Source organism: Granulicella sp. L60, from assembly GCF_009765825.1.
Lineage (GTDB): Bacteria > Acidobacteriota > Terriglobia > Terriglobales > Acidobacteriaceae > Edaphobacter.
Genome location: NZ_LMUR01000018.1, coordinates 1,483,571 through 1,534,266, shown reverse-complemented (window position 1 = coordinate 1,534,266; position 50,696 = coordinate 1,483,571). Strand labels below are relative to the sequence as shown.

The following is a 50,696-nucleotide window of genomic DNA, read 5'->3' as shown; positions in this document are numbered from 1 at the left end:
TGGCGTTTGCGGGGATTGTGGCGGCGGGGGGGCCGGTGGTGTATCTGCTGGCGAGGATGGGGAGAAGAACTGCTTAGCGGTGGTAAAAAAACGGGCAACAGCGGGGACGGGCCTGGGGAAAGGGTTACATTCCCACTCATCGCAAAAGACGCAATGAATGGGCACCCGATTGTTTGGGCGGCCTGGGGGTAGGAGTGCGAAGGGCCACCTGGTCGGTGGCCCTTGCTGTTGTGTGGTGCTTCCCTGCTGGTTATTTGTGGGGGACGGGCTTGGGTTCGGGGTTGGTCTTGTTGTCGATGAAGCGCTGCTGGGCTTCGAGGACCTTGTTGCGGGCGAAGGAGGCGTCGCGCCAGCCTTTGACTTCGACGCGCTTGCCTTCGAGGTCCTTGTAGATGGCGAAGAAGTGGGTGATCTCCTTGAGCATGTGGGGATAGATCTCGGAGAAGTTCCAGACGTCTTTGTAGCGCGGGTTTCCCTTGCCGACGCAGAGCACCTTTTCGTCGCCGAGGCCCTGGTCGAGCATCTCGAGCATGCCGATGGGGCGGACCTCCATGACGCAGCCGGAGAAGCTGGGGGTGTCGACGAGGACGAGGCAGTCGAGGGGGTCGCCGTCATCGCCGAGGGTGCTGGGGATGAAGCCGTAGTCGCCGGGATAGTGGACGGGGGAGTAGAGGTTGCGGTCGAGACGGAAGACGTGAAGCTCTTTGTCGTACTCGTACTTGTTGGTGCCCTCATAGGGAATCTCGATGACGGCGTTGATGACCTCGGGGCTATCGGGGCCTACGGGGAGCTCCATGTAGTTCGGCATAAAGTCTGGCATCTCTTCTCGTTTGCTAGCAGATTTATTGCTTGTTGGTGTGATGCTGGTTCTAAGCCTGAAGACTTGCACTGCGGGCGTCCGTGTACTCGGGGCAAGACGAAAACCGCATCATGTCTATAATCAGACAGGATGAAGGCTCATGTCTATGTCACGCTGAAACGAACGGTGCTGGATGCCCAAGGGCAGACAGTCGCGGATGCACTGCGGCGGATGGAATATCGCGGCGTTGCGGATGTGCGGCAGGGGAAGTACTTCCTGCTGACCTTGGAAGATGGATTGGAACAGAACACCGCGCAGGCCGAGGTGGAACGGATTGCGCGTGAGGTGCTCACGAACCCCGTGATTGAGGAGTTTACGTTCCGGCTGGAGGCCTGAGCGGAGACCTTGACTGACTTTTTTGGGGTTGCGGCGGCCGAGTGAACGGGCTGCGGGGCGGATCTGTGCGCATTTTTTCCGGGATGGTGTTTTTGGGTGGGATTTTGTGAAAACCGAGGATTTTTCGTGGTTTCTTGCTGGACGGGTGCGGTAATTAGCATGGTGAGACGTGGTGGTTTGCTGGTCGTTATTTCGGGGTTGAAGGGTACGCCAGGTTTTTGATCTTTTTCTCCTCTTTTTTCTCAACTTTTTTTCTTCACTTTTTGAGGGCGGCTCTGTTGGGGAAAGGCGTGTCCTGCCGGACGGGCCCACTGCACGTGGGGTGGTCACTTCGTGACTTGTGTATCCCTGCGGGTGGTCCTCCCGTTGGTCGGGGTTGGCTTTCTTGCTCGGTGCGCGGGACGGGCTTCGGGTGCTAGGCTCGAACTAGGTAGATTGGGAGCATTTTTTGAGTGATGCGATGGTAGATCGTTCGGCGACGGAGCTTGCCGTGGAGGCTGGGGCGGGCTCCAGCCGGTTTGTGCGGGCGTGTCTGCGGCAGCCTGTGGATCGGACGCCGGTGTGGTTTTTGCGGCAGGCCGGACGGTATATGCCGGAGTATATGGCGGTGCGGAAGCATCACACACTGCTGGATATCTGCAGGACGCCGGAGATTGCAGCCGAGGTGACGATTACGGCGGCGGAGCGGCTAGGCGTGGATGCGGCGATCATCTTTGCCGATCTGTTGTTGCCGCTGACGCCGATGGGGCTGGACTTCGAGTTTGTGGCGGGCGAGGGTCCGGTGGTGCATACGCCGATCCGTTCGCTGGAGCATGTGCAGGCGCTGCGGGTCGATCGCGTGGAGGAGCTGGGGTATGTGGCGAAGGCGATTGAGAAGGTTGCGACGCACTTTGCCGGGCCTAGGGCGGATGGGGATACGCTGGGGATCATTGGGTTCTGTGGGGCTCCGTGGACGCTGGCGGCTTACATGATCGAGGGCGGAAAGCAGAGCGGCGGCGACCGGAACTATATCGAGACGAAGAAGATGATGTACTCGAATGGGGCGGCGTGGTCTTTGTTGATGGAGAAGATTGTTACTGTACTGGTTGCTTATGCGCAGCAGCAGGTGGAGGCGGGCGCGGATGTGATCCAGGTGTTCGATAGCTGGGTGGGCAAGCTGAGTGTGCATGACTATAGGCAGTACTGCCTGGGGTGGAGCACGGAGCTGGTGCAGCGGATCAAGGCGCTGGGTGTGCCGGTGATCTACTTTGGTGTGGAGACGGCGTCGCTGCTGCCGGCGATGAGTGAGACGGGCGCGGATGTGATGGGTCTGGACTGGCGGGTGCCGCTGGAGGTGGGTTGGAAGGCCGTTGGGCCGGGATGCGCGGTGCAGGGGAATCTTGATCCGATTGCGCTGTTTGCGCCGGAGGATGTGTTGAAGGAGCAGGTGCGCGAGGTGCTGCGGGCGGCGGATGGACGGCCGGGACATATCTTCAACCTGGGGCATGGGATTGTGCCGACGACGCCGGTGGAGAGCGTGATTCGGGTGGTGGAGTGGGTGAAGGAGCTGGGTGCGCGATGAGCTTTGATGGGACGAGCGCGGTCTTGCTGCTGGCGCATGGGACGCCGGATGTGCTGGGCGAGATGGCGGAGTATCTGAGCAAGGTGACGGGTGGGCGGGCGCTGCCGGATGAGGTGGTAAAGGAGTTGCAGCATCGCTATGCGGAGATTGGGTTGAGGGAGACGCCGGGGCTGGAGCCGCCGCCGCTGACGAAGTGGACGATACTGCAGGGGCGTCTGCTGGAGACGGCGCTGGATGGGCAGCGGGTGTATGTTGGGATGCGGAACTGGCATCCGTATATTGCTGACGTGGTGACGCAGATGCGGCTGGATGGGGTGACGCACATCAAGGCGGTGTGTTTGGCTCCGCAGAACTCGCGGACGAGCGTGGGGCTCTATCGGAGTGCGGTGCTGGCGGCTGCGGCGGGGATGGAGGTGGAGTTTGTGGCGGGGTGGGCGGAGAGTCCTGCGCTGGCGCTGGCGTTTGCGGAGAGGCTGTGGCCGGTGTGGGCGCAGGCTTGTGCGGAGTCGGGGCGGCGGGTTCCGGTGCTGTTTACGGCGCACAGCGTGCCTTGCAGAACGATTATGACGGGTGAGGCTTCGGTGGCGGGTGCGCGGCCGGGGACGCCGGTGCAGATGACGCCGGACCCTTATCCGGTGGAGGCGAAGCGGACGGCGCAGATGGTGGCGGAGCGAATGGCCGGGGTTGGGTTTGGCGACCGGGACTGGTACTTTGCGTTTCAGAGCCAGGGGATCTCGGGTGGGCCGTGGATTGGGCCGACGGTGGAAGATACGCTGAAGGCGATTCGTGCGGAGGGCCATGCGGGGGTGGTGATGCAGCCGGTGGGATTTCTCTGCGACCATGTGGAGATTCTGTATGACATTGATATTGCGTTCCGGAAGAGTGCGGACGAGCTGGGGTTGAAGTTGTGGCGGGCGGAGAGTTTGAACGACTCGGATGTGCTGGTGAGGGCGCTGGCTGAGGTGGTGACGGGCGGGTACAGGGCGACGGTGGATGAGATGACTGTGCCTGCGGGGGTATAGGCTGTCGGGAGGGTCGACGGCGTGAGGGTCGAATGCGCGAAGGCCCTGGCCTTCGCTTTTTTATTGGGAGAGTAGATGAAACGGGTTGCGATTGTGGGCGGTGGGGTGGCAGGGCTGGCGGCGGCGTATGAGCTGGCGCGGGCGGCGGGCGGTGGTGCGGATGTGCAGGCGGTGTTGTTTGAGGCTTCGACGCGGCTGGGCGGGATTGTGGAGACGGTGCGCGAGGGCGGGTTCGTAATTGAGTGTGGGCCGGATGCGTGGGTGACGGAGAAGCCGTGGGCGAGGGAGCTGGCCAAGGAGCTGGGGCTGGGCGATGAGGTGGTCGCTTCGAAGGATGCGGGGCGGAAGACGTATGTGCTGGTGGATAAGAAGCTGCGGGCGATGCCGGATGGGATGCGGATGATGGTGCCGACGGATCTGGATGCGCTGGATGCGGTGGAAGAGGGTGCGGGCGGGCTGTTTAGTGCGGAGGCGAAGCGGAGTTATCGCGAGGAGCTGGAGCGGGCGGGGGAGCTGCGGGCGGGTGCTCCGGTGGAAGACGAGAGTGTGGCGGTGTTTGTGCGGAGGCACTTTGGGGAGGAGGTGCTGGCGAAGATTGGGGCTCCGCTGCTGAGCGGTATGCTGGGCGGCGATGTGGAGAGGTTGAGCGTGCGTGCGGTGTTGGCTCCGTTTGTGGCGATAGAGAGGGAGCATGGGAGTTTGATCGCGGGGTTGCAGGCGCGGGCGGCGGCGACGGAGGGTAAGGAGAAGGCGGCGATCTTTACGACGCTGCGGAGCGGGTTGGGAACGCTGGTGGACCGGATGATTGCGGCGATTCCGGAGGATTGGATACGGATGGCGGATGCTGTGCGGTTTGTGTCGTACGGCGAAGAGGGCTGGCTGGTGGGGACGGCGCGGGGGGTGGAGAGGTTTGATGGGGTGATGATGGCGGCTCCGGCGGATGAGGCACGGGCGCTGCTGGGGCCGGTGGATGCGCGGGTCGCGGAGCTGATGGAGATGGATGCGAGTTCGGCGGTGGTGGTGGGGTTTGGGTTTCCGGATGCGACGCGGTTTGCGGTGCCGCAGGGGTTTGGATTTTTGGTGCCGCCGGGGTCGGATAGTTTGTTGCTGGCGTGTACGTTTATGGATCAGAAGTTCGACGATCGGGTTCCGCAGGGTGGGCGGTTGGTGAGGGCTTTCTTTGGCGGTGCGGCGGCGGAGCGGCTGATGCGCTGCGGGAACGATGAGATTGCGGTGGTGGCGAGGATGGAGCTGGCGAGGGTGCTGGGGCCGCTGCCTGATCCTCAGATGACGGTGGTGCGACGGTGGCCGCGGAGTCTGCCGCAGTATGGGGTGGGGCATCTGGAGCGGATGGCGGAGTTGATGGAGAGGGTGAAGGGGCTGGAGGGGCTGTGGTTGTTGGGGAATGGGTATCGCGGGGTGGGGCTGCCGGATCTGGTGAGGGATTCGCGGGCGGCGGCGCGAGAGTTTGTTGGGCGGGCGTAGCGATGGGCGGGTGTCTGGATCTGTTTGGGGTTTGTCTGGGTTTTGTCTGGCGATGGCTGCGGTGTTGACCCGTGGGTGGGCGCGGGATAGTCTTTTGTCATCTGGTTCAGGGAAGACGGTGCGATTCCGTCGCTACCCCGTAACTGTAAGCGCTGAGAGCTTGACACTTTTTCTTACGCCACTGGGACTCGTTCTGGGAAGGCTAGTCAAGACTTGATGAAGCGTGAGTCAGGAGACCTGCCGGAGACCATTCAGGCTTGATTCAGCTTCGCAGGGAGAGCTGGAGAGCATTCTCGTAGATCTCTATCGATTGAGGTTTGCAACGAGCGCTGCCTAAACATTATTCCCACTCGGCTTCAGAGTTTGCAGGTCGGTCTGGGGCGTGGAGCTGACGATGCAGGAGATGCGCCAGGGTTCGGTGACACTCGTGCTGGGTGGTGTGCGAAGCGGCAAGAGCCGTTACGCGCAGCAGCTGGCGGAACAGGTGCGCGATGTGGTGTTTGTTGCGACCGCGAAGGCGACCGATGACGAGATGCGGAGGAAGATCGAACGGCATCGCGAGGAGCGGCCGAAGGATTGGGTGACCGTGGAGGAGCCGCTGGAGCTGCCGCGGGTGATGGCCGAGCATGGGGATGGATGCGAGGTGATGGTGGTGGATTGCCTGACGATCTTCGCGGCGAATGTGATGGAGGCGGAGGGTGAGGATCGGGCGGCGATTGAGAGTCGCGTGGAGGCGTTGTGCGCGGCGCTGGGGACGGTGAGCTGCCGGGTGGTGCTGGTGTCGAATGAGGTGGGGAGCGGGGTGGTGCCGGCGTATGCGGTGGGGCGGCGGTATCGGGATCTGCTGGGGGAGATGAACCAGAGAGTGGCAAGAGTGGCGGATGATGTGGTGCTGATGGTGGCGGGGTTGCCGCTGGCGCTGAAGGGTCATCTGGAGGTGATGCCGTGAAGGGAATGTTGATTGCAGGCGCGGCGAGTGGCGTGGGGAAGACGACGGTTGCGATGGCGATTATGGCGGGGCTGCGTCGGCGTGGGCTGGAGGTGCAGCCATTTAAATGCGGGCCGGATTTTCTGGATACGGGGCATCATGGGCGGGTGTGTGGGCGGCCGGCACGGAATCTCGATACGTGGATGATGGATGCGGAGACGAACAAGAGTGTGCTACGGGGTGCGGCGCGTGGGGCGGACGTGGTGGTGGCCGAGGGGATGATGGGGCTCTTCGATGGGAAGAGCGGAAGTGCGGATACGGGGAGCAGCGCGGAGATTGCGAAGCTGCTGAAGCTGCCGGTGGTTTTAGTGGTGGATGCGGCGAAGAGTGCGCGGAGTGTGGCTGCGGTGGTGCTGGGGTTTGAGATGTTCGATCCGGAGCTGCGGCTGGCAGGGGTGATCCTGAATCGCGTGGCGGGGGAGCGGCACTTTGGGATGCTGCGGGAGGCGATTGAGGCTCGGTGCAGAACGAAGATTGTGGGATGGCTTCCGCGTGAGCAGGCGATTGGGATTCCGGAGCGGCATCTAGGACTGCAGGGAGCGGGAGAGGTTGAAGATGGTGGCGGGGTAGCGTTCGAGACGCTGGCGCGGCTGGCGGAGGAGCGGCTAGATCTGGATGCGTTGATGGAGCTGGAGTGTGGGCTGGAGATGCATGCACTCGGTTCGCGGAGTGAGATTCAGGCTGAACCTCGGATTGGGCTTCGGGTTGGAGTGGCGTGGGATCATGCGTTCTCGTTTTATTACGAAGACAATCTTGAGTTGCTGCGAGAGCAGGGTGTGGAGATCGTCCGGTTCAGTCCGTTGAAGGATGGGTCGCTGCCGGATGGATTGGATGGGATTTATTTCGGTGGAGGATATCCGGAGTTGCATGCGGAGGAGTTGAGCGGCAACGGGCGGATGCTTGAGGAGGTGCGCGCGTTTGCGTCGTCGGGCAGGCCGGTGTACGCGGAGTGCGGGGGGATGCTCTATCTGTCGGAGAGTCTTGGCGGGACGGATGGTGTGGCGTATGCGATGGCTGGGGTGTTGCCGTTGAAGATGCAGATGACGGACAGGCTGGTGAAGTTTGGGTATGTGACGGTGGAGTTTTCTGAGGACTGCCTGCTGGGGTGCAAAGGGACGGTGGTTCGAGGACATAGCTTTCATTACTCCTGCATCACCGAGCGGGGGGACGTTGCGACGAGTTATCGAGTGAAGTATTCGCTCTCTGGCAAGGAAGAGGTGGAGGGGTTTCAGCGGGGCAATGTGCTGGCAAGTTATGTGCATCTTCCCTTCCGCGCGAATCCTTTGATCGCAGAGAACTTTGTTGCGGCGGTGCGGAGGGAGCGAGCTTTGCGGGAGCTAAAGGAAGAACGTAGTGATGTGGGCGTCGGTGCGGAGTGTTCGACGGTTACGGCTTGCTGATGGAATTGATGAGACGTACGGAAGGGGCTATATGAGTGCAGTGACGAGCGGAGAGATGGTACTGGAGACAGCAGTTGCGATTGAGTTGCCGAGCGGGGAGTGGAGTGCGCGGGCGCGGAAGCACCTTGATTCTCTGACCAAGCCGCTGGGAAGTCTTGGGAGGCTTGAGGATCTGGCGGCGCAGATGGTATCGGTTCGGCGAGAGAGGTTTGCTGAGCCGTTGAAGAAGGCGGTGTATGTGTTTGCCGCGGACCACGGGGTGACGGCGGAGGGAGTGAGCGCTTATCCGAGCGAGGTGACGCGGCAGATGGTGTTGAACTTTCTTGCGCGGGGCGCTGCGATCAACGTGCTGGCAAGACTGCATGGAGTGGAGATGAACGTCGTGGACGTGGGTGTGGATGCAGACTTCGACGGGGTCGATGGGCTGTTGCATCGCAAGGTGCGCCGCGGAACACGGAACATGTTGCGGGAGCGGGCGATGAGTGAAGAGGAGCTGACGCAGGCGCTGACGGTGGGGATGGAGTTGGCGGCGGACGCGAAGGCTAAGGGTTACGACCTGCTGGCTGTTGGTGAGATGGGTATTGGGAATACGACGGCTGCGAGTGCGATGACTTGCGCTCTGACGGGCAAGCCGGTTGCGATGGTGACGGGTCGAGGAACGGGGCTGAATGCTGACGAACATGCGCGAAAGTGCCAGGTGATCGAGGCGGTCGTCAAAGAACATTTTGGTGGTGCTGAGGGACGGGCGTCGCTTGCGCCGCTGGATGTGTTGCGTTGTGTAGGTGGGCTGGAGATTGCGGCGATGACGGGGTTTGTGCTGGGCGCGGCTCGGCATGGAATCGCAGTTGTGGCGGATGGATTTATCTCTACGGCTGCGGCGGCGATTGCGTTTGCGATAGAGCCGAAGGTGAAGGGGTATCTTTTTGCGGGGCATCAGTCGGAGGAGCCGGGGCACAGGGCGCTCCTTGAGTACGTCGGGCTGACGCCGATTTTGACGCTGGGGATGCGGCTGGGAGAGGGAAGCGGCGCGGTGCTTGCGATGCCGGTGATCGAGTCGGCGATGGCGATCTATAACGAGATGGCGACGTTCGCCTCTGCCGGGGTGAGCGAGGCGAAGGGGTGAGCGTTGCGAGACAGGTTCGCGCACTTGGCGAAGAGGTGACGGCCGCGTTTCAGTTTTTGACGCGGATTCCGATGCCCTCGTCTGTGTATGAGGCTGACTCGCTGTCGCGTGCTGTTAAGTTTTTTCCTCTGGTTGGACTGGCGGTTGGAGCGGGAGCGGCGGGTGTGCATTGGTTGCTGGTGCCGCATCTGAACAGATCTTTGACTGCTTTGGCGGTGCTGATCTACTTCGTGCTGATTACGGGTGGTCTGCATGAGGATGGTCTTGCCGATACGGCGGATGGATTTGGTGGCGGTTGGAACAGGGATCAGATTTTAAACATCTTGAAGGATAGCCGGATTGGAAGCTACGGCGCGGTGGCGCTGGTGCTGTCGCTGCTGGGACGGTATGCGATGCTGGCGGCGATGCCGCTGGAGCACTTTGCGGCGTATGTAATCTCGGCGCAGGTGTTGAGTCGATGGAGTTCGCTTCCGCTGAGCTATGTGCTTTCGCCGGCGCGTGCACAGGAGGGGCAGGGCGCTCGGATTGCGAAGCTTACGTCTCTGCGGTCGCTTGTGTTTGGATCGTTGTTCACGCTGGTTGTTGTCGGTGTTCTGCTGCGGTGGTCGGGGGTGGGGCCGCTGGTGGCGGCAATGCTGGTTACCGGTTTGAGTGGGTGGTTCTACTACAGACGATTGGGCGGTGTGACTGGCGATTGTTTTGGTGCGACGAATCAACTGACGGAGATTGCTGTTTATGTCTGCGGAGTGTGGATGGCATGAGTGAGATTCTGTTTGCTCGCCACGCACAGACGGATATGGCGGGGAGGTTTTGCGGTCACTCCGATCCGGAGTTGAATGCGGCGGGTCGGCTTCAGCTTTCGCGGTTGATCGAAGAACTTCGGGCTGAGAAAGTCGATGAGGTTTATAGCAGTGATCTGCGTCGCGCGCGGGAGACTGCTTCGGAAGTTGCTCGTGAGTTTGGCGTTTCTCTTTCTGTGCGTTCTTCGCTGCGCGAGATTGATTTTGGCGAGTGGGAGGGGCTTTACTGGGAGGAGATTGAGGCGCGAGACGGGGAGTATGCGCGGCGCTGGATGGAGGAGTATCCGCAGCTGCCGGCACCGGGTGGGGAGAGGTTTTCTGACTTTGAACGGCGGGTGCTGGATGAGGTGGATTTTCTTTGCGAGAGGGCTGAAGGGCGAAAGATTGCGGTGGTGACGCATGCGGGAGTGATGCGGGTTGTGCTTCGTGCGCTGCACGGATGCTCCGAGGAAGATGCCTGGGAGAAGACGAGGCCGTACTGCTGCATGGTGCGTCATGTTGTGAGCGAGGCGTCTGGCGCGCGGCAGGTTGAGGTGGGATTGTGAGCGAGGCGAAGGTTGACGTTTGTGAGTTGATCGCGTGGGAGTTGGACGAGTATGGATATCGCGGTTCTGCGAGCGTGGGCCAGAGAGAGATTGAAGCGAAGGTGAGGGATGCGAAAGAGCGGCTTGCTTTGCGTGATGGCTATGTGGATTGTTCCGCTTTGCTTTCGATGGAGACGCGGGAGATTCGGCATCTGCTGGATGCGGCGGCACAGAGAGCGGATCTGCATGCGGAGTATGCGGGGCTCGAGTGGGCGCTGGGGGTGGTGGATCTGCGTTCGGTGCTGGCGTTTCAGCGGAGGCTGGTGTTTGGGCGAGGACGTGCCGAGGCAATGGGAGTTAGGCAGGACGATTGGGAACAGTTGGTTGCGGTTGCTTTGGGTGGGGACAGGAGTACGGAGTGCCGCGTGGTTCGTGGTGAGGATGACGTCGATGGTGTGAACTTTGCGTTGTACTCCAATAATCCTGACCTGCAGTTACGGTTGAAGCCGGAGATGCGGGAGTCTGATCGCTTCCCTTTTGAGATGTATGGCGGCAGTCCTTTCTTTGAGGTTGCCGAGTTTCGCGGGCGGTGGTTTCTTCGCGATGGATATCATCGGGCCTATCGTTTGTTGAAGGCGGGAGTGTGCTGTGTTCCGGCTGTGGTGATTCGGGCGCGAACGATTGAGGAGTTGGGTGCGACGGAGCCGTGGTTCTTTGGGGAGGAGCAGTTGTTCTCGGAACGTCCGCCGCGCGTGACTGATTTTCTGGATGAGGGTATGGTTTTGCGGTATGAGAGAGCGGCTCTGCGCAAGGTGATTCGCGTTCGCGTGGAAGAGTCGCTGGAGCCTTTTGATGAAGAAGATGAAGTACAAGGAGAAGAGATATGAGCATTGCAACGACACGTGGAGATGGCGGACAGACGGGTTTGGCTGGAGGGATTCGCATCTCGAAGGGCGACCTGCGAGTGGAGGCCTATGGCTCGGTCGATGAGTTAAATTCGGTGCTGGGCTTTGCGCGCAGCGTGTGCACGAACGAGGAGATTCGTACGTGGACGGAGGGGATTCAACGGACGTTGTTTCGGCTGGGATCGGCGCTGGCGACTCCGCCGGAGAGTAAGAAGACACCACCGGTAATCTCGCCGGAGGATGTGGATGGGCTGACGAAGCTGGTGCATCAGATTGAGGCGACGGAGGGGATTCTGTCGGACTGGTCGTTGCCGGGGGCGCATACGGAGTCGGCGGCGTATGAGGTGGCGAGGACGGTGTGCCGCCGTGCGGAGCGCAATGCGGTGAGGCTGGCGTCGAGCGGCGTGGAGTTCAAGCCGGAGATTCTCTCTTATCTGAATCGCCTGTCGGATGTGATCTGGCTGTTTGGGAGATTGATTGAAAAGAATGCAGGCGTGGATGCGCGGCTGCGAAGTGGCGAGACGGCTGGACCGAAGTGGTCGAGGGCGTGGAAATGACAAAGGCTGCGGGCTTCGGCGAGGAAGAGCGGGCGGCGGTCTATCGCGCGATTCGAGAGCGCAGGGATGTGCGCCGCGGCTTTCTGCCGGAGCCGATGCCGGATGAGTTGTTGCAGCGTCTGCTGGAGGCTGCGCACTACGCGCCGTCGGTAGGGTTGATGCAGCCGTGGCGATTTATTGTGGTGCGCGATCGTGCGGTGCGGGAGGCGGTGCACGATCTGTTTCTTGATGCGAACCGAAGCGCGGCGGCGAGTTATGAGGGCGAGCGGCAGGAGTTATATACGGGGATGAAGCTGGAGGGAATACTCGAAGCTCCTCAGAATCTTTGCGTCGTGTGTGATTCGCAGAGCAGCCAGGGGCATCAGCTGGGACGGCGAACGATGCCGGAGATGGCGCTCTACTCGGCTGTTTGCGCGGTGCAGAATCTTTGGCTTGCGGCGAGGGCGGAGGGGATTGGGGTGGGGTGGGTAAGTATTCTGGATGCGAATCTGCTGCGTGGGACATTGGGGATTCCGGAGCACATTACTCCGGTGGCTTATCTCTGCCTAGGATATGTGGATGAGTTTGCTACGGAGCCTGATCTGCAAAAGGCAGGATGGGAGAGACGCACGCCGCTGAAGAGTGTTCTCTCGTATGACAGGTACGATAGCGGCTGGGATACGGAAGGGCCAAAGCGATGAGTGCGCGTGCTGTGATGGTTTTGGGTACGGGGTCGCATGTTGGGAAGTCGCTGCTGACGGCGGCGCTGTGCCGGATCTTTGCGAGGCAGGGGTATCGGGTTGCGCCGTTCAAGTCGCAGAATATGTCGTTGAACTCGGCCGCGACGATTGAGGGTCTTGAGATTGGGCGAGCGCAGGCGCTGCAGGCGGAGGCGGCGGGAGTTGCGCCTTCGGTGCATATGAATCCGATTTTGATCAAGCCGTCGGGTGGGAGCTCTTCGCAGGTGGTGGTGCGGGGAAAGATCTGGGGACAGGTGACGGCGGCGGACTATCATCAGCGGCGGGTGGAGGAGCTGATGCCGCTGGTGCGGGAGAGCTATGAGGTGCTGGCGGCGAGCTGCGATGTGGTGGTGATGGAGGGTGCGGGTTCGCCTGCGGAGATCAACCTGAAGCAGCACGACATTGCGAATATGCGGATGGCGGAGATGGCCGATGCGCGATGTTTGCTGGTGGGCGATATCGATCGAGGGGGCGTGTTCGCTTCGCTGCTGGGAACGCTGGAACTGCTGGAGACGGAGGAACGCGCGCGCATTGGTGGATTTGCGATCAACAAATTTCGCGGCGACCGTAGCCTGCTGGAGCCGGGGATACGGATGATGGAGGAGCGCGTGGGGAAGGCTTGCCTGGGCGTGGTGCCTTATCTGCCTTCGTTGGTGCTGGACGAGGAGGATAGCCTGGGGCTGCCGGCGGCGAAGCATGCGGAGTGGACGGCAGATGAACTTGCGGACGGGTCGGCGGATCGGAGGCTGCGGATTGCGGTTGTGGCGTTGCCGTCTTTCTCGAACTTTACGGACTTCGATTCGCTGCGTGCTGAGCCTGCGGTGTCGCTGCTGTTCTGCCGTACGGTTGAGGCGATTGCGCAGGCGGATGTAGTGATTTTGCCGGGAAGCAAACAGACGATGGACGACCTGATGTGGATGCGGGGACGCGGGATAGATGCGGCGGTGCAGCTGCGTGCGCGGAGGGGGCTTGTGGTGGGGATCTGCGGCGGCATGCAAATGCTGGGAGAGACGATTACGGATCCGCTTGGCGTGGAGCGGGAGGGATCGATGGAGGGGTTGGGGTTGTTGCCGATCAGGACTGACATGCAGGCGGATAAGGTGACGCGCAATGTTGTTGGCAAGATGGCGGGTGCGAGTCTGTTTGGTCATGCGGTCGCGGAGAGGCGAGTTGCAGGGTACGAGATTCATATTGGCGAGACGATGTATCTGAGTGAGGGGTCACACTTCGCTCGGCTATCGACTCGCGATGGAGCTTCGATTGAGGATGGATGCGTGAGCGCCGATGAGCGGGTGTTTGGTACGTATCTTCATGGGATCTTCGATGAGGATGGGTTTCGTCATGATTTTATTCGGGCCGGGCGAGCGTTCCATGGTCTCAATGGACCGGGGGAGCTTTATGACTGGAAGCAGCTGCGGGAAGAGTCGCTGAACCGGCTTGCCGATGAGGTGGAGTGTGCGTTGGATATGGAGACGATCTTCGGTTGGGCTGGGGTCGCTTATCGGCGGGGCTTTGTGGCTGGAGATGCGGCACGATGAGTCGTCGCGGCGTGATGGTGGCAGCTTATCTTCTGGACTGGATGGTGGGTGATCCGGAGTGGTTTCCGCATCCGGTGCGGTTGATCGGGAAGAGTATTTATGCGGGAGAGCGAGTGCTCAGGCGACCGGGGCAGTCGGCTGCGGTGGAGTTTGCGGCTGGGGGCGCGCTGACGGTCGGGTTGGTGGTGGCGACTTATGTGGGGACAGCGAAGATCGTCGCGTGGGCGGGGAGGCGTGCGGGTTGGTTTGGTGTGGCGACAGAGACGGCGCTGGCTTGGACTTGCCTGGCTTCGCGCAGTTTGCATGATGAGGCGTCGGCTGTGGTGGATGCTCTGGAGGGACACGATGTGGAGCTGGCGCGGCGACGGCTGGCGAGGATCGTTGGCAGGGATACGGGAGAGTTGGAGGAGCGGGAGATCAGCCGGGCGGTGATTGAGACTGTGGCGGAGAGTGCTTCGGATGGCGTGATGGCTCCACTGTTCTATATGGCGATTGGGGGTGTCCCGCTTGCGATGACGTATAAGACGGTCAATACACTTGACTCGATGATTGGACATGCGGACGAGAGGTATTTTTACTTCGGCAAGGTTGCGGCGCGGCTGGATGATGTTGCCAACTTTCTGCCTTCGCGATTGACGGCGCTGGGGATTACGGCGGCTTCTTTGGCTTCAGGGGATGGGCGTTCGAGGGCTGCTATGAGTACGTGGATGCGCGATGGGAGGAAGCATAAGAGCCCGAACGCGGGGCAGCCGGAGAGCGCGATGGCAGGTGCGCTTGGGGTGCGGCTTGGCGGGGAGAACTTCTATGCTGGTGAGCGTATGATGACGCCTTTGATGGGAGAGGAGTTCCCTGCTGCTGGCAGGAAGAGTGCGAGGCAGGCGATTCGGATTGCGGCTGCGGTCTCCGGCATTGGATTGGTTGCGGCGCTGCTGTTGCGGAGGAAGGCATGACGGCTACTTCTACTTCTGAGAGTATGGCTCCGGTGCATGGTGGACAGATGAGGCAGATTGCTGCGCGGTACGGGATCGCAGCGGAGAGGCTTTTGGACTTCAGCGCGAATATCAATCCTGATGGTCCTCCGGCGGTGGTGCTGGCCGCGATTCGGCGGGCATTGGAGGTGCCGGAGACGTTGACCGCGTATCCGGATCTTGAGCTGTCTGGTTTGAGGCTTGCGATCTCGAAGCACGAAGGTGTGCTGCCGCAAAGTGTCGCTGTTGCGAATGGATTTGTACCGTTGCTGGAGGCGGCGTTGCGGTCGCTTAAGACTGTGCGATGTCTTCTGCCGGTGCCGGCGTTTGGCGAGTACAGGAAGACGCTGGAGAGTTGCGGCGTTGCTGTTGTGACTTATCGGTTGTTGAGTGATGAGAGCTTTCGTTACAGGCCGGAGGATCTGTTGCGGGCGTTGCGGAGTGAGCGGTGCGACTCGCTGCTTCTGGCCAATCCGCAGAATCCTTCTGGGGCGCTGTGTTCGAAAGAGGCGATGCAGCGGTTGATTGAGGCTGCGACGGGTAGCGGCGTGACGGTGCTGCTGGATGAGGCGTTCATGGATTACTCGCCGGTGGAGTCGCTTGCGCAGTTCGCGGCTGAGCGCGCGAATGTGATTGTGTTTCGGTCGGTGACGAAGTTCTTTGCGATTCCCGGGCTGCGTGTGGCGTATGCGATCGGGGGCTCCTCTGTTGTTGAAGGGATGAATCGGGTGATCGCGCCCTGGCCGGTGACGACGCTTGCGTCTGAGGCTGTGTGCGCGGCGCTGGGAGATGAGGTGTACGCAGAAGAGGCACGGGGAGCGAATGAGCGGAGACGTCTGTGGCTGGAAGAACAGCTGGCGCGGCTTGGTATCGCGAGCTATCCGGCGAGTGCGAACTTTTTGCTTCTGCGATTTCCGGCGGAGTTCGATGTGGACCTGGCCTGGACGAGGATGATTGTAGGGGAGCAGATTGTGCTGCGCTTGTGTACGAACTTTGAGGGTCTGCCCGCGGGACATCTGCGGATTGCAGTGCGCTCGGAGATGGAGAATGAGCGGTTGATTCGGGGTCTGGAGCGGGTGCTTCGTACTGCTGATTGAGTAAACGGTGCGATGGCTTTGGCCTGTCGGCCGGACCCACTGCGCGTGGAGCGGTCACTTCGTGACGGGTATACCCCTTTGGGTGCTGCTCCCGTTGGTCGCCTGGAACATATCTTGCTGGAGGATCGGCTGCCAGCCGGTATGTCAGCACACCCTAGTAGTCTGGATGGCATGAAGATCGCGGTGGTTACGGGTGCTGCACAGGGGATTGGACGACGGACGGCTGAGGTGTTGGCGGCTGCGGGGTATGGGCTGATGTTGATGGATATGCAGCCTTGTGTGGCTACGCTGGCGTCGGTGCGTGCGGCTGGAGTTGAAGCCGACGAGGTAACTGGGGATGTCTCGGACGAGGCGTTGGTGACGCGCGCGGTGGAGAGGGTGCGTGCGCAGTGGGGATGCGTGGATGTGTTGGTAAACAATGCAGGGATTAGCTTTATCGCTCCGGCAGAGACGGTGGAGGGGAAGGCTTTTCTGCGGGTGCTGGAGGTGAATCTGCTTGCTCCGTTTTTACTGGCAAAGGGGTTTGGCGCGATGATGCTGGAGCAGCGGTTGGGAAGCATTGTGAACGTTGCTTCGATTGCGGGACTGGTTGGGATTGGGGACCGGTCGGCTTATAACGCGTCGAAGCATGGGTTGATTGGGCTGACGCGGACGCTGGCGGCGGGGCGGGCGCGGGGTGAGGTGCAATGCGGTGTGTCCGGGGTGGGTGAAGACGGAGATGGATGTGGCGGACCAGGCCGGGGGTGGGTATAGCGATGCGGATATTGAAGGGGTCAATCCGATGGGGCGGTTTGCTTCGCCGGAGGATATTGCGCGGGCGATTCTGTTTCTGGCGGATCCGGAGCAGAGTGGATTTATCAATGGCCAGGCGCTGCCGGTGGATGGGGGCTGGACGACGGATGGGAGCTGGCAGAGTTTGAGGATGCGGAAGCGGTAGGTTGGATCGATCTGTTCGGTGCTTTTTGGTAGGAAAGGATATGGCCGGACGGCCGATCGCCCTGCGCGGGCGGCGATCACTTCGTGATTTGTATACCCCTTGGGTGCGGCTCCCGTTGGTCGCTTGTTATCTTTGTGCCGGCAGGCGGGAGGAACGGCGAATCGCTACACTCTCCCCGAAGTGGGCGCTTGCTGCGCTTGATAGGAAATACAGCCAATTTCTTCGATCTGTTTTCATCGATCTGTGGCAAACTGTTGCTGCCGAGGTCGAGATCGATGAAAAGGCAAATATCTCCTGTTTTGACTGCGTGTGGAACTTTGATTGCGAGTGGTTTGCTGCTGGCGCAGAGTGCCGCGAACCATGCTCCGGATGGCGGAACGATGCAGCGCCTGCAGAGTATCGATATTCCGGCGACTCCGAATGCGCCGTTCAGCGCGGTGGTGACGACGGAGTGGACACGGATTATGCCGGATGGAAGCACGGCGACGATGAAAAACCATCGGACGATAGCGCGGGATAGCTCAGGGAAGGTGTTTCAGGAGCGGCGGTACTTCAGCCCTAACGGGGATACGCAGGAGACGCGGCTGTCGGAGTTGGACTATCAGGATCCTAGCCTGCACCAGATGACGATTTGCCGGCCGGATGTGCAGGTTTGCACGGTGTATCGGTTTGATGCGCCAGCGCCTGGGGCGTCATCCGCGACGAAGGTGCCGCAGAGCGTTCAGCAGAATGGGATGAGCTCGGTGTCGCAGGAGCAACTTGGGAACAAGATGGTGGGCGGGCTGGAGCTTGTGGGTTCGCGTGAGATTACAACGCTGAACAGCGGGGCGATTGGGAATGAGAAGCCGCAGCCGATTGTGAAGGAGTTCTGGTACTCACCTGTGCTGGGAATTAATGTGAGTACGAAGCGGATGGACCCGCGCGCGTCTGCGATACAGGACTTCGAGGTGGGGAGCATTCATACGACTGAGCCGGATGGGAGACTGTTTCAGCCGCCTGCGAGCTATCGCGTGGTGAGGATGGATGGGCAGTAGAGTCTTGCGTGGGAGCGGGTGGCTGCGCGGTTAGACGTCTGTGATTTCGTTGCGTAGTTCTTCGAGCCAGAGCGCTAGGTCGAGCTTGCGGGTGGTGAGGTTTCGGGCGGCGATCAGGTGGAGCATGGCGTCCTGGAGATCGGGAGGCAGCTCGGCGAAGGGGAATGCTGCGTGGGTACGGGCCAGGGCGTCGAGCTCGTCGAGCCCAATTTCATGTTCGAAGGGCGGGGAGAAGATGGGGGACGGGTGGGCCGTACCGGAGGTGGTGAATAGGCTGACCAGCGCGTGAAGAGTGGCGGATTGTGCTGGATTGAGGGATTTTGGAGCCTGGAAGACGGGGCTTTGGACTGGATGCTGCAGGTGGCCTCGGTTGGAGGCGCGGGCTTCGTATCGGCGGGTGGAGCTAAGGTGCTGAACGTCGATGGCCACGGTGCAACTCTCCTGTGGTTCCGGTAGATGGCTGGTCAGGCAAGAGGATTCGGACACAACTTCTGTCTTGTTCATTTGACGTTGAAACGCGGAGGAAAAGTCTCGCATTTTGGGGCAGTTCCCTCCCCCGTTTGGGGTATATCGAGTTTGGATATTTCATGCGCTGGCAAATATTGGTTTAGATCTGCGGCTACGGTAAGAATAGGAGATACGAAAGTTTTGATGGAGAGATGCTATGACGGTGGGTGTGGAGAATCATGAGGTTGTTCGGATCAAGGTGTTAAAGATGCATGCAGCGGCACAGGTGCCTCGGTATGCGCATACGGGGCCGTTTGGAGATCTGGCGGCGGATCTATACGCGGTAGGTGCGGCGACGCTTGATGCGGGACAGACGGTTGCGGTGGAGACGGGGATCGCGATGGAGTTTCCGGCTACGCATGGAGCGTTGGTGGAGGATAGGTCTGGGTTGGCGGTGCGGGGGGTGACGACACTGGCGGGGGTGATCGATCCGGGGTATCGCGGGGAGATCAAGGTGGTGATGACGAACTTGAGTGCGGCGGCGGTGGAGATCAAGGCTGGGGACAGGGTGGCGCAGCTGCGGATTGTGCGGCGGATTGAGGCGGAGTTTGAAGAGGTGAGCGAGTTGATGGAGGCTCCGCGTGGGGTGGGCGGGTTTGGGAGTACGGGCGGCTGAGTGCTGGCGGCGTATGCTCTTGGAGTGATTTGAGGAGGGACTGTGAGCGGAGCTGCGGGGAGTGGAGGGTGGCCGGCGTTGCCCTGGGGTGAATGGGAGGCGACAGCGAATACGCTGCATATGTGGACGCAGATTGTGGGGAAGACGCGGCTGGCACTTACGCCGCTGCAGAACCACTGGTGGAATGTGCCTCTTTATGTGACGGCGCGCGGGCTGGGCACGTCTGCGATGGCGTACGGCGACGATGTGCTGGATATCGAGTTCGACTTTGTGGAGCATGCGCTGCATCTGCGGATGGGCTCAGGGAGGAGCGTGTCGCGGCCTCTGCGGGCCCAGTCTGTGGCGGATTTTTATAGGGAATATCTTGGGTGCCTGGCGGAGCTTGAGGTTTCGGTGAAGATTAATCCGATGCCGGTGGAGCTGGCGCATCCGATCCGGTTCGATCTGGACACGGAGCGCAGGTCGTATGAGCCGGAGTATGCGCACCGGTTCTGGCGGGTGCTGGTGCAGACGGAGAGGGTCTTTCGGGCTTTCTCGACGGGATTTCTAGGGAAGGTGAGCCCGGTGCACTTCTTCTGGGGGAGCTTCGATTTTGCGGTGACACGATTTTCTGGGCGGCCGGCGCCGGAGCGTCCTGGGATGGATGCGATTCAGCGTGAGGCGTATTCGCATGAGGTGATCTCGGCGGGTTTTTGGCCGGGGAATGGAGGATATGGGGTGGCCGCGTTCTATTGCTATGCGGCTCCGGTGCCGGAAGGACTAGGGGAGGCGAGGATTCGACCTGCTGCGGCGAGGTGGGATAAGGCTTTGGGGGAGTTCATCTTGAAGTACGACGATGTGCGGACGCAGAGTTCTCCCGAGGGGACGCTGATGGAGTTTCTGGAGAGCGCGTATGCGGCGGCGGCGGACGCGGCGAGGTGGGATCGGGTTGCGCTGGAACGGCATTGAAGGACGGGGTGGTCGCGGTGGGGTGGCGAACATGCGACAATCTTAACTAGCGAGCCATGCCAAATTTGCAAGCCCAGCAAGCCCAAGTTCCCTCTCCAGCTACCATTACTCCGGCGCTGCTCAAGCAGCACAGTATCACTCCGGACGAGTACACGCGCATAGAAGCAGCGCTTGGACGTACCCCTTCCCTGACTGAGTTGGGGATTTTTTCTGTGATGTGGTCGGAGCACTGTTCGTATAAGTCTTCGCGCGTGCATTTGAAGCGGTTGCCGACGAAGGGTGAGCGCAAGACCGGACCGGGCAGCGTGGTGCAGGGACCGGGGGAGAACGCCGGGATCATCGATGTTGGGGATGGGTGGGCTTGTGCGTTCAAGATTGAGTCGCATAACCATCCGAGCTATATCGAGCCTTACCAAGGCGCGGCGACGGGCGTGGGCGGGATTTTGCGGGACATCTTTACGATGAACGCGCGGCCGCTGGCGGTGATGGATTCGCTGCGGTTTGGGCCGTTGGATGAAGCTGAGCCGGACGAGGCGCTGCGGAGACGGAACCACCAGATTACGACCGGCGTGGTGCATGGCGTGGCGGGGTATGGGAACTGCTTTGGGGTTCCGAACCTGGGCGGGGAGACGCGGTTTGAGGCTTGCTACTCGGGCAATCCGTTGCTGAACGCGTTTGCGCTGGGACTGGTTCGTAGCGATGAGATTTTTTATGCGAAGGCTACGGGCGTTGGCAATCCGGTGATCTACGTGGGCGCGAAGACGGGCCGCGATGGGATTCATGGAGCCACGATGGCGAGCGAGGAGTTTACCGAGGGCTCGGAGCAGAAGCGGCCGAACGTGCAGATGGGCGATCCGTTTATGGAGAAGCTGCTGCTGGAGGCTTGTCTCGAGGCGATGGCTACTGGAGCAGTGCTTGGGATTCAGGACATGGGCGCGGCGGGTTTGACGTGTTCGACGTGTGAGATGGGTGCGCGGGGCGATCTTGGATTGACGGTGGAGCTGGATCGGGTTCCGCAGCGCGAGACGGGCATGACGAGCTACGAGATTATGCTGTCGGAGTCGCAGGAGCGGATGCTGCTGGTGGCTGACAAGGAGCGCGCAGTTGAGGTCCTGGATGTGTTTTCGAAGTGGGGACTAGATGCTTCGATCGTCGGCGAGGTGACCGAGAAGCCGAACATGGTGATTACGCAGCATGGGGTGCTGGTAGCGGATATTCCGAATAAGTCGCTGACCGATGATGCTCCGCTGTATCACCGGCCGGTGGGGGTGTGGAAGGCTCCGGTGCCGCTGGATCCTCCGGCGCATGTGTTGGAAGAGTTGAATAAGCCGCGGGACTATACGGCGGATTTGAAGAAGCTGCTAGCGAGTGCGAATATCTGCGATAAGCGGTGGGTGTTTGAGCAGTACGACTCGATGGTGCAGACCAATACGGTGCAGGGGCCGGGCGGTGAAGCTGGCGTGATGCGGATCAAGGGTACGGGAGAGAGATCCGGTGCGGCACATCATCGTGGAGTATTGGGTACTCTGGCCGATTTGGTAGCCTCTTCGACGCCGAAGGGCGAGGCGACGCTTGCGACTGACGACGAAGATGCGGCGAATCCAGTGGTCTCGCCGAAGGCTTCGCATGAGTCTGCAGGTGTGATGAGAGGCGACCGCGGGTTGGCGATGGCGTTGGCCGGAAACGGGCGCTGGACGTATCTCGATCCGAAGCTGGGGGCGATGCATGCGGTGGCTGAGGCTGCGCGGAAGGTGGCTTGTACGGGAGCTACTCCGGTTTCGGCTACGAACTGTTTGAACTTCGGAAATCCAGAGAAGCCGGAGATTATGGCGCAGCTTTCGCAGGCGATCGATGGGATTGCGGAGGCTTGTATTGCGCTGGGAACGCCGGTTACAGGCGGTAATGTTTCGCTTTATAACGAGACCAAGGGTGAGGGAATTTATCCGACGCCGGTGCTTGGGATCGTTGGGATTATCGACGATGTGACGAAGGCTGTGCCTGCGAGTTTTCGCAAGGCGGGCGATGTGGTGCTGTTTCTTTCGGCGTTTAGAGGAGCCGGCAGGAACGCAAAGCGGGATATGGGTTCTACGGATTTTTCCAAGACGGTGTTGAAGCAGTTGTGGGGGGCTCCTCCGGTGCTCGACTTGAAGGAAGAGGCTGCGCTGCATAAGGCGCTGGCTGCGCTTGCCGAGGAGGGGCTGCTGGTATCGGCAAGCGACCTTTCGGATGGCGGCTGCGCGGTGGCGTTTGCAAAGGCGTGTTTCCCGCGCGAGTTAGGCGTACGAGTTTCGATGCGGCTTGAATCGGAAGAGCCGTTCGTCATAACGGAGCGCCTGTTTAGCGAGATCGGTTCGTCTGTGATTGCTACGGCCGATGCCGCGAAGGTGGGTGCCATTCGAGCGGTGCTTCGCGAGCATCCGAATGTTTTCTTAGCTCCGCTGGGTGAGGTGACCTCTGGGAACTTTGAGATATTGCTCAACGAGAAGGCGGTTATCAACGAGCCGGTGAAGGCGTTGAAGGCTGCTTGGGCTGGGGCCATGGAAGAGCAGTTGGCCGATGAGGTGGTGACGGCATGAGTGAACCTCTGGTTCGGGATGAGTTGGCGATGAGTTCAGGGTTTGCAACGGCGGATTCCTCTGCTGCGCTGCGGAGTGACAGACAAGAGGTACAAACAGGCACAACAACTTTCACAGACGTTGATCCTGACGAGGATGATGAGACGCCGTTCGACAAGCTGCGCGAAGAGTGTGGGGTGATGGCGATTTATAACCATCCCGATGCGGCTCGGATGACTTATTGGGGGTTGTATTCTCTGCAGCATCGCGGGCAGGAGTCGGGGGGGATCGCGAGCGCGGATGGGCAGAATGTGAACGACATCAAGGGTATGGGTTTGGTGTCGGAGATCTTTACCGATGATGTGCTGGTGAAGCTGCCGGGGCATATCGCGATTGGACATACGCGGTATTCGACGACGGGAGATTCGGCGCTGCTGAATGCGCAGCCGATCTCGGTGGAGAGTACGAAGGGATTGATTGCGATTGCGCATAATGGCAACCTGGTGAACCTGGGTACGGCGCGTGAGCGGCTGGAGCGGGATGGGGCGCTCTTTCAGACGACGAGCGATTCGGAGATCATTATTCAGTTGATCGCGCACTCGAAGGAGACGACGTTGGTGGACTGCATCGCCGACTCGTTGAGCCAGGTGGAGGGCGCGTTTTCGATTGTGATGATGACGCGGAACCGCATCTTTGCGGCGCGCGATCCGCATGGGTTTAGGCCGCTGTCGATGGGGCGGATTCCGGGTGTGGATGGTGCTCCGGATACGTTTGTGTTTGCGAGTGAGACGTGCGCGTTCGATCTACTTCATGCAAAGTACGAGCGCGATGTGAAGCCTGGCGAATTAGTGATGGTGTCTGAAGATGGCGTGACGAGCCGCTACTTCGATACAACGACCAAGCAGGCGAGTTGCGTGTTCGAGCATGTTTATTTTGCAAGGCCTGACTCGCGGATCTATGGACGTTGGGTACAGCGGAGCCGCGAGGAGATGGGCAAGACACTTGCGCGGGAGTCGGGTGTGCCTGCGGATCTAATTGTGCCGGTGCCGGACTCGGGTGTGACGGCGGCGATTGGGTATGCGACCGAGTCAGGGATTCCCTTCAACCTGGGGCTGATTCGCAACCACTATGTGGGGCGGACGTTTATTCAGCCGGAGCAGCGGGTGCGGGACTTTGGCGTGAGAATGAAGTTGAATCCGGTGAGGAGTCTGCTGGAGGGTAAGCGGGTTATTTTGATCGATGACTCGATTATTCGTGGGACAACTTCGCGAAAGATTGTGCGGATGGTACGGGCAGCGGGAGCGACAGAAGTGCATCTGCGAATCTCGTGTCCACCTACGATCTCGCCTTGTTTTTATGGGGTGGATACGCCGAGCAAGAAGGATCTGATTGCTGCAAACAAGTCCGTGAAGGAGATCTGCGAATATATTGAAGCGGATTCGCTGGCTTACCTTTCCATGGATGGTTTGCTGCATAGCTGTACTGTGGGTGATGCCGTGCCGAATACCTACTGCACGGCTTGCTACACGGGCGATTATCCGACCCAATGGGTGGATGTGTCGGAGATTCTGCCTGCCGTGACTACAGCCTAGATTGGGATGTCAAGGTGCGAATGGACCATTAGGGCTATTCATTCGCTGTGCTGGAAAGATGGGATCTATTAATGATAATAATATATCAATAGATATTTTCTTTATCTCATGCATGTCATTAAATTTAGCGAAGCTGCTGTCAAACCTATGAACACTACGACGTCACGCATCTCCATATTTTCTGCAGATAATTTAGGCATCTGGGCCTCGGCGCTCTGTGTTGTGCACTGCATTGCGACACCTTTTCTTATCTCGATGTCTGTGGTCATGGCCCATCTGATTCCAGGTGAAGAGCGAACACACCGGACACTGGCGGTAGGGATCGCGATATTGGGAGCGATGGCGCTGGCGAAGGGTTATCGCACGCACAAGAGACTCCGTGTGCTCGCGACGATGGCGGCGGGGCTGGCGTTTATCTTCTTCGGCGCGTTCTTTGCGGACCGCCTACCAAGACACAGCTTCGAGGTTGGAATCACGATGATGGGAAGTGTCCTCATGATGAGCGCGCACCGCATGAACCATAGCTTCTGCCGTGAGTGCAGCTGCTGTACCCACTGAGGGAAGCCGGGATCTGCGGTGCCGCGTGTTGAGTGAGATGGAAGCCTAACGTCATCAGGCCATCGCTGGAAAACGTTTAGGCGTTTGCGACTTAGCGCGAGCTGCGTCGAGGAGACCTTCACGCTCAGTCTTCAGTTTGTTCTCGTGCTCCCAGGAGTTTTCTTTTGGACGAGGTGGAGCCCAGGACTCCTTCGGCTTGGCTGGGCCGGCCCAGGACTCCTCTTCGATCCGGGCTGCGGTTGCACGGTCGTAGCCCATGCGCTCGAGGATAGGCATATCGTCCCGGTCGTCGTAGGCTTCCCTGGCGCGCTGGTCCAAGGTCTCGACGGCCGTTTCCTTCTCGGTCTCAGCTCCATGGCCTGATGCCATAACCGCCGCCGTGAAGTTGGCGGTGAGCCGTTGGACACACTTTTGTCCACAGAGATGTTTTACATTTTTGCGCGAGTTCTTGGGAGACTCCCAGCCGCGAAGTTTCAGTTCGCCGTCCTGTTCATAAGCCACAAACCAGTGGCTGGTGACTGTTTGCTTCTCCGCTCCGCACATATCGCAATTGATTGCCTGCCGGATCATCTGTACGTCTCCCTTGCTCGCTGATTGAAGTTGTGCGCTGCGGCACACTCCTCTCATCGGCTAAGACGAACTATGAGTGAGAATTAATCGGGACGAGGCCAGAATCTTTGGTAGTGACTGGTTTGCCGGGTTCCAAAGTGGCTTCCCGGGCTGAGCTCGCAGGCTTTGACGGATGCTACTCGAGGGCTCTGTGGCCGATGTCGCGGCGATACTGCATTCCATCGAAGGAGATCTTCGCGATTTCCGCATAGGCCTTGTCGAGGGCACCGCGAAGATCGGGAGCGACAGCGGCTATGGCAAGCACGCGACCGCCGGCGGTGACGAGCTGACCGTCCTTGATGGTGGTGCCGGAGTGGAAGACAACGACATCTTTGGAGGACGACGCGGAGAGGCCCGCGATGGGTTTGCCCGAAGCATATTTGACTGGATAGCCCCCGCTGGCCGCAATGATGGAGACGCTGGCGCCGGCGCGCATCCTGATGATGAGTTCGTTGGCGGTGCCGTCGATAGACGCGTTGAAGAGATCGAGGATGTCGGTCTCTAGGCGCAGGAGGATGGCTTCGGTCTCGGGGTCGCCGAAGCGGGTGTTGAACTCGAGGACCATGGGACCGCGCGGAGTCATCATGATGCCGACAAAGAGAATGCCTTTGAAAGGGCTTCCTTTGGAGTTCATGCCGTCGACTACTCTTTGAGCGACGTTGCGCAGGAGCCACTGCCGCATGGCCGGCGTGGCGATGCCGTCGGTGGAGTAGGCGCCCATGCCGCCGGTGTTGGGGCCGGTGTCGCCCTCGCCGATGCGCTTGTGATCCTGCGCCGAGGCGATCTCGATGGCGTGGGTGCCGTCGCAGAGCGCGAAGAAAGAAAGCTCTTCGCCGGTGAGGAACTCCTCGATGACGACTTCGGTCTCCTGGGTGCCGAGGAGCACGCCGCTGAACATCTGCGCGGCAGCTTCTTCGGCCTGGAGGTGGGTCTCGCAGATGACGACGCCTTTACCTGCGGCGAGGCCTGAGGCTTTGACGACTACGGGGACGGTGAAGCGGGTGAGCTCTTCGCGGACTTCATCGAGCGTGGTGCAGAGGGCGTAGGCAGCGGTGGGGATATCGTGGCGCTGCATGAACTCTTTGGCGAAGGCTTTGCTGGTTTCGAGCTTTGCGGCGGCCTGGGTGGGGCCGAAGACGCGGTGACCACGTTTCGTGAGTTCGTCGACGAGGCCGACGGAGAGCGGAAGTTCAGGGCCGACGATGGTGAGATTGGGCTGTTCGACGGCGACGAGGTTGACCATTTCGTGGAGGTTGCCGGGGCCGACGGGGATGCAGCGCGCGAGTTGAGCGATGCCGCCGTTGCCGGGAGCACAGAGAATCTCCGTGACCTGCTCTGATTTGCGTAGCGCCCAGACGAGGGCGTGCTCCCTGCCACCACCACCGATTACTAAAACTTTCATCCGCTTCGAGTGCTCCCTATTATGTCGTGCTTATGTGATTATCTCTTGTTTTGAGAGGTCGAATCGAGGGTGTGACCGAGCCGAGTCTTTCGGGGCTGTCGCCCCAGCGTCTACGAAGCCAGCGGTTCATTGGCTCCGAGTAGCCACGCGCTACGAGTTCTCCTAACAAAGCTGCCAAGAGAATGACAGCGATGAAGAGGAGCGGGACGTATCTGATTGGCTTGCCTGCGGAGATAAAGAGGGAGAAGAGTCCGAGAACGATGAAGATGTGGGTCAGGTAGACCTCATAACTGCGCTGGCCTAGTCGGAGTAGCGGTGTGAGTATGCGAGGGGCTCGCCAATGCGTCTGGGCGAACGCCGCGATGATCATGCAGGTTCCCGCGGCGAGGATAGTCATGTTGAGGCCATTGCGCCCGAGACCCCAGATGTATGCGCGGATGGAGAAGCAGAGGCTGAAGATAAGTAGGACTGTGCCGAGGATTCCAAGCGTCCAGAGGGTTGTGCGGGAGAGGTAGCGTTTTGCAGCGAAGAGTGCGGTGAGACAACCGAGAGCGATAGCATCCATGCCTCCAAGGTAGGAGTACTCTCGCCAGACTGGGTTGTGGTTGAAGGCACGCGACCGAGCGAAGGGCCCGAGAACGATGAAGGCAAGCAGGGGGAACAGAAGATATCTTTCGCGACGGAAGAGACGGCAGGCCAAGGGGAAGAAGAGGTAGAACATCTCTTCGACGGAGAGTGACCAGAGAATGTCCCAGCTTGGCGGCATGTAGTCTCTTCGAGCTTCGAGAAGATTGATGTGGAAGGTGAGTGCCGCCAGTAGAGCGCGTCCCAAGCCCCCGGTCTTTTGAGAGACAACGAATCCTTCGATATGGGCGAGATGAAGGCCGCACAAGATCGCAAGCAGAAGCAAGAGCAGAGGGGCGATGCGAGCGAACCGAAGCAGGTAGAAGTCGCGCACATTCACGTTGGAGATTGACCCCCAGCGCCGAAGCGTTGTGGATGTGATGAGGAAGCCAGAGACGGCGAAGAATATCTGTACGCCAAACTGCCCGTTCCAGACGAGGGAGTACACAAGCTGAGGCGGAAGACCGTGGGTGTATGGAACTTTCGCGCTGAGCAGTCTCATGTTGACGTGATTCATCAACACAAAGAAGATGGCCAGGCCGCGGAGGAGATCCACTCCGTCCAGCCGCGTCCAACTCTTCGCTGGTTTTATCGTCTCCGCCAGAGCCATGCCCCATTGTGAACGATCATTGTTGTGGTTTGCTGACGGTGATGGCTTCGGCTAAGGAGTGGCTTAACAGGGCTGGTTTTGTAGAGGAGCCGATGCGAACCTGGTAGGCGCCCTGGAAGGGGAGTTGTTCGCTGAGGGTGAGTTTGACGCCGGGGCGAATTCCCTGCGCAGCGAGATAGCGGAGCATCTCGGGATCGTTATCGGAGACGCTCGAGACCTTTGCCGATTGGCCGGGGCGGAGCTGCGAGAGCGCCTGCGGCTCCTGGGCTGGGAGGGAGCCGTCGAGCGCGGGGATGGCGTGCCCGTGAGGGTCGAACTCGGGATGGCCGAGCTTGGCGGCGATGCGCTCCTCGAATCGTTCGGAGATGAAGTGTTCGAGACGCTCGGCCTCCTGGTGAACTTCGTCCCATGGGTAGTCGAGGATCTCGTGGAGGAAGGTTTCGATGAGGCGGTGGTGTCGGACGATCTCGAGGGCACGCTTCTTTCCGGCCTTTGAGAGCTTTACGCCGTGATGTTTCTCGTAGGCCACTAGTGGCGGATTCTGTCCGGCGAGCTTCTGCAGCATATTGGTGACGGAGGCCGCAGTGATGGAGAGATGGGCCGCGATCTCAGTACTGGAGACCTGGCGCTCAGGCCTGCCACTGAGCTGAAAGATGGCTTTGAGGTAGTCGTCGACCGCTTCGCTGCCCGGGGGATGGGCAGATTCTTTTGGCTGGTCGGTTCGGTGTGCCTTCGAGAGGGGTTTTGCCATGGGAGTTCAGTTGACTTAGGTTAGCATTAAAGCGATATTTAGTCATGGCTAATATTTCAATTAGAGAGGAGAAGCCAACGTTCCAGCCGAAGTTTCGGCGGAACGAGATGTGGAGGTACTTCGGGCCGGCGTTTGTCGCGTCGGTTGCGTACATCGATCCGGGAAACTTTGCGACGAACATCCTTGGCGGCAGCCAGTACGGGTATCGGCTGCTGTGGGTGTTGTTGTGGTCGAACGCGATGGCCATCCTGATCCAGTATCTTTCGGCCAAGCTGGGCATTGTGACTGGGCTTACGCTGCCGCAGAACTGCAGAAGACATTTCTCGCGTCCGTGGACTTTATTTTTGTGGGTGATGGCGGAGGTTGCGGCGATTGCGACGGATCTCGCCGAATTTTTAGGCGCTGCGCTGGGGATCTATCTGTTGTTTGGCGGGACGCTGCTGGCGCATGGCTGGACGCGGACGGAGACGCTGTTTGCGGCGGCGATGATCGCGGCGGTGGCGGTGTTTTTCATCCTTGCGCTGGACCTCGCGGGCTATCGGTGGCTGGAGCGGGGCATCATGGCATTTGTCGGCCTCATCGGATTTTGCTACGGGTTCGAGGTGTTTCTGGTGCATCCGGACTGGAGACTTGCGGCGTTCTCTACACTGGTGCCCACGCTCGATCCGAAGGAGATCCATGGCAGTCTATATGCGGCGGTCGGGATGCTGGGAGCGACGGTGATGCCGCATGTGGTATACCTGCACTCGGCGCTGGTGCAGCCTAGGGTACAGGAGCTGGCGAAGGAGCCCAGAGTTGAGGGTTTCTCACGGCGTCGGAGGTATCTGCAGTTCGAGTTGATCGATGTGCTTTTCGCGATGAACGGAGCGTGGCTGATCAACTCGGCAATGATTGTGATGGCTGCGGTTGCATTTGCGCACAGCCGAATGGCGCCGAGCATCGAGCAGGCATATCACACACTAGGGCCATTGCTTGGGCCTGTGTCGGCGACAGTGTTTGCGGTGGCGCTGCTGTGCTCCGGATTGTCGTCGTCTACGGTGGGAGTCATGGCCGGGCAGGTGATCATCGAGGGATTTCTCGATATCAAATTTTCGGTCTTTCTGCGGAGGCTGATCACCATCATTCCTGCGCTGCTCGTGATTGCCTTTGGGCTGGATCCGCTGCGGATCCTGATCTTGTCCCAGGTGGTGTTGAGCTTTACGCTGCCGTTTGCGCTGGTTCCTCTACTGATTTTGACGAACAGGGAGTCAGTAATGCGGAGCTTTACGAGCGCGAGACGGACGCGTATCGCAGGGTGGTGCACGGTTGCGATTATTCTGACGTTGAATGTAGTGCTGCTTGGTCAAATTGCGCTGGGTCTGTAAGACTCATTCGATACAAGTGGCTTTGATACAGGTAGCTCCATACAAGTGGCGAGGAGAGAAGGATGATCGGCGATGCGGAGCAGTACCGGGAGTTGACTGCGCTCTACAGCTCTTATGGTGATGATGAGTTAGTTGCGCTGGGACGTACCATGGCCGACCTGACGGAGGCCGCACAGGAGGCGCTACGGGGTGAGGTGGGACGACGCAGACTGACGGCTGCGCCGGTTCGAGAGGAGGCTGCGAGCCGTGTGCTGAGCGAGGACGATCTGGCCAACCTGCGTGCTTATGCCGCGATGGCGCCGGCAGAGTGTGTGTTTGAGTTCGAGGATGGATACGGAGCATCAGCTGCCTACCTGGCGCTGGGGGAGGCTGGAGTTGAATCGGTGGTGCTCACGCAGGATGGCGCAGGTGGGTTGCGGGGACCGCGTGTCGTTGTTGCTCCGGAGGATGCTCAGAGAGCAACGGTCATCTTGTCGCAGCCCCTGGCGGAGAGATTCAGGACGGAGGCGGAGGTGGCGCCTGAAGAGTTCGACGTGCCGGCCTGTCCGATCTGCGGTAGCCATGAGACGTTATTGGACGCGGTCGACCCCGTGAACGAGTGGAGGTGCGATGACTGCGATCATACGTGGCTTGAGGATGCTGCCTCTGAAGAGGGTTGAGGGCATTTAATCTGTGCGGAAAAAAAAAGGACCCACCAAGCGGCGGGTCCTCTCTTGTTTGTGATCGGTGAAGAACTATCGACGCTCGTCTCCATGTGCCCCACCTCCGCCTTGGGGACGGGACTCGGGAGCGGGTCTGGCTTGTTGCTGTGGTCGTGATTCCGGGGCAGGTCGAGACTGAGAATTGGGACGCGTTTCCTGCGGCCGCTGTGTCTGCTCCGGTCTTGTTTGTTGTTGGGGACGGGACTGCTGCTGCGGTCTCGTTTGAGGCTGCTCTGGACGAGCCTGGGGCTGAGCAAGACGAGTCTGGGGCTGCGTTGGGCGAGTCTGGGGCTGAGCAGGACGGTTTTCTGGTTGGACGGGCCTGGTTTGCGGCTGGTTGGGTCTGACCTGGGGTTGGGTTGGTCGTGCCGGCTGCACCTCGGGGCGGTTGACCGGTTGGCCGGGGCGATTTTCCGGCTGGCCAGGCCGGGTTTCGGGTTGGCCGGGGCGGACGTTTGGTTGACCAGGGCGAACACTGTTGGGATTGGGTTGGCCGCTGGGGCGATTGCCGGGCTGTACTGCGGCACCGGGGCGTTGAGCGTTTCTATCTGCGGCGATGGGACGTGTGGCTGCGACCATCGCTGGGCGGCCCTTGTTCTCGTTGTAGAACTGCTGCCGATTCTGGGCAGCTTCGCGCTGGTTCTGGATCTGCGTTGACATGGGGGCGACGCGAGGTCCGCGCATGGCTGCCACTTCTGCAGGCTGAGGCCTTACTGCCAGTCCGCCTCTGCCACCGTTATACGAGACGCGGTTGTTGATCGTGGTGTTGTTTACGATGACCGTCCGGTTATAGACGTTGGTGATGCGAGTCGTATTGATGCGGTTGACGGCGCGGTTGTAGTAAAAGTTGTTACCGTTCCAGTAGCCGCCGTGATAACCGCTGCCGGTGTAGCCGAAGCCATAATTGATACCACCGTAGAAGCCGATATGCGTGCCCCAGAAGCCGCGGTGGAAGAGATAGGCATTGTTATAGAAGCCCCAGTAGCCGGGGGTCCAGAGGGCGCCATAGTAAGGCGGAGCGCACCATGCGCCGGGAACCCAGAAGTAACCGGCGGGAGCATAACTCCAGTAGCCGGGGGTCCAGAGATAGTTGGGCGCGGGGGCTTCGGGCTGCTCATACACGGGCAAGGGAGGAGGAGGCTGTTCGGCCTGGAGGAGAGACTGTTCGTCGGCGGCCTGGTCCGCGTCGGAGTAGTTGTCGGGGGCGTTGTAGTCGTAGCCCTGGCTTGGCTGGGTGTTCTGCGCGGCGCCATAGGACTCGTTCTGTGGGGGAGCGTATTGCTCAGAGGACTGCTGGGGTTGCGCCTGGGAGCGTATGCCCAGGACCCTGGACGTCGCTGGCTGAGCAGGAGCAGCGGGCTGTTGCTGCTGGCTGTTATCGACAGGAGCCATGTTGACGTCCGCCGGATCGGGCCCGGAGTTGTTTGGGATGGAGGCGGCATCGGGTGCTTTGTTGCAACCGGAGATACCCGCAACCCCGAGCGAAGCGATACCTAGCGTGAGACCTAAGAAAAATCTGGGACCGGACCTGTACATTCTGAATTTCTCCTTACTCATGACTTCTTCCTATTCTTCAAGCCGCATTTGTAAACACGCATTTTGTGAACAGGATGCGTTTATAAGATGCGGTTTATGCTACTCAGAGGATTTCGCCCGTTAGTAAGCATCCAGATGGCCGAAGCTCATTCCAACCGTATCCCTCGATGGTCAGACCTTTACGTCGATTGCCGGCAACATGCACTCTCCTGGTACGAAGGAGGCTTTACGTGTGGATGGGTAATCGCAGTAAAATGAGCTCCATGGCTGGCTGTCTTCCCAAGACGAAGCGCTTCCGCCACGGTCGCCCCGACCGCGGACGTGCTGACGCTACGACCCATCAAATCTGATAGGCTTCAGCCGTCGATGTCGCAGGCTGCAAGTTAGACACCGCCCCTTTACCTCGCGCTAATCAAGCGCGCCTCGGAGAAGATACCATGTCGGCCCAATCCCATCCTGATTCGTTCAAGAGCCAATCCAGCCTGACCTCCGGCTCCAAAAGTTATCGTCTGTTTCGCCTGAAGGCGCTCGAAGAGACGGGCGTCGATCTGGCGCGGCTTCCCTTCTCTCTCCGCATTCTGCTGGAGAACCTGCTGCGCCATGAGGATGGCCGCACCGTGACGGCAGAGGACATTCAGTTTCTGGCATGTTGGGATCCGAACGCGGAGCCTTCGCGAGAGATCGCCTACATGCCGGCTCGTGTGTTGATGCAGGACTTTACCGGTGTGCCCGCTATCGTCGATTTGGCCGCGATGCGGGATGCGATGCGTGTGCTGGGCGGAGACCCGGAGAAGATCAATCCACTGCAGCCGGCGGAGCTGGTGATCGACCATTCGGTTCAGGTGGACGAGTTTGGCACGACGCGGGCGTATGACCTGAACGCTGCGTTGGAGTTTCAACGGAATCGCGAGCGGTATGCGTTTTTGAAGTGGGGACAGACTGCGTTCCATAACTTTTCCGCGATCCCTCCGGGGATGGGAATATGCCATCAGGTGAACCTGGAGTATCTGGCGCGGGTGGTGTTTACGACGCAGCCCGATGCGGACGGCACGATGTTCGCTTATCCGGATACGCTGGTGGGAACTGACTCTCACACGACGATGGTGAATGGGCTGGGCGTGCTGGGTTGGGGCGTGGGCGGCATCGAGGCCGAGGCTGCGATGCTGGGACAACCGGTATCGATGTTGGTGCCGCAGGTCGTTGGATTTAAGCTGACGGGCAAGCTGAAGGAGGGCACGACCGCGACCGACCTGGTGCTGACCGTGACCGAGATGCTGCGCAAGCTGGGCGTTGTGGGCAAGTTCGTCGAGTTCTATGGGCCGGGAATCGCAGAGCTTCCGCTGGCGGATCGTGCGACGATCGCGAATATGGCTCCCGAGTACGGGGCGACCTGCGGGATATTTCCTGTAGATGCCGAGACGCTGCGCTATCTGCGGCTGACTGGACGACCTGAGGAGCAGATTGCGCTGGTGGAGGCGTACTACCGCGAGCAGGGGCTGTTTCACACGGCGGATGCGAAGGAGGCTGTGTACTCTGCACTCATCTCTCTGGATCTAGCGACCGTAGAGCCGAGCGTGGCGGGGCCGAAGCGTCCACAGGATCGCGTACGTTTGTCGGGCGCGGCGGAGAGCTTCAGGGATCAACTTCCGGCTCTGCTGGGGCCGAATGGGAACAAGCACGTTATACGGCAGATGGTGCGCTGGGAGGGTGAGGGCGGGCACGCGAGCGCTTCGGGTGACGTGACCAGCAGCGTGGGATCGTCAGCGCCGGTTGTGGAGTCGCCAGTGGTCCCGGTCATTACAATTCAGGACGAGAGCCTGCCCCACCTGGAGGCGCCACATGTGTCGATCAAGACACGCTTTGGTGTGGATCCGGAGAAGTACCTGAATCACGGATCGATCGTCATCGCGGCGATTACGTCCTGCACCAATACGTCGAATCCCTATGTGATGATGGCGGCCGGGCTGCTTGCGAAGAAGGCCGTGGACAAGGGGCTGAGCACACCGCCGTGGGTGAAGACGTCGCTCGCGCCGGGTTCGCGTGTGGTGACCGATTACTACGTAAAGGCGGGTCTGATGCCGTACCTGGACAAACTGCGGTTTCAGGTGGTGGGGTATGGATGTACGACGTGTATTGGCAACTCGGGACCGCTGCCGACCGATGTTTCGAAGTCGATTGAAGACCATGGGCTGGTTGCGGTTTCGGTGCTCTCTGGCAACCGGAACTTCGAGGGAAGGATCTCGCCGGAGGTACGGGCAAATTACCTGATGAGTCCTCCGCTGGTGGTGGCGTATGCGCTGGCCGGGCACATTGCGCATAACTTTGAGACGGATCCGCTGGGCAGGGACCAAAATGGCCGACCGGTGTTCCTGAAGGACATCTGGCCGACTCAGGCGGAGGTCTCGGAGGCGGTTAACTCTTCGATCGATTCGGAGATGTTCCGGAAGCAGTACAGCACGGTGTCGGATGGCGACCAGAACTGGCAGAGCCTGAAGTTTCCTGACGGCGATACGTATGGATGGGAGCAGCACTCCACTTATATTCGAAAGGCTCCTTACTTCGATGGAATGCCGGCTGTGCCTGCTCCGGTGGAGGATATTCACGGAGCGCGGGTGCTGGCTGTGTTGGGGGATTCGGTCACGACCGATCACATCTCTCCAGCGGGTTCGATCAAATTGAATGGTCCGGCGGGCAAGTACCTGACCGAACATGGCGTAAAGCCGTCTGACTTCAACAGCTATGGGTCGCGGCGCGGCAATCACGAGGTGATGGTGCGGGGCACGTTCGCCAATGTGCGGCTGCGGAACAAGCTGGCTCCGGGGACCGAAGGCGGCGTAACGAGACTGCTACCGGAAGATCTGCCGATGTCGATCTACGACGCTTCGGTTGAGTATGCCAAACGGGGTACGCCGCTGGCGATCCTGGCGGGCAAAGAGTATGGTTCGGGGTCTTCGCGAGACTGGGCTGCGAAGGGGCCGCGGCTGCTTGGGATTCGGTTTGTCATCGCGGAAAGCTACGAACGGATTCACCGGTCAAACCTGGTCGGGATGGGGATTCTGCCGTTGCAGTTCCTGCCGGGGCAGAATATCGAGTCGCTGCGCCTGACGGGCGAAGAGGTATTTGCGATCGGGGATGCTCCAGGACAATTGAAGGCAATGCTGGACAGCAAATTTGCCGATGGCAAGACCATCTCCGTATTTGCGGAGTCGGATCTGGGCAAGACGATCGAGTTTTCGGCGACGGTACGGATCGATACACCGCAGGAGATTCTGTACTACCAGAACGGCGGCATCTTGCAGTATGTGCTGCGCCAACTGGCGGGTAAAGCCTAAGGCCTGCGGCAGATAGTAGTTCTTTCCAGGATGCGGAATCAGCATCCTGGAAAGGGCGTTCGGATGTGTTCGGCAATTTTTCTAATTCTGAGACGGAGTGGTCGGACGACTTTCGGGTTTGACGCTGAGCTTGGGGTCCTCACCTGAGAAAGATTTCGCATCTGATAACGATGCGCTCTCTTTTCCTGCCAAGGATCCTCTCCTTGTGCGTTCTTGCCGCTGCTGTTGGGTCTTTGGCTCAGAGGCAGGTGCCTGTCCTACCGCTGCAGATCGATACGGATGGTGACGGCTTGAGCGATGCACTGGAACAGGCTTTGCTGGTCCAGTTCGCACCAGCCTTCATGGTTGGCAGGCACGACTGTTCGGATGTTCCGAGCGAGTTTTTCCCTGACGTCTCTACACCGACAGTGAAGGTGCAGGACGGGACGATCTACGGACAGGTGTTTCCGGCGAAGGGTTCGACCACGGAGACGCCCCTGGTAGAGATTCACTACTATCATCTCTGGCGCACGGACTGCGGACCGCATGGCCATCCACTCGATACGGAGCACGTTGCGGCGCTAGTGCGCGGATCCGGAGGCGATTCGGCGTCGGACAAGTGGAAGGCGGTGTACTGGTACGCGGCGGCGCATGAGAACACGGTCTGCGATGTGAGCCAGATCTCACGTGCGTCGACGCTAAAGGCGCAAGATCGCGGGGCGAAGGTATGGATCTCTCCTGGGAAGCATGCCTCCTATCTTAACGAGACGCTCTGCCAACGAGGTTGCGGGGCTGACCGGTGCCGGGAGATGGTCGCTTTGGATTCGCCCAGGCTGATTAACCTGGGCGAACCGGGGCACCCTATGAACGGGTCGGTGTTTATCTCGTCGAATCGTTGGCCGCTTGCCGAAAAGATGCAGGCCTCGAACTTTCCCGCTGTCGCAATATCGCGGCTGGAGCTGCTTCCGCCGAGCGATATTGCGTGGTTCAACCCTGGCAGGCATCCAGCCCAGGGAGTAATTGCTGTGAGCAGTTCGACGGGGGAAGCGATTGCACAAAGTGGACGCAACACGACGGATGCTATCTCCAGCGCCGGTAATTCGACTGATTCCGCGATATCGGTAGCGGGAGATTCGACCGGAAATGCGCTGCAGAAGAGTTATCACAAGACGGTACACGCGCTGGGCACCTCGAGCAGACATGTGGGCGACGCGTTGCACCTCTCGTCGAAGCCCGACGAACCGGAGTAGCTTATAACGCTCCTCCGCCCCGCCGAAGCGCACTCTCACCAGCAATTTCCCAGGAGCGCGGTTTTGCAGCGACAGCCTATAATGAACTATGGCAATCGCTAATCCGGCCTCTTCGCAGGCTGGCCCGCAGCCAGAGCCGCGCCACGAACCGAAGAGCAAACCAGAGATGGAGCAGACCGATACGGGAATCGAGCTGGAAGCAGCTCTTCTTGCCGGATCCTCACTGGCGCACTCGGAGACGAGGCCGCGCGTCAAAAAAAAGAAACAGGCTACTGAAGAGAACTCCACGCTCAAGGATGTCTCCCAGGTCGAGCGTATTACACCTTTGCATGAGGGGAATGTTGGCGAGTCTTCGGCCTCGCACCTTGCGGGTATCTCGGTAGCAGCGATTCAGACAGTGGATGCGAAGTTTCAACATCTTCTGGACACGGTCCACGAGAATCGTCCTGTCGATGATCTCGGGATCATTCGCAGCGCTTGGGCGTTTTGTCTGCAGCAGCATGAAGGACAGAAGCGTGCCAGTGGCGAACCGTACATCATTCATCCGCTGGAGGTGGCGCAGGTTCTGGCGGAGTTGAAGATGGACTCGACTGCGATCGCCGCCGGTCTGCTGCATGATGCGGTCGAAGATACGGATGTGACCTCGGCCGAGATTGCGAAGCGGTTCGGAGAACAGGTTGCGCACATCGTCGAAGGCGTGACCAAGCTCGACAAGATCAAGTTCGCAAATCGCGAAGACCACCAAGCCGAGAATATTCGCAAGATGCTGCTGGCGATGGTGACCGATGTTCGGGTCGTCATCATTAAGCTGGCCGACCGCCTGCACAACATGCGCACGCTTGAGCATCTGAAGCCGGAGAAGCAGCAGAAGATTGCCCGAGAGACGCTGGACATCTACGCACCGTTGGCACACCGGCTGGGCATGGGTAAGCTGCGCGGCGAGTTGGAAGATCTCGCGTTTCGGTACACCGATCCATATGCGTATGAGCAGGTGTCGAACGAAGTGGACGCGCTGCGCGGTGCGGGCGAAGAGTTTCTGCAAAAGATTGTGGCGCAGCTTGAGGCGAAGCTGAAGGAGTTCAAGATCGAGGGGCGGGTGGAGTCGCGAATCAAACGGCTTTACTCCATTCAACAGAAGCTTGCGGATCATAAGATTCCCGTGGACCAGGTGTATGACCTGCTGGCGATCCGCGTGATTTGCAATTCGGTTCAGGACTGCTACGCGTTGCTGGGGCTGCTGCATAGCATCTGGCGTCCGGTGCCAGGACGCATTAAAGACTTTATTGCGATGCCGCGGCCAAATCTCTACCAGTCGCTGCATACGACGCTGATTGCCGAGGGAGGCCATCAGTTCGAAGTGCAGATTCGTACGGAGGATATGCATCGGGTTGCGGAAGAGGGCATCGCGGCGCACTGGAAGTACAAGGCCTCCGACAATGTGAGCGCCAAAGATGAACAGCGGTTGGCGTGGGTGCGTCAGTTGATGGAATGGCAGCGCGAGATGACTGATCCTAACGAGTTCATGTCGACGCTCAAGATCGATCTGTACCCGGAGGAGGTCTACACCTTTACTCCCAAGGGGAAGGTTGTTGTCCTACCCAAAGATGCCAGTCCGATTGACTTCGCTTACACCATCCATACCGAGGTTGGAAATACGACGGTCGGTGCAAAGGTGAACGGGCGGATCGTTCCGTTGCGTACCAAGCTGCGCAACGGCGATATCGTTGAGATCTCGACGCAGGCAGGACATGCGCCGAGCCGAGACTGGCTCAGCTTTACAAAGAGCTCGCGCGCACGTAACAAGATTAAGCACTGGCTAAATGAGCATCAGCGCGAGCGTGCGATTGAGATCGGCAGGAAGCTGCTGGACCGCGAGGCGCGAAAGTATAAGCTTGCGCTGAGCAAGTTCGGCGAAGCGGACTACGACAAAGTCGCCAGTGAGTATGGTCTTGGTACGCAGGCAGAGCTGCTGGCCGGAGTGGGGTTCGGAAAGTTTTCCGCGCGACAGGTGCTGAATAAGCTGGAGCCGGGTTCGACGATGACGGCAGAGCCTGCGCCGCCCGAAGGCGGAGTCGGCAACACTGTTGGACAGATGTCGGAGGCGGTGAAGCGGGTCTTCTTCGGGAAGGGATCGGATTCGCTTCAAGTGGAGGGGCAGGATGATCTGCTGGTGTATAGGGCGCGCTGTTGTAATCCCATTCGTGGTGAAGAGATTATTGGGTATGTAACGCGAGGGAAGGGTGTCGCGGTCCATGCCAGAAGTTGTCCTAATGTACAGAACCTGCTGTATGAGTCGGACCGGCGGATTCAGGTGGAGTGGTCGCCGTCGCCAATGGAACCGGGAACGACGAAGGCACAGACGTATCCAGTGAAATTGACGGTGCTGTGCGATGATCAGGCGGGCATGCTGAAAGAATTTACTGCAATCATCTCTGACGATGGGACCAACATTCGCAGCGTGGACACAAAACCGATGCCGGATGGACAGGTGATGGTGGAGTTCGTCGTGGAGACCGTAGATGTGCGCCATCTGAACAAATTAGTGCAGAATCTGCGAAAGGTTCCTGGGGTGCGCGATGTGCAGCGCGTACAAAAGATCTAGTCGTAATTGACACAGACGATCTTCGACGTTCTTGTGTTGAAAGCCTGTGAGGTTGCAGAGGTAACGAACAGCATGTATGTTTTAAACAAGATGATTACTCAGCCCACCCGGTTTTCGTTTATTCTCCGCTATTGGCGCACAATAGCGGCCGCGGCGGAGTAGTTTCATCTGAGAGATACCTGAAGTTTCAGTTGATTCGACATCCATACGAGCCGCGACCTTTCGAGTCGCGGCTTTTGTTTTGTGTCATGCGGTAACAGGAGGGACCAATGAGTGCAGGCGCGACGATAGATTCGCCGATGGCGGGGCGGTTTGGAGCCTATGGGGGGCGCTATGTTCCGGAGACGCTGATGGCGGCGCTTGAAGAGTTGGAGGCCGCTTACAACGCTGCTCAGAAAGACCCCGCGTTTCAGACTGAGTTGGACGATCTATTGCACAACTACTGCGGACGGCCGACCCCCCTTTATTTTGCGAAGCGTCTGACTGAGCAGTGCGGTGGAGCAAAGATCTATCTCAAGCGCGAGGACCTGCTCCACACTGGCGCGCACAAGATCAATAACGCGCTGGGACAGGGACTTCTGGCAAAGCGGATGGGGAAGCAGCGAATCATTGCCGAGACTGGCGCGGGACAACATGGCGTGGCGACGGCTACCGTATGCGCGCTGTTGGGGCTAGAGTGCGTCGTGTATATGGGCGAGGAAGATATGCGCCGGCAGGAGTTGAATGTCTACCGGATGAGATTGCTGGGTACGGAGGTGCGAGGAGTTTCGGCTGGCTCGGCAACGCTGAAGGATGCGATTAACGAGGCGATGCGCGATTGGGTGACGAATGTGCGCACGACGTACTATATCCTCGGCAGTGCGCTCGGAGCACATCCATATCCGACTATGGTGCGCAATTTTCATCGCGTAATCAGCCGCGAGGCGAGAGTGCAGATGCTGGAGCGGGAGGGCAAGCTGCCAACGGCGATTGTAGCTTGCGTTGGCGGTGGTTCCAACGCGATCGGCGCTTTCTACGAGTTTTTACCGGATGCGAATGTACAGTTGATTGGCGTCGAGGCTGGCGGACGTGGGACGGCGTTGGGCGAGCACGCAGCTCGGTTTCAGAAGATTGGTGGCGGTCTGCCTGGCGTGCTGCAGGGTACGTACTCGTATGTGTTACAGAATGATGCCGGCCAGGTTAGTAACACGCACTCCGTATCGGCCGGACTAGACTATGCGAGCGTTGGGCCTGAACATGCGATGCTTCATGACTCGGGACGAGCGAGCTACGTATCGTGTTCGGATGCGGATGCACTGAAGGCGACGGTGACCCTGTCGCGGACGGAGGGAATTCTGCCCGCGCTTGAGAGTGCACATGCTGTGGCGGAGGCGATCCGGCTGGCACCCACGATGGCAAAGACCGATGTGCTGATGGTGAATCTGTCCGGACGCGGGGATAAAGATATGGGAATTCTGGCGCGTGAGCTTGACCTGAAGGGTAGCGAGGCGGCGGTTCGACAGGCTGGAGAAGGGACGAAAGGTTAAGCACAAGTATGGCAATAAAGTTTAGCAAAAAGCCAGGAATTGTTGCTTATCTGACTGCGGGCGATCCAGATCTGGCAACAACCAGAGATATCGCACTGGCAGCGATCGATAACGGCGCGGATGTGATTGAGTTGGGTGTTCCGTTCAGCGATCCGCTTGCAGACGGACCTGTGATCCAGCGGGCCAGCGAACGAGCGGTCGCGCGCGGCGTTCGGTTGACCGATGTGCTGGCGCTGGCCAGGGAGTTGCGTGCAGCGCGGCCAGAGGCCGGACTCGTGTTGTTCTCTTATCTTAATCCCGTCGTACGGATGGGGATGAAGACATTTTGCGCCCGGGCCGCGGAGGCCGGAGCCGATGGTGTTCTGTTGACGGACATGATCGTCGAAGAGGCTGCGGAGTATCTGGAGGAGATGAAAGAGAATCGGCTGGCGCCGATCTTTCTTGCGGCGCCTACCAGCCCAGACGCGCGATTGAAGGCGATTGCCGCGGTATCACAAGGGTTTGTGTACGCGATCTCAAGAGTTGGGATTACAGGCACGCAGCAGAAGATCGCAGAAGATGCCTCGGGACTGGTAGCGAGACTGCGACGATTTACGACATTACCCATTGCCGTGGGATTTGGGATCTCCAATGCTGAGCATGTAAAGACAGTGGGTGAATTTGCTGACGCAGCGATTATTGGGAGCGCGTTGGTGGCATTGATCGAGAAGACGCCGCCACCACAGGCTGCGGAAGCCGTCGGACAGTTTATAGCGGCATTGCGCGCATGATGACCTCCGGGAACGAACGGTCGTCCGTTGCAACGTCGCATTTATCATTGAAGGACCAAATATTTCGCGACGGCCCACCAGGTAGGCACGTCGCCGCATTGTGAGGCGAGTGGATGGATATCTCTGATTGGAGACAGAAGATTGACGAACTGGATGTGGAGATTGTTCGCCTCATCAGCCAGCGCGCGGAAGCCGCGCGTGCTATTGGTGAACTTAAAAAGACGGCAGATCTTCCGGTCTACGAGCCACGCCGAGAACAGGATGTCTTCGATCGCGTCCTTAAAGCAAACCCCGGGCCGCTGGCCGATGCCGATCTCTTGCACGTGTACGAGCGGATTATCGACGTAATGCGTTCGCTACAGCGCCGAGACCTCTAAATCGCAGATATTTCAGCGCGATTAGGCCTTGAACTAAATTGTATTGAATCGAGTTACAGAGAGAGTGAAGCGAAGATCATGATCGTTGCGATGCAGGACCAGGCGACAGAAGAGAATATTCAGAAGGTGATCGAGCGGATGGTGGAGCTCGGCTTCAACGTTCACCGAACCACTGGCGCAGCACAAACGATACTCGCGGGTGTGGGGACGCCAGAGCACTTTGAAGTGGCTGAGTTCAAGGTGCTAGCAGGTGTACATGAGGCATATCGGATCTCGTCGCCTTATAAGCTTGCGGGACGCAGCTTCCGGCCCGAGGGAACGACGATTACGTTTCCGAATGGCGTGATCGTCGGAGGCCAAGAGGTTGTAGTGATGGCAGGTCCTTGCTCGGTAGAATCTCGCGAGCAGATTCTTACCAGCGCGAAGCAAGTCGCGGCGGCTGGCGCGAAGTTTCTGCGAGGTGGAGCGTTCAAACCGCGCAGCTCGCCATACAGCTTTCAAGGAATGGGTCTCGACGGTCTGAAACTTCTGCGAGAGGTATCCAATGAGACAGGCCTACTCGTCATCACGGAAGTGATGGAGATCTCGCAGATCGAGTTGATGCTGCCATACATCGATTGCTTCCAGGTAGGCGCGCGCAATATGCAGAACTTCAACCTGCTACGCGAACTTGGGCATGTACGGAAGCCAGTGCTGATGAAGCGAGGCATCTCCGCAACGATTGAAGAGGTGTTGCTAAGCGCGGAGTACATTCTTTCGGGCGGCAACTACAACCTGATGCTGTGCGAGCGAGGAATTCGAACCTACGAGACATACACTCGCAACACAATGGATATCTCAGCAATTCCGGTGCTGAAGAAGTTGACACATCTGCCCGTGCTCGGTGACCCGTCGCATGGCGTTGGCATACGCGACCTCGTTCCTCCGATGGCGCTGGCAAGCGTGGCAGCAGGTGCAGATGGTCTGTTGATGGAGATGCATCCCAATCCAGATAAGGCGATGAGCGACGGTGCGCAGAGTTTGTACCCAGAGCAGTTGAACAAATTGATGGCGCAGCTGCGGCTGCTAGCTCCCGTAGTGGGCAGGACGATTGCGTAGGTAAGGATTCAGACATGGTCGAACGCGTTTTCATCATCGGGACTGGTCTGATCGGCGCTTCGACCGGTCTGGCTCTGCGCGGGGCAGGTTTTGTGGGCCGCATCGATGGCTGGGATTCCAGCATGCTGGAGATGGCTGCCGCAGTGCAGATGGGTGCGATCGACGGCAGGGCAGCCAGCCGGGAAGATGCTCTGGAGTTGGCTCGATTGGCTGACGTCGTTGTCCTTGCGGTACCGGTACTTGCAATCAAGGACTGGATGCAGTTGCTCTCTCCTGTACTGCGCATAGGGCAACTTCTGACCGATGTCGGCAGTACGAAACTTGAGATCGTTGAGCTAGCAAGAGAGTTGTTTGCCGGAGAAGAGACAGCGAGCTTTCTACCCGGACATCCAATGGCTGGAAAAGAGTCCGGAGGAGCTTTGCTGGCAGAGAGCGGACTCTTCGATGGCGCAATGTGGTTGTTTACCCCAACGAACGCAGAGATGTCGCCGCTGGAGAAGGCGTGGCGCGGTTGGGTCGGCTGCTTTGGATCGCGCACACTGGACATGGACGCCGCACGGCATGATGAGCTCTGCGCATGGGTGAGTCATCTGCCGCAGATGCTTTCGACAGCCTTGGCGGCACTGCTGGAAGACAGATTCGGCGATGCTCCCGAGATTGCAGCGATTGGCGGGCGGGCGTTGCGCGAGACCACACGGCTGGGAGCGAGTCCATACAGTATGTGGCGTGATGTAGCGCTGACAAATACAGGACCGGTCGCGGATACGCTGCTTGCATTGGAACAGAGGCTGCAGCATGTACGTGAGAACCTGCGGACACCAGAGTTGCGCGATGAGTTCGCGCTGGCGAATCGGTTTCGTCAGCGCCGTTGAGTTCGAACAACAAGATTGAAAGAAGGATTAAGAGGCCTGTGAACGATTCGATAGAGCAACTCAGCGTTAGCCTCGCCGACATCGTCGCTGCACGAGAGCGATTGCGTGGAGCGATCTATTATTCGCCCTGTCCACACTCGCAGATGCTGTCTGAGCTGACGGGACAGCACGTCTATCTGAAGCTCGAGAATCTACAGATGACTGGCTCTTTTAAGGAGCGCGGCGCGTTGAATCGCATTGCGATGCTCACCCCAGAGCAGGCGGCCCGAGGGGTCGTCGCGGCGAGCGCGGGAAATCATGCCCAGGGCGTGGCTTATCACGCGACGAAAGCAGGTATTCGTGCGCTGATCGTGATGCCATTGGCAACCCCTCTCGTGAAGGTCACAGCCACACGCGGATTTGGCGCTGAGGTCGTGTTGCATGGTGCCAACTACGACGAGGCCTGCGAAGAGGCTACGCGCCTGTGCAAAGCAGAGCAGATGACGTTTATCCATCCATTCGACGATGCGACGGTAATGGCTGGACAGGGTACGATCGGGCTGGAGATGCTGGAGCAGGTTCCTCAGCTGGAGGCCATCGTAGTGCCGATCGGCGGTGGCGGCCTTATTGGCGGCATTGCGTGCGCGATCAAGGAGTCGAGGCCAGAGATTCGCATCATCGGCGTACAGACTTCGCGTCTGCCCTCGATGATGGCGGCTGTGGCACAACATCATCCCGTCACACTGGAACCAGCAACTACGATCGCTGATGGTATCGCGGTCCGGCGTGCCGGAGATGTGACGTTGCCGGTGGTGGAACGGTACGTCGACGAGATCGTGACCGTGGATGAGGACGAGATTGCGTCTGCAATTCTTGTCCTTCTGGAGCGCGAAAAGACATTGGCTGAGGGCGCTGGCGCTACGGCTCTGGCTGCGCTGTTGCAGCGAAAGACATCGCTCAAGGGCGCACACACAGGCGTGCTTGTTTGCGGCGGCAACATCGATGTGACGTTGCTGAGCCGGATCATCGAACGCGGCCTGGTTCAGGATGGAAGATTAATTCGACTGCGCATTCATCTGCTTGATAAGCCAGGAGCATTAGCAGACCTGACACGGCTTATCGCAAGCTACCGCGCGAACATCGTGGATACGCTTCACAATCGCGCCTACTATGGCGTAAACCTTGGCGACACGGTTATCGATATCACCATGGAGACGCGAGGACGGGAGCAGGTCGAGGAACTCCTCGCTGCATTAACGACCGAAGGATACAAGCACAGCCGCGTTCTCTAGTTGCGATTGCTCGTCCGCTGTCTTCGCGCCTATCAGGCCTTTTCGTAATGGAAGTGAAGCTCTTGCTCACTGGCAACTGGCTGCCCGTCCTTTGTGGCAGGATGGAAGGTCCACTGTTGCACCGTGGCGATCACACTCTCATCCACACCATGTCCAAGGCCGCGAGTCATTTTGATGTCGGCTATCTTTCCTGCTGTATCAATGACGATATCGAGAATGACGTCGCCCTTAGTGCCGCGAGGCAGTGCGGAGAGATCTGGCTGAGGCGTGGGAAAGAAGCTCGCCAATGCAATATTGATATTTCCGGAACCGAGTGCATCCGCACCTGCGGCAGAGTCAGGCTGTGCGGAGGTTGGCGAACTCGTATTTGGCGATGCGGCAGCGGTTGTCACAGTCTTCGCGAGCGACGTGGGCAGGGGCGTCGTGGAGGAGGCATGTTTCGGCGGAGTCTTTGGATTCGGCGCCGAGGCCTGCAGAGGCGCTCGACCAGGCAAGTACGTAAGGATGAGATTGCTTCCGTGTTCGCTTCCCGGAAGCCGGATAGGAGCGATCCACGATGCGCCTTTGTGGATGAGAAGACCGATGAGCAGAAGATGCAACACAACCGACGCGAGGCTGCACTTCAAGGTGCGGCTGGACGATACGACCGATCTGCCAATAGCTTCCATGACCACCTCCCTCAGCCCGCAAGTTCCGGCTATATCACTGACTCAATCTGGCAGACATTCGCGTAGGAACTTTTTTAGCTGTTTATTAGACGCGAGAAAAGCTAGTCTGCTGTTTTTCTTTGTTGCGTTCGATCGCGAGAGCAATGAGCCGATCGACTAGTTGTTTGTACGGCATACCAGAGGCCTCCCAAAGTTTCGGGTACATGCTGATGCTGGTGAAGCCAGGCATCGTGTTGATCTCGTTGAGGTAGATGCGCGGCTTACGCTTTTTCTTTCCCTTACCTCCCAGCGGAGCAGGCTCCATAAGAAAGTCGACACGGGCGAGCCCGGCGCAGTCGCACGCACGGAAGGCAGCAACGGCCATCTCGCGGATCATTTTCGCCTCTGACTTTGAGAGCCTCGCGGGAATGATAGGTACGCTTGGATTCTCCGGGGAGTCAGCGTACTTCGATTCGTAGTCATAGAACTCCTTATTGGGGACGATCTCGCCGACGACAGAGGCCTCGGGTAAGTCATTGCCGAGAACGGCGACCTCAAGTTCGCGGGGTTTGATACCTGGACCACCAACCCCTTGCTCAATGATGAGTTTGCGATCGAAGCTGGCTGCCAGATCCATCGCAGCAGCAAGCTCGCTTCGATCATGAACTTTACTGATGCCGACGGAAGATCCAAGGTTCGCAGGCTTGACGAAGACGGGGTAGGAAAGTTTTTTTTCAATCAGCTTCACCGCGCGTTTGGCGTCCGCTTTCCACTCACTTCGAAGTAGATTGACGTGCGGAGCCTGAGGCAGGCCGGCAGCCGCAAAGAGTTGCTTCATCGCGGTCTTGTCCATGCCAGTGGCGGAGCCGAGAACTCCGGAGCCAACGTAGGCAATATCGGCAAGCTCAAATAGGCCCTGAATCGTGCCGTCTTCGCCAAAGGTGCCATGAAGGACTGGGAATATCACATCAAGTGACTGAGCGAGAGCACCGCTCTGCTGCCCGAGGTCGGCGCTGGCGCTAATTTCGATGCCCTTGCTGCGAGATTTCTTGAGCAGCGTTAGCTTCGTGTTACCGGTGAGCAGATGTTGAGCTTCGCCCGAGGTGACCCAGTGGCCTTGCTTCGTGATGCCGATAGGAACGATGTCGTACTTCACCTTATCGATAGCAGCGAGGATGGAAGCGGCGGAGTTGAGCGATACCTCGTGTTCGCCGGAACGGCCGCCAAAGAGAATTCCAATGCGTAGTTTTTTCTTCATCTTGTCTTTCAGTGTCTGATACGCGGGTTACAATTCGCGGCCCCGGAGTAAGGGGTGAACCACAATCGTCATCTTCTCTATGCTTCTTGTGGTGCCACCTAATCTAGGTGACGCTTAAGGATGCATGGACCCAGAGAGGCTGATCAGATTCTGTGGATGAATGCGGATAAGACCTCCACGTGGACTGTCTAAGTCAGCGATGAGAAAAAATGAGATCGCGAGAATCAGGGGCAGTATCAGAAAGAGAACTTTCTTTGCATCAGGATCGTGAAGGTAGTAACCGAGGAGAATATTGCCGAAGATGGCTATCTGAAACATCAGGATCCAGGCTGCGGGAGGAATCCGGTTCCACCAGGCGGCCTGCGTGTAACCCTGCGAGTTGAGAACATCGTTCATGCCGGCAACTGCGAGTGCGGTGATTGGCGTGGGCTGCGCAGAGGCAGCAGGTCGGACGGCGGACCAGAGCTCGTCTTGAAGCTGTACAGTTCTTACGTTGATCGCTTCGACGACCATCTGACTACGCGGAGCCTCGTAGAAGAGAATGCGCTGCTCCAGGTACTTCCCAAGTAGCGTGCGAAGCTTGGCTGCATCGTCAACGGGAAGCAGATCGGCACGAAGGTACTCCGTGCCGATAGCATTTGCTTCGGCCTCCTCATAGCTTTTGCGCTGGTCATATCGACTAATCGCCATGGAGAAACTGAAGCCGATAATCAGAGCCAGAAGTGTAAGCGTGGAACCGAGGATCAGGCCAAAGTCATCGCGCTCCGCTTCTTTCAGGCCTTGTCTGTGTCTGCGAAGCGCTGCCCCGCATCGTGCTGCCAGCCAAAGAACGGAGAAAGCAACGACGAAAAGGATGATGGGGAAGTCCATGAGAGTCATCAGAACCTACACGTTGAATTTGAAGAACAGAATATCGCCGTCCTTAACCACGTATTCTTTGCCTTCAGATCGCAGAAGCCCCTTCTCTTTCACAGCTTGCTCGCTGCCGTAGGTGAAGAGGTCGTCGGAAGCATAACAGTCCGCCTTGATGAAGCCCTTCTCGAAGTCGGAGTGGATGACGCCCGCTGCACCAGGAGCTTTCGTGCCGCGGCGAATGGTCCAGGCGCGAACCTCCTGCACCCCAGCCGTAAAGTAGGTAATGAGATCGAGCAGGCGGTAGGCAGAGTGGATGAGGCGATTGAGGCCAGGCTCGGAGAGGCCCATGTCCTTCAAAAACTCATCGCGCTCGGACGGTTCCAGCTGTGCGATCTCGCTTTCGAGCGCACCGCAGATCCGCACAACCTGACTGCCTTCCTCTTCAGCTCGTTTCTCTACAGCGGCTGTGTGGGCATTGCCATCAATGAGGCCTGACTCGTCCACATTGGCGACGTAAAGCTGCGGCTTGGCTGTAATCAAAAAGAGATCCCGAGAAAGAATCTTTTCATCGTCAGTGAGGTCGGCTGTCCGAGCTGGCTTTCCGGCATTCAGCACCATAAGAAGCTTCTGCAACATCGCATGCTCAGCTTTGATTTTGGGATCGTTGCCAGCTTTAGCGGAACGCTCGACCTTGGTGTGACGCTTCTCTACGGTATCAAGATCGGCCAAAAGAAGTTCAGTATTGATGATGTCGATGTCGTGAAGCGGATTGACACCGCCTGCGACGTGAATGACCTCGGGATCGTCGAAGCAGCGAACGACGTGGCAGACGGCATCGGTGGCGCGAATATGGCCAAGAAACTGGTTGCCGAGACCTTCGCCTTTGCTGGCACCCTCAACGAGGCCTGCGATGTCAATGAACTCCATCGTGGTCGGGACAAGGGACTTGGGCTTGATCAACTCAGAGATCTTTGCAAGGCGCTCATCAGGCACCGTGACGACCCCAGTGTTGGGGTCGATCGTGCAGAAGGGGTAGTTTGCTGCCTGGGCTTTCGCCGAGGTGAGAGCGTTGAAGATCGTGGACTTTCCGACGTTGGGGAGACCAACGATTCCGCAGTTCAATGGCATGTTTTGCTATTTCCTTCTTATGAAGCTGGTACGAGGCTTGTTTTGGCGTCGTGATTGTCTTTTATAGGATACCTTTTTGCTCGTTCTCCTGTGCCCGCACGTCAGTAGACTCGTCTAATCTGAACTCGATGGGTCTCACCGCAGCCAAATTCGGCGTTCTCGCTGCAGCATTTGCAGGGGTGGCATCTGCACAAACGACGCTACACACGAGGTCTACGCTTGTAGTCGTGCCAACGCTGGTGCAGACCCAGAGTAAGGAGTTGGTCTTTACGCTGACTGCGGACGACTTCACTCTCACAGACGACGGAGTTCCTCAGAAGGTGACTTTGGAAGAGGAGAGCAAACGGTCGCTCTCCCTTGTGGTCCTGGTGCAGACAGGCGGGGATGCTCGCGGACAGTTCCCCAGCTACGAGAAACTTGAGACGATGCTCGTTTCCCTTCTCGGTGCAGCCCCGAATGAGGCCTCGATCGTAAACTTCGATAGTCGGCCGGAGGGTGCCTCTCCATTTACATCCGATATCGCTCAATGGCGCGATGCAATCAATCATCCCGATGTCGGCGATAAGGGGGCTGCGATCTTCGATAGCGTCGCCTATGCGCTGGAGCTTCTAAAGGACCGTCCGGCTGGTAACCGACGGGCCATCCTGCTCATCAGCCAGGAGCATGACGCTGGAAGCAAAACCTCGATGAAGGAGATCGTCCGTGATCTGGGCGAGACGAACACCGCAATCTACAGCGTCACCTTTTCGGCCGAAAAGACAGCAGCCAGACAGGCATTCAAGGATCCGGCGCACTTGAATCCACCGTTGCACGTCGGAGATGGAGATTATCAGGCTTATTTCAACCTCAGTGAACCGCTGCGGCTCATTCTGGGTGCGATGCAGAAGAATACCTCCGCCGAAGTGGCCACGTTGTCGGGTGGCGAATGGAGCAGCTTCGATAATGCGGGCGAACTAGCTGAAGACCTCGGCGTTTTGACCAATCATGTTCGCAACAGCTACGTTCTCAGCTTCTATCCGACCTCAGCCGATCCTGGACTACATACGATCAAAGTGCGACTCACTCATCATCCGGAGATGATCGTCTCCGCTAGAGGAACCTATTGGGCATCTGGTCCGTAACGTCCGGACAAATTCGTGACAAAAAATCACTAGCCTGAGGCGAGCAGTAAGATTAGGCTGGTGAAGAGGTGCGAGGTGAGAACGATGCAACGGATACGTATGGTGTGTGCTTTGGCAGGTTGGGTCGGAATGGTCGCAACGAGTGCGGCGATGGGTCAGATGCAGATGGGCTCTGCGCCAGTAGGCCCAACAGGACCTGCAGCTGAGGTTCAGCGAAGCTACGCTGGCCTCAAGGCTAACATCCTGAAAGCCGCGGATAAGATGCCAGCGGAGGATTATCAGTTCAAGGCAACGCCTGATGTCCGAGCATATGCGCGCGTCGTGAATCACATCACCGAGGCGCAGTTCCATAGCTGCGGTGCGATCAATCACACTGCCGCGAGC

45 protein-coding genes, 1 pseudogene and 1 riboswitch (1 of these 47 cut by a window edge) are annotated in these 50,696 nt (G+C 59.0%); of the genes and pseudogenes, 35 read left to right on the top strand and 11 right to left on the bottom strand.

Annotated features, from left to right (window positions below; genetic code table 11):
• Positions 1-250: 250 nt before the first annotated feature.
• On the bottom strand, positions 251-808 hold the full coding sequence (locus tag GSQ82_RS16730; protein WP_158793746.1) for an inorganic diphosphatase: 558 nt from the start codon (positions 806-808) through the stop codon (positions 251-253).
• Positions 809-949: 141 nt separating this feature from the next.
• Between GSQ82_RS16730 and purS the strand changes: the two genes are divergently transcribed.
• The 17 genes and pseudogenes from purS to GSQ82_RS16645 all read left to right on the top strand — a co-directional run bounded on the left by purS (position 950) and on the right by GSQ82_RS16645 (position 17,853).
• Positions 950-1,195 carry a phosphoribosylformylglycinamidine synthase subunit PurS gene (gene purS / locus GSQ82_RS16725; RefSeq protein ID WP_158793319.1) on the top strand — a complete coding sequence of 82 codons (246 nt, stop codon included), beginning with the start codon at positions 950-952 and terminating at the stop codon, positions 1,193-1,195.
• Positions 1,196-1,655: 460 nt separating this feature from the next.
• Complete coding sequence (gene hemE / locus GSQ82_RS16720; RefSeq protein WP_158793745.1) at positions 1,656-2,756, top strand: uroporphyrinogen decarboxylase; 1,101 nt, start codon at positions 1,656-1,658, stop codon at positions 2,754-2,756.
• Positions 2,753-3,778: a ferrochelatase gene (gene hemH / locus GSQ82_RS16715; protein WP_158793318.1), complete on the top strand. Its 1,026-nt coding sequence runs from the start codon at positions 2,753-2,755 to the stop codon at positions 3,776-3,778. Before hemE ends, hemH begins: the two co-directional genes overlap by 4 nt.
• A 75-nt stretch (positions 3,779-3,853) precedes the next feature.
• On the top strand, positions 3,854-5,263 hold the full coding sequence (gene hemG, locus GSQ82_RS16710; protein ID WP_158793317.1) for a protoporphyrinogen oxidase: 1,410 nt from the start codon (positions 3,854-3,856) through the stop codon (positions 5,261-5,263).
• Between the two features lie 85 nt (positions 5,264-5,348).
• Positions 5,349-5,523: riboswitch (cobalamin riboswitch) on the top strand.
• A gap of 134 nt (positions 5,524-5,657) precedes the next feature.
• The gene (cobU, locus tag GSQ82_RS16705; RefSeq protein WP_158793316.1) at positions 5,658-6,212 is read left to right on the top strand and encodes a bifunctional adenosylcobinamide kinase/adenosylcobinamide-phosphate guanylyltransferase; all 555 of its coding nucleotides are present in this window, start codon (positions 5,658-5,660) and stop codon (positions 6,210-6,212) included.
• A 5-nt stretch (positions 6,213-6,217) separates the two neighbouring features.
• Positions 6,218-7,651, top strand: coding sequence for a cobyrinate a,c-diamide synthase (locus GSQ82_RS16700; RefSeq protein WP_254061761.1), 1,434 nt, complete (start codon positions 6,218-6,220; stop codon positions 7,649-7,651).
• Between the two features lie 31 nt (positions 7,652-7,682).
• On the top strand, positions 7,683-8,774 hold the full coding sequence (gene cobT / locus GSQ82_RS16695; protein WP_158793314.1) for a nicotinate-nucleotide--dimethylbenzimidazole phosphoribosyltransferase: 1,092 nt from the start codon (positions 7,683-7,685) through the stop codon (positions 8,772-8,774).
• Entirely contained in the window at positions 8,771-9,535 is a 765-nt protein-coding gene (cobS, locus tag GSQ82_RS16690; protein WP_158793313.1) for an adenosylcobinamide-GDP ribazoletransferase, read from the top strand. Before cobT ends, cobS begins: the two co-directional genes overlap by 4 nt.
• The gene (locus tag GSQ82_RS16685; protein ID WP_174243086.1) at positions 9,532-10,119 is read left to right on the top strand and encodes a histidine phosphatase family protein; all 588 of its coding nucleotides are present in this window, start codon (positions 9,532-9,534) and stop codon (positions 10,117-10,119) included. The genes cobS and GSQ82_RS16685 overlap by 4 nt, the downstream gene beginning before the upstream one ends.
• Positions 10,116-10,985, top strand: a complete 870-nt coding sequence (locus GSQ82_RS16680; RefSeq protein WP_158793311.1) for a hypothetical protein — start codon at positions 10,116-10,118, stop codon at positions 10,983-10,985. Before GSQ82_RS16685 ends, GSQ82_RS16680 begins: the two co-directional genes overlap by 4 nt.
• Complete coding sequence (locus tag GSQ82_RS16675) at positions 10,982-11,560, top strand: cob(I)yrinic acid a,c-diamide adenosyltransferase (RefSeq protein ID WP_158793310.1); 579 nt, start codon at positions 10,982-10,984, stop codon at positions 11,558-11,560. Before GSQ82_RS16680 ends, GSQ82_RS16675 begins: the two co-directional genes overlap by 4 nt.
• Complete coding sequence (gene bluB, locus GSQ82_RS16670) at positions 11,557-12,240, top strand: 5,6-dimethylbenzimidazole synthase (RefSeq protein WP_158793309.1); 684 nt, start codon at positions 11,557-11,559, stop codon at positions 12,238-12,240. The genes GSQ82_RS16675 and bluB overlap by 4 nt, the downstream gene beginning before the upstream one ends.
• Positions 12,237-13,817: a cobyric acid synthase gene (locus tag GSQ82_RS16665; protein ID WP_158793308.1), complete on the top strand. Its 1,581-nt coding sequence runs from the start codon at positions 12,237-12,239 to the stop codon at positions 13,815-13,817. The genes bluB and GSQ82_RS16665 overlap by 4 nt, the downstream gene beginning before the upstream one ends.
• Complete coding sequence (gene cbiB / locus GSQ82_RS16660; protein WP_158793307.1) at positions 13,814-14,767, top strand: adenosylcobinamide-phosphate synthase CbiB; 954 nt, start codon at positions 13,814-13,816, stop codon at positions 14,765-14,767. Before GSQ82_RS16665 ends, cbiB begins: the two co-directional genes overlap by 4 nt.
• A complete protein-coding gene (locus tag GSQ82_RS16655; RefSeq protein WP_158793306.1) occupies positions 14,764-15,882 on the top strand; it encodes a histidinol-phosphate transaminase in 1,119 nt (372 codons plus the stop codon). The genes cbiB and GSQ82_RS16655 overlap by 4 nt, the downstream gene beginning before the upstream one ends.
• A 12-nt stretch (positions 15,883-15,894) precedes the next feature.
• A pseudogene (locus tag GSQ82_RS16650) lies at positions 15,895-16,819 on the top strand (SDR family NAD(P)-dependent oxidoreductase).
• A 275-nt stretch (positions 16,820-17,094) separates the two neighbouring features.
• Positions 17,095-17,853 carry a hypothetical protein gene (locus GSQ82_RS16645; protein WP_158793305.1) on the top strand — a complete coding sequence of 253 codons (759 nt, stop codon included), beginning with the start codon at positions 17,095-17,097 and terminating at the stop codon, positions 17,851-17,853.
• A gap of 30 nt (positions 17,854-17,883) precedes the next feature.
• Here the strand turns inward: GSQ82_RS16645 and GSQ82_RS16640 are convergent, their stop codons facing one another.
• Positions 17,884-18,282 (bottom strand): hypothetical protein, encoded by a 399-nt coding sequence (locus tag GSQ82_RS16640; RefSeq protein WP_158793304.1) that lies wholly within the window; start codon positions 18,280-18,282, stop codon positions 17,884-17,886.
• A gap of 235 nt (positions 18,283-18,517) precedes the next feature.
• Between GSQ82_RS16640 and dut the strand changes: the two genes are divergently transcribed.
• The 5 genes from dut (at position 18,518) to GSQ82_RS16615 (ending at position 24,629) form a co-directional block, all read left to right on the top strand.
• Positions 18,518-18,976, top strand: coding sequence for a dUTP diphosphatase (gene dut / locus GSQ82_RS16635; RefSeq protein WP_158793303.1), 459 nt, complete (start codon positions 18,518-18,520; stop codon positions 18,974-18,976).
• Between the two features lie 42 nt (positions 18,977-19,018).
• Positions 19,019-19,924 (top strand): DUF5996 family protein, encoded by a 906-nt coding sequence (locus tag GSQ82_RS16630; protein WP_158793302.1) that lies wholly within the window; start codon positions 19,019-19,021, stop codon positions 19,922-19,924.
• A gap of 56 nt (positions 19,925-19,980) precedes the next feature.
• Positions 19,981-22,500 (top strand): phosphoribosylformylglycinamidine synthase subunit PurL, encoded by a 2,520-nt coding sequence (purL, locus tag GSQ82_RS16625; protein WP_158793301.1) that lies wholly within the window; start codon positions 19,981-19,983, stop codon positions 22,498-22,500.
• Between the two features lie 179 nt (positions 22,501-22,679).
• Positions 22,680-24,071 carry an amidophosphoribosyltransferase gene (gene purF / locus GSQ82_RS16620; RefSeq protein ID WP_158793744.1) on the top strand — a complete coding sequence of 464 codons (1,392 nt, stop codon included), beginning with the start codon at positions 22,680-22,682 and terminating at the stop codon, positions 24,069-24,071.
• Positions 24,072-24,179: 108 nt separating this feature from the next.
• Positions 24,180-24,629: a MerC domain-containing protein gene (locus GSQ82_RS16615; protein ID WP_371417220.1), complete on the top strand. Its 450-nt coding sequence runs from the start codon at positions 24,180-24,182 to the stop codon at positions 24,627-24,629.
• 54 nt (positions 24,630-24,683) lie between these two features.
• Here GSQ82_RS16615 and GSQ82_RS16610 read toward each other — a convergent pair whose 3' ends face one another.
• The 4 genes from GSQ82_RS16610 to GSQ82_RS16595 all read right to left on the bottom strand — a co-directional run bounded on the left by GSQ82_RS16610 (position 24,684) and on the right by GSQ82_RS16595 (position 28,625).
• Entirely contained in the window at positions 24,684-25,199 is a 516-nt protein-coding gene (locus GSQ82_RS16610) for a hypothetical protein (protein ID WP_158793299.1), read from the bottom strand.
• Positions 25,200-25,374: 175 nt separating this feature from the next.
• Positions 25,375-26,640: a phosphoribosylamine--glycine ligase gene (gene purD, locus GSQ82_RS16605; protein WP_158793298.1), complete on the bottom strand. Its 1,266-nt coding sequence runs from the start codon at positions 26,638-26,640 to the stop codon at positions 25,375-25,377.
• A 19-nt stretch (positions 26,641-26,659) separates the two neighbouring features.
• The gene (locus GSQ82_RS16600) at positions 26,660-27,874 is read right to left on the bottom strand and encodes an acyltransferase (protein WP_158793297.1); all 1,215 of its coding nucleotides are present in this window, start codon (positions 27,872-27,874) and stop codon (positions 26,660-26,662) included.
• Between the two features lie 16 nt (positions 27,875-27,890).
• Positions 27,891-28,625: a metal-dependent transcriptional regulator gene (locus tag GSQ82_RS16595; protein WP_158793296.1), complete on the bottom strand. Its 735-nt coding sequence runs from the start codon at positions 28,623-28,625 to the stop codon at positions 27,891-27,893.
• A 44-nt stretch (positions 28,626-28,669) separates the two neighbouring features.
• On the opposite strand from GSQ82_RS16595, the gene GSQ82_RS16590 reads away from it, so the two are divergent.
• Positions 28,670-29,989, top strand: a complete 1,320-nt coding sequence (locus GSQ82_RS16590) for an Nramp family divalent metal transporter (RefSeq protein WP_254061692.1) — start codon at positions 28,670-28,672, stop codon at positions 29,987-29,989.
• 62 nt (positions 29,990-30,051) lie between these two features.
• Positions 30,052-30,648, top strand: coding sequence for a hypothetical protein (locus tag GSQ82_RS16585; RefSeq protein WP_158793295.1), 597 nt, complete (start codon positions 30,052-30,054; stop codon positions 30,646-30,648).
• A gap of 75 nt (positions 30,649-30,723) precedes the next feature.
• Here GSQ82_RS16585 and GSQ82_RS16580 read toward each other — a convergent pair whose 3' ends face one another.
• Complete coding sequence (locus GSQ82_RS16580; RefSeq protein ID WP_254061691.1) at positions 30,724-32,226, bottom strand: YXWGXW repeat-containing protein; 1,503 nt, start codon at positions 32,224-32,226, stop codon at positions 30,724-30,726.
• 437 nt (positions 32,227-32,663) lie between these two features.
• Between GSQ82_RS16580 and GSQ82_RS16575 the strand changes: the two genes are divergently transcribed.
• From GSQ82_RS16575 to GSQ82_RS16535, 9 genes are all read left to right on the top strand, one after another.
• Positions 32,664-35,558 (top strand): aconitate hydratase, encoded by a 2,895-nt coding sequence (locus GSQ82_RS16575; protein WP_158793294.1) that lies wholly within the window; start codon positions 32,664-32,666, stop codon positions 35,556-35,558.
• A gap of 248 nt (positions 35,559-35,806) precedes the next feature.
• Positions 35,807-36,787 (top strand): hypothetical protein, encoded by a 981-nt coding sequence (locus GSQ82_RS16570; protein ID WP_254061690.1) that lies wholly within the window; start codon positions 35,807-35,809, stop codon positions 36,785-36,787.
• A gap of 88 nt (positions 36,788-36,875) precedes the next feature.
• Positions 36,876-39,389 carry a bifunctional (p)ppGpp synthetase/guanosine-3',5'-bis(diphosphate) 3'-pyrophosphohydrolase gene (locus GSQ82_RS16565; RefSeq protein WP_158793292.1) on the top strand — a complete coding sequence of 838 codons (2,514 nt, stop codon included), beginning with the start codon at positions 36,876-36,878 and terminating at the stop codon, positions 39,387-39,389.
• A 269-nt stretch (positions 39,390-39,658) separates the two neighbouring features.
• Entirely contained in the window at positions 39,659-40,915 is a 1,257-nt protein-coding gene (trpB, locus tag GSQ82_RS16560; RefSeq protein ID WP_158793291.1) for a tryptophan synthase subunit beta, read from the top strand.
• Between the two features lie 8 nt (positions 40,916-40,923).
• Entirely contained in the window at positions 40,924-41,685 is a 762-nt protein-coding gene (gene trpA, locus GSQ82_RS16555; RefSeq protein WP_158793290.1) for a tryptophan synthase subunit alpha, read from the top strand.
• Positions 41,686-41,798: 113 nt separating this feature from the next.
• A complete protein-coding gene (locus GSQ82_RS16550) occupies positions 41,799-42,062 on the top strand; it encodes a chorismate mutase (RefSeq protein ID WP_158793289.1) in 264 nt (87 codons plus the stop codon).
• A gap of 78 nt (positions 42,063-42,140) precedes the next feature.
• Positions 42,141-43,160 carry a 3-deoxy-7-phosphoheptulonate synthase gene (gene aroF / locus GSQ82_RS16545; protein ID WP_158793288.1) on the top strand — a complete coding sequence of 340 codons (1,020 nt, stop codon included), beginning with the start codon at positions 42,141-42,143 and terminating at the stop codon, positions 43,158-43,160.
• A gap of 14 nt (positions 43,161-43,174) precedes the next feature.
• Complete coding sequence (locus tag GSQ82_RS16540; RefSeq protein WP_158793287.1) at positions 43,175-44,032, top strand: prephenate dehydrogenase/arogenate dehydrogenase family protein; 858 nt, start codon at positions 43,175-43,177, stop codon at positions 44,030-44,032.
• A 38-nt stretch (positions 44,033-44,070) separates the two neighbouring features.
• The gene (locus tag GSQ82_RS16535; RefSeq protein ID WP_158793286.1) at positions 44,071-45,303 is read left to right on the top strand and encodes a threonine ammonia-lyase; all 1,233 of its coding nucleotides are present in this window, start codon (positions 44,071-44,073) and stop codon (positions 45,301-45,303) included.
• A 32-nt stretch (positions 45,304-45,335) separates the two neighbouring features.
• Here GSQ82_RS16535 and GSQ82_RS16530 read toward each other — a convergent pair whose 3' ends face one another.
• The 4 genes from GSQ82_RS16530 to ychF all read right to left on the bottom strand — a co-directional run bounded on the left by GSQ82_RS16530 (position 45,336) and on the right by ychF (position 49,191).
• Entirely contained in the window at positions 45,336-45,971 is a 636-nt protein-coding gene (locus GSQ82_RS16530; protein WP_158793285.1) for an energy transducer TonB, read from the bottom strand.
• Positions 45,972-46,056: 85 nt separating this feature from the next.
• Positions 46,057-47,208 carry a D-alanine--D-alanine ligase family protein gene (locus tag GSQ82_RS16525; protein ID WP_158793284.1) on the bottom strand — a complete coding sequence of 384 codons (1,152 nt, stop codon included), beginning with the start codon at positions 47,206-47,208 and terminating at the stop codon, positions 46,057-46,059.
• Between the two features lie 114 nt (positions 47,209-47,322).
• A complete protein-coding gene (locus GSQ82_RS16520) occupies positions 47,323-48,087 on the bottom strand; it encodes a hypothetical protein (RefSeq protein WP_216847102.1) in 765 nt (254 codons plus the stop codon).
• A gap of 6 nt (positions 48,088-48,093) precedes the next feature.
• A complete protein-coding gene (gene ychF / locus GSQ82_RS16515) occupies positions 48,094-49,191 on the bottom strand; it encodes a redox-regulated ATPase YchF (RefSeq protein ID WP_158793283.1) in 1,098 nt (365 codons plus the stop codon).
• Between the two features lie 179 nt (positions 49,192-49,370).
• Between ychF and GSQ82_RS16510 the strand changes: the two genes are divergently transcribed.
• Both GSQ82_RS16510 and GSQ82_RS16505 read left to right on the top strand, forming a co-directional pair.
• Complete coding sequence (locus tag GSQ82_RS16510) at positions 49,371-50,312, top strand: VWA domain-containing protein (RefSeq protein ID WP_158793282.1); 942 nt, start codon at positions 49,371-49,373, stop codon at positions 50,310-50,312.
• 84 nt (positions 50,313-50,396) lie between these two features.
• Positions 50,397-50,696 carry the 5' portion of a DinB family protein gene (locus GSQ82_RS16505; RefSeq protein ID WP_158793281.1) on the top strand. It continues 258 nt past the right edge of the window, so the window shows 300 of its 558 coding nt (coding positions 1-300); the start codon lies at positions 50,397-50,399; the stop codon falls past the right edge of the window.

Excerpts from the sequence above, each read along its gene's own strand:
- GSQ82_RS16730 (WP_158793746.1), bottom strand. The coding sequence starts at position 808 with ATGCCGAACTACATGGAGCTCCCCGTAGGCCCCGATAGCCCCGAGGTC.
- purS (WP_158793319.1), top strand. The coding sequence starts at position 950 with ATGAAGGCTCATGTCTATGTCACGCTGAAACGAACGGTGCTGGATGCC.
- hemE (WP_158793745.1), top strand. The coding sequence starts at position 1,656 with ATGGTAGATCGTTCGGCGACGGAGCTTGCCGTGGAGGCTGGGGCGGGC.
- hemH (WP_158793318.1), top strand. The coding sequence starts at position 2,753 with ATGAGCTTTGATGGGACGAGCGCGGTCTTGCTGCTGGCGCATGGGACG.
- hemG (WP_158793317.1), top strand. The coding sequence starts at position 3,854 with ATGAAACGGGTTGCGATTGTGGGCGGTGGGGTGGCAGGGCTGGCGGCG.
- cobU (WP_158793316.1), top strand. The coding sequence starts at position 5,658 with ATGCAGGAGATGCGCCAGGGTTCGGTGACACTCGTGCTGGGTGGTGTG.
- GSQ82_RS16700 (WP_254061761.1), top strand. The coding sequence starts at position 6,218 with ATGTTGATTGCAGGCGCGGCGAGTGGCGTGGGGAAGACGACGGTTGCG.
- cobT (WP_158793314.1), top strand. The coding sequence starts at position 7,683 with ATGAGTGCAGTGACGAGCGGAGAGATGGTACTGGAGACAGCAGTTGCG.
- GSQ82_RS16685 (WP_174243086.1), top strand. The coding sequence starts at position 9,532 with ATGAGTGAGATTCTGTTTGCTCGCCACGCACAGACGGATATGGCGGGG.
- GSQ82_RS16675 (WP_158793310.1), top strand. The coding sequence starts at position 10,982 with ATGAGCATTGCAACGACACGTGGAGATGGCGGACAGACGGGTTTGGCT.
- bluB (WP_158793309.1), top strand. The coding sequence starts at position 11,557 with ATGACAAAGGCTGCGGGCTTCGGCGAGGAAGAGCGGGCGGCGGTCTAT.
- GSQ82_RS16665 (WP_158793308.1), top strand. The coding sequence starts at position 12,237 with ATGAGTGCGCGTGCTGTGATGGTTTTGGGTACGGGGTCGCATGTTGGG.
- cbiB (WP_158793307.1), top strand. The coding sequence starts at position 13,814 with ATGAGTCGTCGCGGCGTGATGGTGGCAGCTTATCTTCTGGACTGGATG.
- GSQ82_RS16655 (WP_158793306.1), top strand. The coding sequence starts at position 14,764 with ATGACGGCTACTTCTACTTCTGAGAGTATGGCTCCGGTGCATGGTGGA.
- GSQ82_RS16645 (WP_158793305.1), top strand. The coding sequence starts at position 17,095 with ATGAAAAGGCAAATATCTCCTGTTTTGACTGCGTGTGGAACTTTGATT.
- dut (WP_158793303.1), top strand. The coding sequence starts at position 18,518 with ATGACGGTGGGTGTGGAGAATCATGAGGTTGTTCGGATCAAGGTGTTA.
- purL (WP_158793301.1), top strand. The coding sequence starts at position 19,981 with ATGCCAAATTTGCAAGCCCAGCAAGCCCAAGTTCCCTCTCCAGCTACC.
- purF (WP_158793744.1), top strand. The coding sequence starts at position 22,680 with ATGGCGATTTATAACCATCCCGATGCGGCTCGGATGACTTATTGGGGG.
- GSQ82_RS16615 (WP_371417220.1), top strand. The coding sequence starts at position 24,180 with ATGCATGTCATTAAATTTAGCGAAGCTGCTGTCAAACCTATGAACACT.
- GSQ82_RS16610 (WP_158793299.1), bottom strand. The coding sequence starts at position 25,199 with ATGATCCGGCAGGCAATCAATTGCGATATGTGCGGAGCGGAGAAGCAA.
- purD (WP_158793298.1), bottom strand. The coding sequence starts at position 26,640 with ATGAAAGTTTTAGTAATCGGTGGTGGTGGCAGGGAGCACGCCCTCGTC.
- GSQ82_RS16600 (WP_158793297.1), bottom strand. The coding sequence starts at position 27,874 with ATGGCTCTGGCGGAGACGATAAAACCAGCGAAGAGTTGGACGCGGCTG.
- GSQ82_RS16595 (WP_158793296.1), bottom strand. The coding sequence starts at position 28,625 with ATGGCAAAACCCCTCTCGAAGGCACACCGAACCGACCAGCCAAAAGAA.
- GSQ82_RS16590 (WP_254061692.1), top strand. The coding sequence starts at position 28,670 with ATGGCTAATATTTCAATTAGAGAGGAGAAGCCAACGTTCCAGCCGAAG.
- GSQ82_RS16585 (WP_158793295.1), top strand. The coding sequence starts at position 30,052 with ATGATCGGCGATGCGGAGCAGTACCGGGAGTTGACTGCGCTCTACAGC.
- GSQ82_RS16580 (WP_254061691.1), bottom strand. The coding sequence starts at position 32,226 with ATGTACAGGTCCGGTCCCAGATTTTTCTTAGGTCTCACGCTAGGTATC.
- GSQ82_RS16575 (WP_158793294.1), top strand. The coding sequence starts at position 32,664 with ATGTCGGCCCAATCCCATCCTGATTCGTTCAAGAGCCAATCCAGCCTG.
- GSQ82_RS16565 (WP_158793292.1), top strand. The coding sequence starts at position 36,876 with ATGGCAATCGCTAATCCGGCCTCTTCGCAGGCTGGCCCGCAGCCAGAG.
- trpB (WP_158793291.1), top strand. The coding sequence starts at position 39,659 with ATGAGTGCAGGCGCGACGATAGATTCGCCGATGGCGGGGCGGTTTGGA.
- trpA (WP_158793290.1), top strand. The coding sequence starts at position 40,924 with ATGGCAATAAAGTTTAGCAAAAAGCCAGGAATTGTTGCTTATCTGACT.
- GSQ82_RS16550 (WP_158793289.1), top strand. The coding sequence starts at position 41,799 with ATGGATATCTCTGATTGGAGACAGAAGATTGACGAACTGGATGTGGAG.
- aroF (WP_158793288.1), top strand. The coding sequence starts at position 42,141 with ATGATCGTTGCGATGCAGGACCAGGCGACAGAAGAGAATATTCAGAAG.
- GSQ82_RS16540 (WP_158793287.1), top strand. The coding sequence starts at position 43,175 with ATGGTCGAACGCGTTTTCATCATCGGGACTGGTCTGATCGGCGCTTCG.
- GSQ82_RS16530 (WP_158793285.1), bottom strand. The coding sequence starts at position 45,971 with ATGGAAGCTATTGGCAGATCGGTCGTATCGTCCAGCCGCACCTTGAAG.
- GSQ82_RS16525 (WP_158793284.1), bottom strand. The coding sequence starts at position 47,208 with ATGAAGAAAAAACTACGCATTGGAATTCTCTTTGGCGGCCGTTCCGGC.
- GSQ82_RS16520 (WP_216847102.1), bottom strand. The coding sequence starts at position 48,087 with ATGACTCTCATGGACTTCCCCATCATCCTTTTCGTCGTTGCTTTCTCC.
- ychF (WP_158793283.1), bottom strand. The coding sequence starts at position 49,191 with ATGCCATTGAACTGCGGAATCGTTGGTCTCCCCAACGTCGGAAAGTCC.